Origin of the sequence: Sphingobacterium nematocida, from assembly GCF_900168125.1 — a bacterium.
Taxonomy (GTDB): domain Bacteria; phylum Bacteroidota; class Bacteroidia; order Sphingobacteriales; family Sphingobacteriaceae; genus Sphingobacterium; species Sphingobacterium nematocida.
The window spans coordinates 1-57,671 of record NZ_FUZF01000008.1; the positions used below are offsets into that span (position 1 = coordinate 1).

Sequence of the window (57,671 nt, forward strand, 5' to 3'; positions counted from 1 at the left end):
TATGAACTGTGTTTAAATCCAAACTTAAATTTAATTTTCTCCAAATAATATTCTGTTAGGAGAGCTGTACTTTATACGGTTCCCCTGATTTTGCTATTGCAAATACCTGTTTGATCAGCTTGTTTACCGCTGCTATTATTGCTACCCGATAAGGTTTTCCTTTACCCCTCAACCTTTCGTAGAGATCTTTACAGGCTTTGTTGCATTTTATGGCAGAAACGGCTGCCATATATAATACTTTTCTTACCTGTCCCATTCCCATTTTACAGATATGACCTTTACCTTTCACACTTGTACCTGATTCATATATCCTGGGCGCCAGTCCGAAATAAGATATGACCTGCTTGTAGTTTTTGAACATCCCGAAGCCATCTGTAGCAATGATCAGCATAGAAACACTTCTGGGACCTATACCGGGTACACTTCTGATATTAGAGGCCATTTCTGCGTAGTGCTGTTTTATCAGGATTTCTATCTGGCGCTCTTTCTCCCCAATCCGTTTATCATGGCTTTCAACCTCCTCCGTTATTTCATCATACAATAGCCTATCTATTGTGCCTGCGGCCTCAAAAGCATGCAATTGACTACCTAACATGTGCCTTCTTTGCTTAAGCCCCTCCAGATAAGTTTCCAGATTGCGGATGCTTTGGATTGCTTCAGTTGGAGGTTCCCAGAGCTTAGGACTGGTCATCTGTACAAACGCTGCTATTACCATCGCATCTTTCTTGTCTGTCTTTGCTCTAGACAATCTCATCTGTGCAAACCGGCGTATAACCAATGGATTAACTACTGAAACACGTGTTCCCGAATCATATAAAAATCTTGCCAGCTGGAAGTAATAAGGACCTGTCGCTTCCATCGCAACATGGCTCCCTTGGGTATGCCGAAGCATATCCGTAAAACCTTTACTATTGTTAGCAAACCTGCCCTTGAAAGCTACTTTGCCTTCTTTTAAAACTGCAATGTCAAAATAATCTTTTGAACAATCGATTCCTGTTACCATATTTGTACTAATCGTAAAAAAAGGATTTCAGCAGTTCTTATTATGACTTATCAATCGTAAAAACAGGCTCCTAAGGCCTAATGAACTGTCCAAGTTCGTAATAAGAATGAGAGAAGGGGACTAACATACCGAAGAGTCTTATATGACTAATGACGAACTAAAGTCTTATTCCTTCTCTCTGCTGGATCTTAACCTAAATACAAAACTATATTCTGTATCTGATAATCCTGCTGTTGCTTTACAAACTTACGATGACGACACAGTTTTCAAGTCTTTCATCGATAAGGTATGACGCCCGCCGAAGGCAGTTGCGTAGCAAACCAATCTGTATTAAAAACGAATGTTTACGCCTAGCATAAAATTAGTTGTTGCTTGCGGATAGTAGAAGTTATAGTAATCCCGTTCGGCTCTGTTCTCAAATTTCTGTCCCCAAGTGTAACCGTTTGTTGTGTACTTGGTGTTGAAAATATTGTTAATCATGAGATTGCAGCCGATTTCTTTAAGTCCTAATGCCGAGAATGTGTAGTTTGCCAAGAAATTGTTTACAAAAGAAGGGTCAATGGATCTTTCTTCTGCTGAAGTATTGTCTAGGTATAGACGTGATACGTATTTAGACAATAAGCTGAAAGAAAGTCTTTCCACTGGAGTGTATGTGAAATTATTGGAAAGAATTGTTGACGCAGATTTCGCAATTTTTGTGTTTCCTAAATTACGTGAGTCTTCTCTTAGGTAAGTCCAGTCCGTGTCATTATCATACACCTGATAATATTCGACAAAGTCATATATTTTATTGTCGCTCAGCGCAGCTGTTGCTGACCAAGTGAAGGTGCTACTAATCCTCCATGAAGCGTCAAGCTCTAGTCCGATACGATGACTTTTAGGAATGTTCATACGCAACTCAGCTCCTGTATTATTCAATGTTCCGGTTGGGATCAGCTGATCTTTGTACAGCATTGCATACGCATTAGTCCCAATATTAAACCCTTCATTACGGAAGCGATAGCCTAGTTCGATATCTTGCATGCGTTCCGGTTTCGGGAACTCGTTTCTTGGATTTTCTACATAATCTTTACGTACAGGTTCCTTGCTTGCATAAGCGTAAGATGCGTATATGTTTGAGTTCCCGTTAAGGAAATAGGTTGCACCTACTTTAGGGTTTACAAAGTTTAATTTGTCGCTGAAATCCAGGTTTTTGATTTTGTCGTCATCGCCTTTTACCGTATAATTTACGTTGCGGTACTGTACATCAAAGTTGAAAAGCCATTTGTCTAGTTTGTAGTCGGCTTTAGCATACATATTAAAGTCGTTCTTTTGCGCATCATTCAGGTAGTATTTGCTACCAGGATTAGGATTTGCATTGAATTCATCCCAAATGACCTTACCGTAATGATCGCCTTTGTATTGATTGTATCCTCCTCCAAAAATGAAGTTCCATTTGCTGGATGCTCTATAATCAAAGGAGTAAATGAGCCCGTAGAAATGGTTGTCCAGCCAGCGCTGACGGATAAGGTCTGATTTCTTGATAGTTTCCTGTCCGACTGTTACATCGGGTATCCCGTAGTTTACGAGTTTATCTTTTATGCGGTATTCTTGGTAGTAGCCTGCACCACGGGTGTAATGTAAGGCGGAGTTGAATTTCAGCTTTTCACTAATGATGTTGGTATACTGTAGATGACTATGCGTCTGCTTATAGTTGTCTGTTTGATTATCGTAAGTGTAGTAGTTGTATTTTCTATCAGCATTTAGTAGACGGTCGTATTCGGGACCATCATATAATCCCAAGGCCTCGTTTGCATACTTGATAAGAAGGGCTTTGTCGCCAGTCAGGAGTGGTTCGGGGGTCCCGTACCATGCCTGATAGGTCTTTTCTTTTCCAGTGAAGACGGTTGCCTTTAAGGTGTGTTTGTTCGTGTATAGCCCAGCGTCCACATATAGTGATCTTAAATTTGAGGATGCGCGATCAATGTATCCATCGGATACGATTCGTGATAAGCGGGTGTTAATAGCGAACTTGTTGCCGATAAGCCCCGTTCCGCCTTTAACGGTGTTTTTCCACGAATTGTACGATCCAAAGGAGTTATTTAATTCGGCGTATGGTTTTTCTTCCAGTGCATCGGTCTGGATGTTTAATGAAGCACCGAAGGCACCTGGACCATTTGTGGAGGTACCTACACCACGTTGTATCTGTATACTTTCGGTACTGGAGGCAAAGTCAGGCAAGTTGACAAAAAATGATCCCATACTTTCGGCATCATTTAGTGGAATGCCGTTTAAAGTGACATTAATACGTTGGCTGTCTGAACCTCGGATCGTCATATTGGTATAACCAATCCCTGCGCCAGCATCTGATCCAATGACTACACCAGGTGTTTGATCTAGTAGGTAAGGAATGTCCTGCCCTAGATTTTTCTTCTTGATATCTTCTTTTGTTAGATTTTTGAACGTTGTCGCCGAATTTTCCTTGGCACGGGTAGCATAGACAAAGGCTTCGTCGGCTTGTATAACAGCGGTTTGAAGTGTGATATTGATGCTTCGTTGTCCAGCGGTTACTGGGCCAGTAAAAGATCTGTATCCCAAATAATGGACTTTGATTGTTCGATTGCCCTTCGTTCCTGCCGTGAATATAGCTATTCCGGATTTGTCGGTTTGTTGGGTTGTGTTGCCCATCGTTACAGTTGCGCCCTGTAACAATTGAGCTTGACTGTTTGTCACTGTTACGGTAACATTTTCCTGTGCTATCACAACCATAATGGTAAGTATTCCTGCCAGACCAGTAGCAATAAGATGCTTAATCATAAATGTAAAATAATTTGAGTTAAACCAAACTATTGCAAGGGGTTACAATAGCGATAAATTTAACCGCCCTTTCCCTACGCTGGCATTATCCAGATCAGGTGCTCCCAATTTTACATCGGGACGGGTATAATCTCAGCCTTTCTTTATGTTCTTATGAACAAGGCACCCCTTTTCGATGGCGCAAACATAGAATATTTTTTTTACAAAACAAAAGTTCATCTTCTTTGTGTAAAATAAATTACTTAATTTGTCATGAGTATTGGTTTAAAGCAATATTTTGTATTAAATTTACATTTTCTAATAGGGCGACTCTTTTGCCCATAGAAAATACACACACACTAACTATTGGTATATAAATGGTTCATTATTATTCAGCTGATTATGTGATGCCAGTCACGTCCAGCCCTATCAAAAATGGGGTGATTGCAATGGACGAAAATGGTACGGTTTTGGGAATATATGATAATGATTCGGTGCCGAATAATGTAGAAATAGAGCGCTTGAAGGGCGTTTTGATTCCTGGTTTTATTAACGCACATTGTCATTTGGAGTTGTCTCATCTGTCAGGCAAAATTTCTCAAGAGCAGGGTTTGGTTAAATTTATCACCGAGGTGATGTCAAATCGAGGTGCAGACGATGATGTTGTCCGTGAAGCGATGGTAGTTGCAGATCGGGCGATGTATGATAGTGGTATACAAGCTGTCGGTGATCATGTAAACTCGGCTATTTCGGCTCCTATTAAAGAAGAGAGCAAGATTGCTTACCATACTTTTGTTGAAATATTGGGGTTGAATGATGAAGAGGCCAATCGTAAGATTGATGAGGCTAGGGAGATTGAATTTCATTTTGATTCTGCTCATGCCTCGATAACACTACACGCACCTTATTCCTGTTCAAAGGCACTTTTCAAAGCTTTTAAAAAGTCTGTTTCCGATGATAATATCATTTCAATCCACAACCAGGAGAGCGAAGAGGAAAATAAGCTTTTCCGTTATAAGACAGGAGAATTTTTAGATTTCTATAAACAAATCGGTTTTTCTGCGGATGACTTTAAGGCGCAGGCGAGAAATTCTGTACAGACATATATGTCTTATCTTCCGACTGGTAATAAAATTATTCTCGTACATAATACTTTCACCTCGTTAAAGGATTTGGATTTTATCCGTAGAATGGGAAGGGATGTTGTGATGTGTATCTGTCCAAAGGCTAATCTATATATTGAAGGTACACTTCCTAAAGTGAGTATTCTTGAACAAAATGGATGTGAGATTGCGATAGGTACGGATAGTTTGGCATCTAATGATACCTTAAATATATTGGACGAACTCAAAACGCTGCACAAACATTTTCCTGAACTGGATTTTGTAAAAACGGTACAATGGGCGACTATCAATGGAGCAAAGGCATTGGCTTTGGAAGAGAGTTTGGGCTCACTAGAGGTGGGCAAGACTCCAGGTTTATTGCTTGTTAAGAATATGAATCACTTCAAAATGACAGACAAAGTTCAAATAGAGCGTATTGCTTAAATAAAATTATTACTTTTGTAATCACGAAGCATCGGCGTATATTTCACCTGAATAAGGCAGGAGAATACGCCGATGTTCCGTATATGACTATATATTACAGATGAAACATTGGGATATTACCGTTAAAGGAAAAGTTCAAGGCGTTTATTTTAGGCTTACAACAAAAGCGGTCGCTGATCAGTTGGGGGTAAAGGGATTCGTTCTAAATGAACCAGATGGTACCGTATATATTGAAGCGGAGGGGGATGATTTCGGTTTAAAGTCACTTGTTGAATATTGTGAAGAAGGTCCCGATAGGGCAGAGGTTGAGTCTGTTGTTTATGAAGAACGGGACGAACTGAAAGGATTTAAGGATTTTCTCGTATTGAAAAAACGAAAGTAAAAAGTTGTGTCTGTAGTCAAACGATTTTTGAGTGATACATTAATCTACGGTCTGTCGACTATAGTAGCAAGATTGCTCAATTTTGTCCTAACCCCATTGTTTGTTAAGAAGTTTGAAACTTCTGTCTATGGGATATTTACCCATATGTATGCTTGGGCAGCTTTTATCAATACATTTTTGGCATTTGGTATGGAGACGACTTACTTTAGGTATCTAAATAAGGTCGAAGCATCTGAAAAACCCAAAGTATTTAATACCACATTTATAATCACCCTGCTGACAACTGCATTGTTCTTGTTAAGTATGTTTACTTTTCTAGCCCCTATTGTTAGATGGTTCGCGGGTAATGGCTTACAGGAGCTGTCTGATTATAGAAGTTATATTTACTTTATGAGCTTGACTTTGGCTGCTGATGCATTAGCTATTGTGCCTTTTGCCAAATTGCGTGCCGAAAATCGACCTATACGATACGGGACGATAAAGCTGATCAATATCTTTGTTTTTGTTGGGTTTAATTTAATTTTTCTTGTCTGTATACCTTGGTTGCTAAGCTATCAACCTGCGTTAGGTGGTTCTTTCTCCTGGTTTAAGGAAGGTTGGGTTGGCTATGTTTTTCTATCTAATCTAATTGCTAGTCTAGTTACTCTCATACTGCTGTTGCCACAGATCAAAGGTTTTAGTTTTAAGTTGGATCAAACCCTATTGCGGTCCATGCTGACTTATAGTTTTCCTATTTTTATAGCTAACGTGTCCTTTATTGTCAATGAGAACCTGGATAAGATCTTGTTACCTAATCTTCTGCCTGGGGAAAAGGGGGAGAGTGATTTAGGGATTTATGGTGCCATAGCTAAGATCGCTGTGTTCCTAAGTATATTTGTTCAAGCTTTTCGTTTGGGGGCAGAGCCATTCTTTTTTTCTTTTGCGAAAAATGAAAACGCAAAGAAAGTGTACGCATTGATCATGGAGTATTTTGTAATCGCGATGATGTTGGTGATGGTTGGTTTGTCGATGAATATAGAATGGCTTAAGTATTTTATAGAAGGAGGAGATGCGGAGCAGTCGGCTAAATATTGGTCTGGTCTCAACTTAATACCTGTAATATTATTTAACTACGTGTTGCTCGGTATTTATATGAATTTGTCGGTATGGTACAAACTGTCAGACCAAACTAGGTATGGCTTATACATATCAGGAATAGGAGCTATTATTACGACCGTGTTGTGTTATTTGCTTATTCCTTCAATGAGTTATATCGGTGCTATCATCGTAACATCGGTTACTTATTTGACTATGGTAGGACTTTCTTATTTTTGGGGACAAAAGAACTATCCTATACCTTACGATCTGAGAAAGATGCTTTTATATATTTTAATAGGATCTGGCTTGGTCGCTATAAATTATCTGTTTTTTGAGCGTAGCTTCTGGACTGGAAATATCCTGTTGGTCTTGTATACTCTTTTAATCTTTTGGCAGGAAAAAGCGTTTATTCAGCGGGTGTTAAAGTCTTTGGTGAAGTAACATTACACTACCTCTATTACAAATTTGTCTTTAATCTCTTCGAGTACATCTTGGATATCGTCATAAGAAGATAAACCTACTAGCTTCATCCGGTATTCTTTGAAATCAGGTATTCCTTTGAAGTAATTGGCATAGTGCCTGCGCATTTCGAATATACCGAGTTTATCACCTTTCCATTCAATCGATTTGGTGAGGTGGGTGTGGCATACATCCACACGTTCGGCTATGGTTGGCCCCTCTAACCTTTCTCCGGTCTGAAAGAAATGTTTGATCTCTCTAAAGATCCAAGGATAACCGATGGAGGCTCGGCCGATCATAATGCCATCTACTTCATATTCCTGCCTCCAAGCAGCTGCTTTTTCGACAGAATCGACATCACCATTCCCGAATATTGGAATCTTTATCCGCGGATTACGCTTGATATCTCGTATCATGGACCAGTCAGCCTGTCCTTTGTATAATTGCGCGCGTGTACGACCATGTATGGCTAGCGCCTGGATACCTACATCCTGTAGGCGCTCGGCAACTTCATAAACATTTTTGGTGGTATCATCCCATCCTAATCTTGTTTTTACGGTGACAGGAAGGTGTGTCGCTTCTACAACAGCTTTGGTCATGGCTACCATTTTATCTATGTCTTGCAACAAGGAAGACCCTGCTCCTTTACAGACAACTTTCTTGACAGGACAGCCGTAATTGATGTCTATCAGATTGGGATTCGCTTTGGTGCATATTTCTGCTGATTGACGCATAGACTCGATGTCTCCTCCAAAAATTTGGATACCGATAGGTCGTTCGTATTCGAAGATATCCAATTTTTGAACAGACTTCGCTGCATCGCGGATCAATCCTTCGGAAGAGATAAATTCGGTATACATCATATCTACTCCATTCTGCTTACAAACGTAACGAAATGGAGGGTCGCTGACATCCTCCATAGGAGCAAGCAATAATGGGAATTCACCTAGATCAATGTTGTTACCGATTTTTACAGACATGGTACAAAGGTAAGGAAAAGTTAGAAAGTTAGAAAAAGTTAGACTTCAGCTAACTCTCTTAACCCGCTAATTGTTTAACAAAATCTTGCATTGCTTCTCCTGGAGCCATAGTCTTCATGAAATTCTCACCGATCAAGAAGGACTGAAATCCTCGTTTTCGTAAATCCATGATGGTGCTTGGATCGGATATTCCACTTTCTGAGACCTTGATAAACTGATCAGGTATTTTGTTGACAAGGTCATAGGAATGATCCAATGAAACGGTAAAGTTCTTTAAATTCCGGTTATTTACACCGATGGCATCGATACTATCGAATATATTGTGCTGGAGTTCTTCTTCATTATGCACCTCCAGTAGGACATTAAGACCCAATGATTTTGCATAGTTGGATAAGGATTGAACTTCTTCCGGAGTAAGACATGCCGCAATAAGGAGAATGATGTCTGCTCCATATGCTTTTGCTTCTGCTATTTGATAGCTATCAACGATAAATTCTTTGCGAAGCAGAGGGATCTGTAATACCTCTCTGGCATTGCTAAGATCGGCGAGGCTACCTTGAAAGAAGTCTCTGTCTGTCAGTACAGAGATGGCAGAAGCCCCAGCAATTTGGTACCCCTCAACAACTTCCTGTACGGTAGAACTATTATTAATGATCCCTTTGGAAGGTGATGCACGCTTGTATTCGGCAATGATACCTGTCCGTAATGGATTTTCTATGGATTCTTTTAAGGAATAGCAGGGCCTTGAAAATAAGGGGAACTGCTCTAGCTGTTGCAAAGATGTTTTGCTCTTAGCTTCAGCAACTTCTATCTTTTTTCTTTCGATGATTTTATCTAGTATGGTCATTTTTTTAGTCGTAAGTGATGAAGGCTATGAAAGTGACAATGTTATGAAAGTGATAATGTTATGGAGGTTATGAAGGTTTAACTATAGACTTCATAACTACATCATCTACATCACCTCTGTCACTTTTTATTTAAGCCAATTCTCTATTAATTTCTTTCCATTATCGGTCAATATTGATTCCGGATGGAATTGCATTCCGCGGACATCGTATTGCTTATGGGCTAGTGCCATGATGGTTCCATTTTCATCAACAGCAGTTATTTTTAGACAGTCCGGTAAGCTTTTCTCATCAACAGCCCAAGAGTGGTATCGTCCTATTTTCGATTCTTTGGGGAAGTCTTGAAAAAGCTTTTCGTCTTTGTCTGTGATAATGATGGATGAGGCTACACCGTGCAATGGTTTTGGCATATTAAAAAGTTTGCCGCCAAATACCTCAGCAATTGCCTGTTGGCCTAGACATATACCTAAGATACGCTTGTTTGGTGCGTAGGTTCTGATCACCTCCATCAGTAGTCCGGCTTCTTCAGGTATACCTGGGCCCGGAGATAACAATATGTTTTCAAATTGATCGACATAGTCTAGGTCGAATTTGTCGTTACGTACGACTTCGTAGTCTACTCCCAATTCTTGTAACAAATGGACGAGGTTGTACGTGAAAGAATCATAGTTGTCTATGACTAAAATTTTATCTTTGTTCATCTTGTAACAATTGACTGGTTTCCACTAGTTGCTGTATTTCTTTATTCGCTGCTATCAAATCTACGAACTCTGTGTCGTTCGTATTCCCTATCTTTTGTTTTTTTGCCATATACTGTTTGCGTAAATGGAGTAATTCCAAAATTCTGGTGTCAATAGTTTCGATGCTTGCTGTGAGGTGCGTCGTGTTCTCACAGTATTCAAGAGGACGTATCATAGGGTTTGTGCTATTTCAAGGGCTCTGCGCAGTGCAGCAATTTTGTTATTTACTTCTTGTAGTTCTTTTTCTGGGTCAGAATCCAATACGATACCTGCTCCAGCTTGGTAGTGTAGCATGTTTTCTTTGCTCAGGAAGGAACGTATGATAATGGCATGGTTAAAATCTCCGTTGAAGCCCATAAAGCCTATAGCCCCAGCATAGAAAGAACGCTGCATTCCTTCATAACGATCTATTAATGTGATGGCCATATGTTTCGGAGCTCCCGATAATGTACCAGCGGGATAGGTGTCGCCTACTACGTCAAACGGATTGGCAGTAGGTTTTAGTTTTCCTGATACTTTGGAGACTAAATGGATGATATGGGAATAGTACTGTGCTTCTTTGTATGATTTGACTTGAACGTCTGTACAGTGACGGCTAAGGTCATTGCGAGCCAAGTCGACGAGCATGACGTGTTCTGCGGATTCCTTGGGATCATTTTTTAGTTCTTCCGCAATTTTTTCATCTTGTTCCATGTCCCCAGTACGCTTGAAGGTTCCGGCGATGGGGTATATGGTTGCTTCTCCCTTTTTGATGGTGAGCTGCGCTTCCGGAGAAGAACCAAAAAGCTTGAAGTCTCCGTAATCAAAGTAGAATAGGTAAGGGGAAGGGTTGACTGAACGTAAGGCTCGGTATACATTGAATTCGTCACCGGCAAACGGCGTTGAAAACCCTCGTGATGGTACGATTTGGAATACGTCACCTCTACGGATATGAACTTTCATTTTTTCGACGAGAGCTTTGAAGGCGTCATCGGTCATATTTGACTTTTCTTCTCCTTTTGTACGGAATGAGTATTCCGGAAAATTTTTATTTTGAATCAAATACTCGATACGTTCCAGTTCGCTCTCTTCCTCGTCCAGTAGGTGCTCGAAGATATAAAGCTGGTTGCGAAAATGGTCGATAGCAATGACATATTTGTAAACATGGTATTGTAGAAAGGGTATTTTTCGGCTGCTTTCTAAGTTGGCTGTAAGGATTATATCCTCAAAATGAGCTACAGCATCAAAGGTGAAATAACCGAATAATCCATTGGAAATAACGTTTGTGTCGGCTAGGTATTCCTCCTGAAAAGATTGTCTAAAAGCAGATACTTCGGTTCTTAGGTTAATGGAGGAAGCAGCTTTGACCACTTTCTCCTGGTTGGGATAACTAATCGTCAAGTTATTCTCATTCAATACTAATCCGGCAATCGGTTGACAGCAGATATAGCTGATATTGTTGTCTCGGCTGTGATACTCCGAACTTTCGAGTAGAATACTGTTCGGAAAGGTATCCCGCATACGAAGATAGATACTTACTGGCGTCGTGGTGTCAGCGAGTATTTTTTTGTGGTTTGTTTTGAATGCGTATGTCATATGTGTATAATCTGTTTATTATCTGTCATATGGAATACTCATGGGTGTTTGTGCTTCGCTAAACATGAGTATTTCATATCTGTACGTATATGTTTAATTGTTGCTAGCGTCCTTAGTTTACTTTTTCAATTTTACAGCATCTGTTTTTCCGAAGGTTCTGTTCTTGCCTCTATAAATTTTATTAAACCAAAAAAGCCCGACGAAATACGTCGGGCTTTTGATTTATGGTTTTGGTTGATTAAAAAATCCTTATTCTGAAAACCAATAGAGGTGCCTCCCGACGCTATTTGCTCCGGGCCACCACCAAAATTGATATGTACTTTGTGTCATCATTACACCACAAATTTAGAATAATTTTTAAATAATCAAACTCTTTTTGTTAAAAAAATAAAACTTTCATGATTTTATTGAATTATCAATAGAATTATGGAAGTTCTTGATCGTCTTTACGAATAAACTCTTTCAGAAAAAAAAAGTTACAAAGGCTTACTTAATTAGCAACTACTACTCTTCGTTCAATAAATCAGGTCTTCTTTCCTGTGTGCGCTGGAGCTGCTGTTCATCCCTCCAAGCGTTGATTTTGGCCTCGTTGCCACTTAATAGAATATCGGGTACCTTATGCCCCCGCCATTCCGCTGGTCTTGTATATATAGGAGCATCGAGCAAGCCATCTTGAAAGGAGTCGGACAGAGCCGATGTTTCGTCGGATAGAACACCAGGTATCAGTCGTACTATAGCATCAACCAGGATCGCTGCCGGAAGTTCACCTCCCGAAAGTACATAATCGCCGATCGATATTTCACGTGTCACGAATATGTCGCGTATACGCTGATCTATTCCCTTATAGTGACCACATAACACGATGATATTGCCTTTGGTCGAGAGATCGTTGGCAATAGCTTGGTTGAGCGTAGTGCCGTCTGGGGTCATATATATGATTTCATCATAGTCTCTTTCGCTCTGGAGTTTTTCAATACACCTAGCGAATGGTTCAATTTGCATGACCATACCGGAGCCTCCCCCATAGGGATAATCGTCGACAGATTTTTGTTTATGGGTACTGTAGTCTCTAAGGTTGTGAACGTGAATTTCACTCAATCCTTTTTTTTGTGCGCGCTGTAAGATTGAATGTGCAAATGGACTATCCAGTAGTGAGGGTAATACGGTAATGATGTCAAATCTCATCCTGCAAAAATATGTAAAATGCTTTGTATTCGCGAATGTTTATCAGTAAGGCGGCTAGTCGATATCTACGATTTTGGAACAGGCAATAAGTTGTACTGTTACAATCTTAATGTGAGGACTGTGTGTTTTAACAAATATTTTAAAAGTATTAATAAGATTAAATCTAATTAGATGATTAGTTTGTTTTGAAATTTTATTTTGATTTTTTAAGTGTGTTGAAATAAAATTTGGAGTATTCAAATTTTCTTAAAATATGTTAAATCTACAGCCGCACTTGCATGATTTTCATCAACAGAATATTTTGATTGTGTATATTTTAATGAAAAACGTTTTGACTTAAAAAACTTGCAACGACAACTTGTGTCTGTTATATTTGTCACCCCGATTCTTCTGGATGAAGGCACACTAACTATTTATACTTCTCTTTAATTGTGGAAAGTGATTTTTTGCGCTTTCTAAATATTCGCGTATCGCAGTTTAGTCCGTGCAATTTAACAGTTGTATTATATACTAACGTTTAAGCATTGAAAATTATTTTTTATACACATATACTTTAACATGAAACAAAAATTACTCAGTTTTATTTTTGTGTTTACATTCCTCGTTGGGGTTTCGTTTGCACAAAATCGTCAGGTGAGTGGTAAGGTGACTTCTTCAGTAGATGGTGCTCCGGTTGTGGGGGCGTCCATTTCAGTGGTGGGGACCAGTACTGCTACACAAACTGACAATGCAGGTGTCTTTAAAATCAATGTTTCGGACGGTTCGACTTTGAATGTTTCTTACATCGGTTATCTTGCGCAGCGTATCGCGGTGGGTACGCAAACTACAATTAACATTATTTTGGAATCTGAAGAGAACTCTTTGGAAGAGGTGGTCGTAACCGCTTATGGCACCCAGACTAAAGAGTCAATAGCAGGATCTATATCCACTTTAAAGTCTAAAGATTTGGAGCAGGTTCAGTCTGCTAACGTCGTTCAGTCGTTAGCTGGTAAAGTAGGTGGTGTACAAATCCGCTCTACATCAGGACAGCCAGGAGCTGCTGCTACTGTACGTTTCAGGGGATTAGGATCTATTTCGTCATCAAATGATCCTCTTTATGTAGTAGATGGGGTGCCTTTTAACGGAGATGTAGCTTCTATCTCTTCGCAGGATATCGAAGAAATGTCTTTTTTGAAAGATGCGGCGGCAAATGCACTATATGGTAGTCGTGGAGCTAATGGGGTAATTATTATAACCACAAAGAAAGGGAGGAATAATAATAAGGTTGACATTTCCTTTGAATCACGTGTAGGTGTCAATTCTCGCGCGGTTAAAGATTATGATTTCATCACCGATCCTAAAGAGTATTACGAGTTAAGATGGCAAAGACTTCGTTTAGGTCAACTTTCAGGTGGAGTGTCAGATGTTGACGCTAGATCTACTGCTTCAAATACTCTTTTCAACGATTTGAAATATAACATTTTCAACGTGCCAAACAACGAAATCGTAGATCCGAGTACGGGAAAGATTAATTCAAATGCTGAAGTTATGTATCACGATAATTGGAATGATTATCTGTTTGATAATAGCGTTAGACATGAACATTCTTTAAATTTGAGATATGGTAACGAAAAGGTGTCTGCATATTTATCTGGGGGGTATTTGAAAGATGATGGCTATGTGGTGAACTCCGGTTTTGAACGGACTTCAGCTCGAGCTAATTTGGAGTTTCGTCCATATGATTTCGTGAAATTAGGAGGGAATGTAAATTTTGCGGGGACAAAATCAAGAGACCCTCAATCCGGAAAAGGTTCGAGTACGTATTCAAACTTGTTTTCATGGTCTAGAAATATGGCGCCTATTTATCCAATATTTGCCAGAGGTGTGGATGGTTCAATATTAACCAATGCAAATGGTCGCGAACTTTATGACTGGGGACGTGGAGAAACTATTAATCCGGACGGATCAGAAGCTCGTAGACCTTATATTACTAACATGAATCCTTATGCATCCACATTGTTAGATATTCAAACGAATACCAATTCAAATATTGGACTGAGGACTTATGCGTCTTTTGATTTCTTGAAAAACTTTAATTTCACCTACAATATAGGCTATGACTTTATCGCGAGTAACAGACTTCGTTACGGAAATACCGAAGGAGGGGACGATTCCCAATATGGGGGGCTAATTACGAATGCAATAACTCACGAAAGTACGTTAACTAATCAACAACTATTGACGTATGACAATAAGTTTGGTCAGCACGCATTAAACGTGATGATAGGTCATGAAAGCTCTAACTATATTAATAAAATGATTTCTGGAACTAAAAGCATGATTGTAATTCCAGACGAGTTGTTTTTATCCAATGCGAGTAAATTTAATTCTCTAAATGGTTATAGTGATTTATACAAAGTAGAAGGGTATCTGTCTAAGCTGACTTACAGTTATTCGAATAAGTATTACGTGAATGCTTCATTTAGAAGAGACGGATCTTCTGTTTTTCATCCAGACAGTAGATGGGGTAATTTTTATGGTGTCGGTGGTGCATGGATTGTGTCTAATGAAGATTTCTTAGCTCCTATCGATGTGATTTCAAATCTCAAGTTAAAAGCTAGTTACGGAGAACAGGGGAATGATAATTTATACTACCCATCTTATGTAAGTATGGATCATAGAAGCCATTTTGGGTATGCAAGAAATTTCTATCCTTACATGGATCAGTTTGAGATTACTGCCGATGCTGAAGGAAACCCTTCGATTAAACAGGTTTACACAGGGTCTAAGGATTTGAAATGGGAAGTGTCACGTAATTTCAATACGGGTTTTGAATTAGGAATGTTTCAGAACCGGTTGAATATTGACTTTGAATTCTTTGTTCGAAAAGTTTCTGATATGTTGTATAACTTCCCTCAAGCTCCTTCGTCAGGTATTCCAGCTATTTCCAAAAACATTGGAGATATGAAGAATACAGGTGTTGAGATTGCTATTAACGGGGATGTGGTGCGTTCTGACAACTGGAACTTAAATCTATGGGCAAATGCAACACACTATAAAAATAAAGTCACGAAATTGCCACAACCGTTTGTAGCAACTGGAGGTATTTTTAGATTTGTAGAAGGTGAAAGTGCTTACACTTATTATTTAAGAGAATTTGCTGGTGTCAACCCAGAAACGGGTATGGGATCTTGGTATAAAGGTGAAGCAGACAAAATTACAGGTAAGCCAATTGGAGAGCAAGGTACTACCGAAGTTCATTCGACTGCTACTCAGTATTTGTCCAACAAGACAGCACATCCTGATTTATATGGAGGATTTGGTTTCGATTTGCGTTATAAAAAGCTTTCATTCAATGCGGGATTTGCTTATCAGCTAGGTGGATATGTGTTTGATAATGTGTATCAGAGTCTCTTTAATGAAAGTACTGGTATGGGAAATAGTGGGGCAAACTTTCATAGAGATGTTTACAATACATGGACACCGGAAAACCCAAATGCTGCATTGCCAATTCTTGCAGATGCTGGTTTAAATCAATATAATTCTTCTGACTTATTCTTGATTTCAGCTAATTATTTAAGTCTTGAGAATGTGGGTTTATCATATGACTTATCGAATAAAACTTTTGATAGAGTAGGTGTAAAAAATGCTAGATTGAGCTTATTAGGTAACAATCTATTTATGATATCTAAACGTCAGGGTTTGGATCCGCGGATGATGCAACTAGGAGGTGAACTCAATAATGGTTTAACACTTAACAGTTACTCTTTATTACGCAGTGTTTCTTTAGGTCTATCTATTAATTTCTAGAAAATGAAAAAGACAAAAAATATTATATATATGCTTGCTGCCGGAATCGTTTTTTCATCCTGTAGCAAAGAGTTTTTAACTGTCGATCCGCAATCAACGATAAACTCCGAACAGTTAGGATCTTCACCAGCTGCTACGATGGGATTGTTGAAAGGAGTTTTGGCAACTTTAAGGTCTGCTACTACAACCGGTTATGCACAACATGAAGATTTTGGTCATAAAGGGGTATTATCTGTTATAGATCTTATGGGGAATGATGTTGTGATGGAGAACTTGAGTTTTGGAGGTTTTAATTATAACTATACTGGGCGTGTCTCTACGAATTCCCGGTCCCATTTTCCTTGGTTTACTTATTATACACAAATCAAGAATGTAAATACGATCATAAGTAGCGTTGATCCAAGTACAGGTGACGCCGAATTAAAAGCGATCAGAGGACAAGCTCTCGCATTGAGAGGTTATTTTCATTTCATGCTGGCACGTATTTATGGGCCTACTTACCTTGGTAATGAGACTGGATTGAGTATTCCAATAAATGCAGAAACTTTATCTTCAAAAAGAAATACAGTTTCTGAAGTTTATTTACAGATCGAAAAAGACTTAGTCGATGCGATTGCTGCTTTGGAGGGTTATTCTAGGCCCAATAAGGAGCTGATCGACCAAAGTGTAGCTGAAGCCTTCTTGGCGGATGTTTATTTGGAGATGGGTAAATATAAAGATGCAGCGACTTTTGCAAACTCGGCGAGAAACAGTTATAAACTTTTAGATGAAGCGGGCTGGACAAATGGATTTTATAATATCCAACAAGAAGAGACAATGTGGGGCGCTGACCTCAATGCCGAGCTCACCACATTTGTAGCAAATTTTTATTCACTTTTTGATAATACAAATACGGGATATGCAGAAGGTGGAAATATTTCCATTGACAAGCGTTTGTATAATGCAATGTCGGACTCTGATTATAGAAAGAAGATGTTCGCAGGAGATAAAGGAGCGTCGTTTACTACACCTGATGCAAGTGGGAAATTGGTCACTACAGAGTATGGTCCTTATGTAAGTTTCAAGTTTAGAGACTTGACTACGGACAGAGTGTCTGGTGATTATATTTACCTTCGTTCTGCTTTAATGTATTATGTTGAAGCGGAGGGGTTAGCCCGTTCTGGAAACGAACAAGGAGCTAGGGATGTTCTTTATGACATAACTAAAAATAGGGACGCAAATTATATTAAATCTACCAAAAGTGGAGTAGATCTAATTGATGAAATCATTACTCAAAAGCGAATAGAGTTATGGAGCGAAGGATTTGCTTGGTTTGATTTGAAGCGTTTGGGTAAGGGAGTCGAGCGGAATTATGAGGGAACTAATCATCCTGCATATGGAAGATTAAATATCCCTGTTGGCGATAGTAAATTTTTATTTATGATTCCTCAAGCTGAGGTTGATGCAAACCCAGACGTATTGCCTAATAATCCACAATAACGCTAAGTTTTATTTTCCTATTAGTATCAGTGCCTCTCACTTTACGAGAGGCATTTTTGTTTGTTTTGTTTTCAAAAATACGATGTTCGAAATATGGGTTTTGACATTGGTTGTCTAGTCAAATGATATATGATATTGTTACAAGTTAATTTGTATTCCGTATTTTTTCTTGTTCCAAGCTGTATTTTTGAAAAAAAAATGTTAAAAAGTGTGAAACTTTATTTTTTTTTATATGTTTGCATAGTAATATCGTTGTTGCGACTTACTACTACTAACACACAAACAATTTTAAAAACTAAACACACAAAACATGAAACAGAAATTACTCAGTTTATTCCCACTTCTACGCATTTAATTTTTAAAAAAATAAGTTTGGACCTAACGCTGCTACGTTGGAGTTCAAAACTATCTGTTATTTCTTTAAATGCTTAAGCCATGCTGATAAGGATGCTGGCAGTTTTTAATTTTATCATTTTTGGTAAAATAGTTTAACCGTATCTATGGCTAGATTTAGGAGTGGAGTGGTATGTCCAGGTCATTATTTATCTAATTTGTTGTGAACAATTTTTAACTAAACACATAAACACATGAAACAAAAATTACTCAGTTTATTTTTTGTGCTGACCTGCCTAATAGGCGTGTCAATGGCGCAAAATCGTCAGGTGAGTGGTAAAGTAACTTCATCTACGGACGGAAGCCCAATAGCGGGAGCTTCTATTTCTGTCGTAGGCGGTTCGTCGGCTACTCAATCTGATGGTTCAGGTAACTACTCATTATCTGTACCACAGGGCTCAACGTTGAACTTTAGTTACATTGGCTATGCCTCCCAGAGGATAAATGTTGGTAGCCAATCGACTATTAATGTTGTCTTGATTTCTGAAGATAATTCCTTAGAAGAAGTGGTTGTTACAGCAATGGGTATAACAAGGGAGAGACGTGCACTAGCTACGGCAACCCAGGAAATAAAATCTGATATTTTGACGCAAGCTTCTAACAGTAATCTTGCTACAGCAATTCAGGGTAAAGTTTCTGGAGTTGAGGTAAGTCTTTCTTCAGGGATGCCGGGTGCATCTGCCAAGATTACGATTCGGGGGTCTAGATCCTTTACAGCGGATAATACATATACACAGGCAAGTGGTAAACAGCCCGGTAAATATTATGTGCCACAACGAGCAGCAGCAGGTTTAGACCCATGGGCGACCCCACAAGCCTATAATAATGCAAAAGAGTTTTTTGATATTGGTACTACCTATAATAACTCTTTGAACCTTATACAAGGATTGGATAAAGGACATTATGCGTTGTCTTTAGGTGCGACTAATGCCAAAGGAATCGTACCTTCTACGGGGATGGATCGTTATAATGCTAAGTTAGCGGCTCAAATCAATCCTTCAGAGAAGTGGACAACTGGTTTTACTGGAAATTATATAAATTCGAATATTTCCAAACAAACTGGTGCGAATGATGGTATCATGGCTACTGTTTTTCCGGCTCCTCCTTCTTATGATCTTAAGGGGATTCCTAATCATGTGGCGGGAAATCCTTATTCTCAAAACAATTATAGAGGAGGCAGTTTTGATCAACCCTATTGGGGAACAGAGCACAATAGGTTTACTGAAGGAACACAACGTTTTTTCGGTAATAGTTTTGCTCAATATGTAACACAGTTTTCTGAAAACCAAAAGTTAACTTTGAGATATCAGTTAGGTGTGGATTCCTATACCTCTAATTTTACAGATTTATGGGGTTATGGTAAAGCGGGAGTTACAAGAGGACAGGTTGAGAATTACCATTATTCAGTTACAGAACTAAACTCCCTAGCTACAGCTCGTTACGATTGGAAAATTAATGAGGATTTGACTTTTGACATGATGTTGGGTAACGAGATTGTGGACAGACATCGTCGTACTGATTATGCATTTGGTTCCAACTTTAATTTTTCTGGATGGAATCACATTAATAATGCAACTACTTATACTGCTGAGCAGACATTAAGACAAAACCGAACTTTTGGTTTGTTTGGGAATATTAATTTAGGTTATAAAAATATGTTGTACCTAAATGTTACTGGTCGTAATGATGTTGTTTCGAATATGCCACGTGACAATCGCTCTTTCTTCTACCCTTCTGTATCTACTTCATTCATATTTACTGAATTGGAAGGTTTGAAAAGTGATGTGTTGAGTTTTGGTAAATTGAGAGCATCTTATGCTGAGGTAGGGCAGGCTGGTAACTATTACGACTCATATTATTCAATTCCTACATATGGTGGAGGTTTTTCTAGTGGTACACCTATTATATATCCAATTGGAGGAACAGTTTCTTTCACTCCAAATTCAGTGTTATACGATCCGGCTCTAAGACCTCAAAATACCAAGGCTTATGAGATTGGAACCGATTTAACATTCTTAAACGGGCTTTTTGACCTAACATATACATTCTCCCGCCAAGACGTAAAAGATCAAATTTTTGAGGTGCCACTTGGTGGATCTAGTGGATTTAGTAGTTTGGTTACAAACGGAGGGCGAGTGCACACAAATGCCCATGAAGTTACTTTGAATGTGTCTCCATATAGAGATGGCGATTTTCGTTGGAACTTTGCTTTGAATTTTACTAAAATAGATAACTATGTAGACGAACTAGCTGATGGGGTAGAGAGTATTTTCTTGGGGGGATTTGTTGAACCCCAAATCCGAGCTGGTATGGGTGAGAAGTTTCCAGTTATTTATGGTAATTCATTCTTGAGAAATGAAGCGGGGCAAATTGTTGTAGATGCAAATGGTTTACCACAACAAGGAGAGCAACAGGTAATTGGTAGAGTATCTCCCGATTTTCTACTTGGATTTAATACTCGTTTGGAATATAAAAAGGTAAGGCTGTCAGCTGTTTTAGATTGGAAAAATGGAGGACAAATGTTACATGGTACCGGAGGTATTTTAGATTATTATGGTGCTAGTCAAAAATCAGCGGATTTTCGCTCTGGTGATCCGTTTTTGTTTGATAGAGAGGCAGTCAAAGAAGTGTCTCCTGGAGTATATGAGAAAAACGACATTTTAATTGATCCCTCTGATGCTTTTGCTTATTTTAATAGATTGAATGGTATATCGGAATCCTCGGTTTTTGGAACTTCATTTGTCAAATTGCGGGAGATTTCATTAGGCTATCCTGTCTATACAAATACGAAGTTCTCTGTCGATTTAAATGCTTTTGCGCGTAACTTGATCCTTTGGTCAGAATTAAAAGGATATGATCCAGAAGCTTCGCAAGGAAATACAAATATGTCTGGGGCTTTTGAACGTTTTTCACTTCCAGGAACATCGAGTTATGGTTTTGGCTTAAACATCAAATTCTAATATAATGAAAATCAGGAATAATATATATAAAATTTTAGCATTGGGGTTACTTGCTACACCAGTTGCTTTTTCGTCTTGTTCGGAAGACAGAATGGACGAAATAAATTTCAATAAAAATAATCCCACCGATGTTGAAGCTAAATTTATTTTGGCAGATGTGATAACATCTACTGCTGTAAATAGTGTGGGAGGGGACCTCAATACCTATCTTTCAGCTTATGTTGAGCATGAAGTGGGGACACATAATCAGTTGTGGAATGCAGAGCATCGTGAAGGGGAACCTCAGAACGCAACCACATTTAATAACAGTTGGAATAGTATTTACAGTACTATTAATAATGCGCGTATCGTTGTAGCCAAATGTTCCGAGGGTGGAGCCCAAGAAGGAAACAATGCTACTTTGGGGGTGGGACAAATTTTATTGGCTTATAATATGGCTATATTAACTGATATGTATGGTGATGTGCCTTATTCAGAGGCGTTTAGTCCTTTTGAGAATAAAACACCCCCATTAGATAAACAGGAAGCTATATACACTCAAATAGTTGGTTTATTAGATGCAGCTATCATTAATATTCCAAAAGGAGATAAGCATGGTACAGGATCTTATGCTACTCACGATTTTTTATATAAGGGTAGTAACAGTAAATGGATTCAATTTGCGTACGGTCTTAAAGCTAGATATGCTATGCGTCTATCTTTTAAGGCTGCCGACAAAAATAAAGCATGGGAGGATGTAATCCAATTTGTAGACAAATCGTTTCTAGGAGCTACAGATGAAGCTGCCTTCAATGTTTATGATGCCCAGAATTTAAACCCGTTATTCGATTTTCAATGGTCCCGTGACGGACTTGCAGCGAGTAAGAGTATAGCTGACAAGTTGATAGAGCGGAATGATCCTCGTCGAAATAGGAACTTTACTAATCCAGATTGGGAACAGATTGACAATATGGAGACTAATAGTGATGCTTATGGAGATCTAGCCCCTAATGGAACGAATGAGCAGGTACAGTATACCTATTTGACATCTACATTTGTGTTTTCCCAAACGGCTTCAACATTATTGTTGAGTTATCATGAGTTACAATTTTTAAAAGCGGAAGCAATGCAGAGACTGGGGAGATCTATTAATGATATTGAGCCTGTTTTGAAGAGTGCAATTACTGCTGCTATTGTTAATTCTGAGAAATCTGTTAATGCTGCATTTGTTGCACCGTCTCCTATACAATTTGGCGGTATTTCTGAAACTTCTCCGGATATTACAGCTGGTGACATTAATACTTATTTTGAAGGTGAGGTCAAACCTTTGTTCGTTGTAAATCCTTTGAAAGAAATTGTTGTGCAAAAATATCTAGCATTTTTTGGCGCCTCAGGAGAGTCAACAGAGATGTTTAATGATATTCGTAGGTGGAAGGCGATGGGTGAAAATTTAATAAAGCTTGATAATCCCAATAATGCTTCAAAATTTCCGGTTAGACTACCCTATGGCAATTCAGACGTAACGACCAATCCAAATGTTCAGACTGCATATGGAAACGGCACGTATGTATATTCTGAAAATGTTTGGTGGGCAGGTGGAACTCGATAGTGAGAGTTTGTCTTGTAAATGTATGATAAAATAGGTTGTCAAAATCACGACAACCTATTTTACTTCATCACTTTTTTCTTTCAATTGCTTTAGCCGTCGCTGCATTATTTGTAACTAATTTTAGAACTATATGATTATTTGTCATTTATTTTTTTATACCTTATAATTCTTGGGGCCGATGTCAAGAAAATAGATGAGACGACTTTTGAGATTGTTTATCAGATAACAGGTTATAATAACATTAAAGTTGTTGTAAGTCCTGGGGATAAGTCTCTTAGTGTTGCGAAACAACCTTGGGGGCAGCCTCTGTTGATTCGGCAGCAGTAAATTACGTTAATCCATGTAATGCAAAATACGTATTAACGGATCTTATACTGTTGCAGCAGGTAGATTTGGGGCATATGCGTCGGAGTTGTGAAGCAGCTAACATTGAAAAATTAGATTTTTACTAAATACCATTCCCCCGATGTACATTGTATATCGGGGGATTTTTATACTTATTTCCGGTGTCAATAGATTAATCAATAAGCTAAATATTTTACAACTAAATTGCTCCCAATTAAGTTTGGTTCCTGTTATTATAGAATAGCAATGTGAGATCGCGGGTGTTTTTTATTGCTAATGTATTGGTGAATGTTACATTGTATTATTGATTTCCGTATTATTTTTTGTGTAAAGTTGTTTTTGTAAAAAAATATGTTAAAAAGTGTAAAATATTGTTTTTTTTTATATGTTTGCATAGTAATATCGTTGTTACGATAGAACAACTGCTAACAACAAACAATTTTAAAAACTAAACACACAAACACATGAAACAAAATTTACTCAGTTTATTTTCCTTTCTCCACGTTTAGATCATTTTTTTACGTCGGATACAAATTGACCTACAAAGTCAACTTCGTATTAATTTTTAGAATACTTTAAGTATGGCGATTTGTATCGCTGGCTTCTCCCATGATTTATCATTTTTGATAAAACGTTTTACCTGCGTCTGTTATTAGATCCGGCCTGGAGATATCATGGGAAGTTCTCAGGTTATTCTAATCTATTTTTAAACAATTTTTAACTAAACACAATAAACACATGAAACAAAAATTACTCAGTTTATTTTTTGTGCTGACTTGTCTGATTGGAGTGGCTACTGGCCAAAGTCGACAAGTGAGCGGAAAGGTTACCGATGAAAGTGGGGTCGCTCTTTCAGGAGTAACTGTTATTTCCCAAAAGAGTACTGTAGCTACTCAAACGGATAACTATGGGAACTATATAATCCAATCGGAAAAAGGAAGTACGATTACATTTCGTTTGATTGGTTATGCTGATAGAGCGTTGACAGTAGGTGATGCTAATACGATCAACGTAAAATTGATCGAATCAAATGTTGGATTAGAAGAAGTTGTCGTTACAGCCTACGGTAAACAAAACAAGGAAGCTATAGTAGGGGCTGTAGCGAGTATTTCATCAAAGGATATTGAGAAAAGACCTGTTAGTTCAGCTACCGCTGTACTGGAAGGACTTGCGCCAGGTGTCATGGTCAATAATTCTAATGGTCAGCCTGGGGCGTCTCCTAATATTCGTATCCGTGGGTTTGGTTCGGTTACAGGTAGTTCTGCTCCTGCCTATATCTTAGATGGAGTCGTTTTCGAAGGAAATATCAGCGATATTAATCCCGCTGATATTGAGTCGATTTCAGTATTGAAAGATGCTACTTCTGCTACTTTATACGGAAATCGTGGTGCCAATGGAGTGATTGTTATTACAACTAAGAGAGGTTCATCTGGAAGTTCGGATTTATCTTTGGTTGTAAATCAAGGATTGTTCACTAGAGGTATTCCTGAATACGACAAGTTGGATGCGAAGCAATTTATGGAGGCCGCTTGGCAAGGTTTTAGAAATCAGTACATGTGGGCACCCAACAATAAACTCACGCTGGAGCAAGCGAATGCAGAAGCTACGAAAAATCTTGTTCCAACCGTTCTTAAATTGAATATATTCAACTTGCCCGATGATAAGCTTTTCGACGGAAATGGTAATTTGCTTCCTGAAGCTACGATCAAAGGTACGTACGGAGAAGATTTGAACTGGTTCAAGTATATTGAACGAAAAGGTTATAGACAAGATTATAATCTTAGTGGAAGAGGTGGAAATGAGAAAGGGAATTATCTCTTTTCGGTCGGCTACCTGAATGAAGAGGGGTATATTAAAACATCTGATTTTGATCGGTTATCAGGACGATTAAGTGCTACCATTACTCCTAAATCATGGATTAGCGCCGGATTATCTGCAAATGCCAGCCATCAAAACAGTAATAACACTTCAGAGGGGGGAGGTTTTACAAACCCTTGGAATTATGCGCGGGAAGTTGCCCCTATATATCCAGTCTATCTTCATGATGCAGTTACTGGAAATTATGTTCTTGACAGTGATGGGCAAAGGATTTATGATAACGGAGAAACGTCTCGTAATCAAAATGTCGGTCGGCATATGATTTGGGAGAATGAGCTCAATCTGGATGCGATGTTAAGAAATACATTGAATTCACAGGCTTTTGTAAATATAAAGTTTTTGAAAAACTTCGATTTTAAAGTTTTAGGTGACATTAATGTTCGAAATTCGCTAAGAAAAGAATATCAAAATGCACTTATTGGAGATGGAGTTGGAAATAAAGGAAGAGGTATTAGAACAATTTATAATTATAAGAATTATACATTTGCACAACAATTGACCTACGCCAATACCTTTGCTACGCATCACAACATTGATTTATTTGTTGGCCATGAGAATTATAGTAATTGGTATAATTACTTATATGGTTTCAAAGCAAATCAAAATTTTGCTGGGAAACACGAACTTGTAAATTTTACACAAATCACAAACTTGACTGATTATCAGGTTGAGCGGTCATCAGAATCTTACTTAGGTAGAGCCAGATATAATTACGATGAGAAATATTTTGTCGAGGGGTCTTTTCGTAGGGATGGTTCTTCTCAGGTATCTCCAGATCATAGATGGGACAATTTTTGGTCTTTGGGTGCTACCTGGATGATTTCCAAAGAGAACTTTATGCAGAATGCGGCTTGGGTAAATGCGTTGAAACTAAGAGCCGCAACAGGTGTTGTAGGAAATTTAGCTAGTCTAGGTGAATATGATTTTATGAGCTTGTATGCGATGGGGCAAAATAATAATCAAGCCGCATTATATAAAAGTAATATTGAAAACTTGGATTTAAGATGGGAAGGAAATAAATCTACGTCTTTGGCTTTAGAAGGTCGCTTATGGAATAGAATGAATTTTGTTGTTGAATATTTCAATAAAACCTCAAACGATTTGATTTTCAATGTTAATCTGCCTTTGTCCGTTGGTTCGGTGGATAACTTAGTAGGTGCGGCTCGAGTGAAGCGAAATTTAGGACAACTAGTTAATAAAGGTTTCGAGTTTACTTTTGATGTAGATGCCATTAAAACATCAGATTTAAGATGGAATATCGGAACAAATGCTTCATTCTTTAAGAATAAGATTGTAGAAATGCCTGCTCAATATAAGGAAGCCGGCTTACTTGCATCTCCATTTAATTATAAAGAAGGCCACTCGGTGTATGATTTTTATTTGTACCAGTATGCAGGTGTTGATATGATGACTGGACAAGCGCTTTATCGTGCGGACACCGAAAAATACGATCCGACCAACAAAGCTGGCGCCTGGTCTCCGTTCCAGCAGGAAGTTAATGGAACTATGTATACGAGAAACGCTGCTTATGCGAAAAGAGAATATAGTGGCTCTGCAATACCAAAGTTAATGGGCAGTTTTTCAACGGCATTAGATTATAAAGATTTTAGTTTGTCAGCATTATTTACGTATTCAGTTGGAGGAAAGGGCTTAGATTATTCTTATGTGAGTTTAATGGGGCTTGGTAGTACGCCTTCAGCAGTTCATGCAGATGTTGCAAAATCTTGGAAAGAGGCTCCTGTTGGCATGACCGAAACCTCTGCAAATCGTATCAACCCAGATGCAATACCACAAATTAACTTTACAAATAGTGCCTATAACAATAATAACATCTCGACACGTTTTTTGATGAGTAGTTCTTATTTGAGCATTAAAAATATTGCCTTAGGATACAGACTTCCAAGTGCAATACTGGATCGTGTTAATATGCGTCGGGCAAGCTTAATGCTAACTGTAGAAAATCTAGCTACGTTTACAGCTTTAAAAGGCTATAGTCCACAACAGTCGTTTGGAGGAACAAGCGATAATAGATTTGTGCCATTCAGAACATATTCATTGGGAGTTAATATAGGTTTATAAATAAAAAAAAGCGATGAAAAATATATATAAATTAGGTGTTCTGCTTGCCGTGACATTCCTAGGTGTTGGATGTAAAAAAGAATACTTAGAGAAGTTTCCAACGGCAGAAGTTTCCCCCAATACAGTTTTTGAAACTGTTGACAACGCCAAAATGGCTGTAAATGGATTGTCTAGATTGATGAAAAGGCAATATTTGGAAAGCCAGGGTTTTAATGGAGAGGGAACAATAAAGATGTGGTATGGCAATTATGCCGGTAACCATTGTGTGGTTCCTATGACGGGATGGAGTAGTGTTATAAATTTGGAATACGTAGCTAATCCCCTGAGTACCTATACATATTATCCTTGGTACTATTATTATACTATTATTGGAAATGCAAATACCATAATTAGTCAAATTGATGCTGTGCCAGGAGATGAGAAAGAAAAGCAAAAGATAAAAGCTCAGGCACTCACTTTTCGGGCGTATTGTTATATGATGTTGGCGCAGTTGTACGGTGATAGATGGTCTTCATCTAATAATGGAGCAACAAATGCAGTGGTGTTACGGACGGTTGATGGATTGGAAGATATGCCTTTGTCTACATTGGGACAAGCTTATGAGCTTATTTATAACGACTTGAATACTGCTGTTGGCCTGTATGAATCCTCTGGATTAGATCGGGCTGCAGCCAATAACTATGAAGTTAACAAGGATGTTGCTTATGCAATATATGCAAGAGCGGCACTAAATCGTGAAGATTATCCCAATGCGGAGAAATATGCTGCGTTAGCAAGAGCGAAGTATCCACTAATGTCAGCTACTGAATACAAAGCCGGATTTTCTACACCGAATAAAGAATGGATATGGTCAGTTTATGATAATGAGCAAGAAACAATACATTTTTATTCTTTTCTTTCATATATGGCCTATAACTCTACCGCTTCTGTAGTACGTCTTTATCCGAGATCAATAAGCAAAGAGTTATATCAAAAAATTCCTAGCTCCGACATAAGAAAAAATATGTTTTTGGATCCAGTTTCTACGGGACTGACATTTAATAGTACAACTGGTCAAGGAAATGCAGCGGCTTTAGCCTATGTCAGAAACATTTATAAAGATGTACGGCCAGATGCGGTGGCATTTGCATATATGCAATTTAAAATAAATGCCGTAGGGTTGCCCGGTGTAGGACATCTAAACAACTTTAGGGCTTCAGAAATGTATTTGATTGAGGCCGAAGCTAAATTTAAACAAGGTAAGGATGCGTCTTTAGTTCAGGGAATACTAAATGACTTAACTGCTAAATCAGGGAGAGATCCAAATTATAATTGCACAGCTACTGGAGCGGCTTTGTTTGACGAAATCAAAAAATATAGAGCTATTGAATTGTGGGGAGAGGGCTTTGATTTCTTTGATATGAAGCGTTGGGGTGATCCGATCATTAGAAAGTCATTTGCTAATGGAGGAAACTTCCAAGGGGCATTAGCATCAACAATACAACCAACTGATGCTAATGGTTGGAAGTTGGTTACACCTGCTCGAGAGACAGATTACAATACACTTATTGATTAATCTAAGAAATAGAAAATCCCCTCTACTATTATTTTTAGAGGGGATTTTTTAATAATAATTGAATACAGTCTAAGAAGCGTGAAATTTACTCTTTTTGTGCCTTATAACTTATAGCTTAGATTCCATTTGACATTTTATTAGTTATATCTTATATTTACTTAAGACAGTAGATATACCATATTCCTAAAGAAGAGCGGATGAATTTCGAGGACCAAATTGAATTTAAAAAGCATTACAAGGTATTGTGCTATTTTGCCTGGGAGATGGTGAAGGATACCGAAGTGGCTGAAGATTTGGTTCAGGATGCCTTTATAGCTTATCTCAATAATAAAAGCAAAATCTCTTCTGATCCGATGGCCGTTCGGTCTTTTCTATACAGTACCATTCGTAATGCGGTATACAATTTAAGTAGGAAGAGTAAGACTGTGCAAAAATACATTGGGCGTCAGTCCCTGAATGAGATTGATCCTATAGATTATGAACATAAAATAATCCGGGCCGAATTTATGGGGGAGGTTGCTCGTATTGTTGAAGGATTACCCGATTCTTGCCAGTATATATTTAAACTCAGTTACCTAGATGGGCTTTCTAACCAAGAGATTGCCGATCATTTAGCTATTTCTGTCAATACCATTAAAACCCAGAAGCAGCGTGCGCTTCGCGTATTACGGCAAAAAATCCATCCACAATACTTTTTTCTCGTATTATTGCTGGTTCTTACCAGTAATTAATTATCTCATTTCTAGTTATTAATGTTTTTGTTAAAAAAATGTTAATTTTTTGTCACCCCGTTTCTCCATCTCCGTTTCTTATATACAAATTATGATAACAGACCCTTTATATATAGCTCAATTAGTGAGCAAAAAATTTCGCGAAGGATTGACGGAAGAAGAAGGTTATGATCTTCGAGTTTGGTCAGAGCGAGACTCTCGTAATTTAGAGCTTTTGCGACAGTTGGAAAGCGAAGTAAAGGAAGGAGTTGATACGCGCATTTTTAATTCGTTTGATGAAGATCGTTCATGGGCTGTCATACAACAACGTCGACGTAAACAATTATTTCAATTTTGGACACGTGTAGCTGCAATGCTAGCGGTGGTAGCAAGCATTTCATTTTTTGTTTTGCGATTCAGCCAGAATAAGGAGGAGACACGGATCGTAGAAAGTAAAGATACCCGTTATAAAAATGATGTGCTTCCTGCGATAAAGGGAGCAAAGATTGTTCTTGCGGATGGGACTGAAGTTAAGGTCGATGATAATCTAGCTTTGCTTCCGGATGGTACTATTGCTACGGAAGAGAAAAAAATACTGGCAAATTCGAGCGAATCAACCCTGAATACGTTGATTGTACCTGCAGCTAATTTTTTAAATCTGACCCTTTCCGATGGTACCAAAGTATGGGTCAATGCCAGTAGTGAATTAGTTTTTCCAAGCCGTTTTGCTAAAGATAAAAGACAGATTAAATTGAAAGGTGAAGCTTATTTTCAAGTGACTAAAGATGTGGAAAGACCTTTCTACGTTGAAACCGATGGAGGTAATGTAAAGGTGTTAGGCACACATTTTAATGTTTCGGCGTACAGTGATAGACCAATTACCACATTGGAAGAGGGGAAGGTTCTTGTTTACAAGGGTGATCTCGAACAAATCCTTTTGCCAGGAATGAAGGCGGAGATCGTGGGGAATAGAATTGATGTGCGTAAAGCCGATTTACAAAAAGATCTAGCTTGGAAGAATAACTCATTTTATTTCAAGGGAGATAATATCGTAAATATTGCAAAGCAACTGCAAAATTGGTACGACATTGAGGTTTCTTTTTCAAAAGGAGTTTCGCTATCTCAAACCTATACCGGAGAAATTAGCCGATCGGCAAACTTGACAGAGGTTTTGAAAATGTTAGAATTTGTAAGTGATTTAGATTTTAAAATAGACAACAACAAATTATTAATCTTAAAAAAAATAGTAAACGTATGATTTAAATTATGTACACCAAAATGAAACTTTCATGATTCCTTTGGATAACAAACAGATATGAAAGTTCTTGATGTCCATTGAATACGGACATTTCAGAAAAAACAGAGGTGTTGCAGCACCCCTGTTTAGATTCATTAAGCTAAGAATTTTAACCATTAACATTAACTCAATTACTCAAATGTATGAATAACTTATCATTTGGCAAAGGGCGTAATACCCTATCGGGAACTCCTTTTCCAGTAATTTTCCGGATTATGAAAATAGCAACAGCCTTAATGTTAGTTTTTATGACCTGTGCATATGGAAGCGGAAAAGCCCAAAAGGTGTCCCTTTCCTTGCGTAATGCCAAGTTGGAAGACGCTTTTAAGGAAATAAGCAAACAGACAAACTACAAGTTTCTTTATAATGATGCCTTAATAAAAGAGGCTAAAAGAGTGAACTTAACTCTTGACGAAACAAATCTCCCAGATGCTATGTCAAAGCTTTTGGAGAATAACAGAATGGCTTATAAGATTATTGATAAGACCATAACTGTTAGTTCATTAGAAGAACGAGGTAATGCTCCAGTAACGGTAAAGGGATATTCCCAGCAGAATCAAGTAAAAGGAACTATTCTTAATATCGAAGGAGAACCCTTGGCAGGAGCTTCAGTTTCTATAAAAGGAGGAAGTACTGCTGTGTCAACCAATGCGCAGGGTGAGTTTACTATCAATGCCCCCGCAAATGCAACATTGGTAGTTCGCTTCATTGGTTACGACGCCACAGAAATCGCTGTGGGCGGAAGGAAACTAATAAATATCAGACTTAAAGCAAAGGATAACACCTTAGATGCGGTCGACGTTATAGCTACTGGTTATCAGAATGTTGATCGAAAGCTATTTACAGGAGCCACGACACGGGTGAATGCGAAAGATGCAGAGCGAAACGGTGTTCCAGATATTTCTAGAATGCTGGAAGGGCAAGCAGCAGGGGTCTCCGTGCAAAACGTATCTGGTACATTTGGTGCTGCTCCCAAGATTCGTGTTCGTGGAGCTACATCACTATCTGGAGACAATAAACCTCTTTGGGTGGTAGATGGTATTATTTTAGAGGACTTGGTTAATATTTCGAATGAAGCGTTGTCAACAGGAGATGCGAATACATTAATTGGTTCATCTGTCGCTGGTCTTAATCCGGATGATATAGAGTCATTTACAATCTTAAAGGATGCCGCTGCCACTGCGATGTATGGAGCTCGCGCAATGAACGGAGTAATAGTTGTAGTCACTAAGAAAGGTCGAAATACCGAAGGAAAAACCCACTTAAATTACTCGAGTAATTATACGACTTATCTAAAACCGAATTATGATCAGTTTGATATTATGAATTCTGCAGAGCAAATGTCGGTTTTGATTGAGCAGGATAATAAAGGATACTTTAACCATAGCTCGGTATCCCGTGGTGCTACAGGAGGTATCTTTTCTAAAATGTATAATGAAATGTATCGTCTGGGAAATGATGATGTTACTTTCGGACTTGAAAACACTACCGCTGCAAAGTTGAATTATTTAGAAAGATATGCTAGAGCCAATACGGATTGGTTTAATGTTTTGTTTAAAAATTCATTACTGCAAGATCACTCAATCAGTCTGACATCTGGTTCTCCCAAGTCTCAAACTTATCTTTCAACGTCTTTTATTCATGACAATGGTCAAACAGTTGGAGATAAGGTAAAAAGATACACTGCCAATTTAAGGAACACATTTAATATGAGTGAGAAATTATCGGCAGAGGTGTTGGTTAATGGCTCTATCCGGGATCAAAGAGCGCCCGGAACTCTTACTAGAATGTCAGATCCTGTTTTTGGGCAATACTCGAGAGAGTTTGATATAAACCCATATTCATACGCATTAAATACTTCACGATTAATTACACCGTACGATGAAATGGGTAATTTAGAGTATTTTACTAGAAGTTACGCGCCGTTTAATATTATCAATGAGTTAAATACAAATTATCTTAACTTATTGAATATGGACTTGAAAGTACAGGCTGGTGTCAAATACAAGATAATTCCTCAATTGACAGCCTCTTTGGATGCTGCTTATCGATATGCTAATACAGAGAGACAACACTATATTTTAGAGGGATCGAATATGGTACAGGCATATAAAGCAGCTGGAGATGCAACGATTGCTGATGACAATATACTGTTGTACAAAGATCCTGATCTGCCAAACTCTTTACCACAGGTTGTTCTACCAGAAGGAGGGTTTTATAATACCACATTGAATAATCTTAAGAACTACTACTTTCGTTCTAACCTAGAATTTGATGAGAAATTTTCAGAAAACCATAGGCTTAACCTATTTGGTTCATTTGAGATGAGATATACAGATCGTCAATTTTCAGATTATGAAGGGATCGGATATCAATATCAAAATGGAGGGTTAGTAAATCCCAACTATCGGTTTTTCAAAAAAATGATAGAGGGAGGAGATCCTTACTTTGGGATGGGGTATGAATGGGATAGATTTGTTGCGGGGATGTTTCGCGGTGCATATGCTTATAAAGATAAATATAGCGTGAACTTCACAACAAGAATTGACGGATCAAATCGACTGGGCGAATCGAATGTGGCTAGATGGTTACCAACTTGGAATGTATCTGGTAAATGGAATATTGATCAAGAAAGTTTCTTTAATGCTGATAACAATATTTTGACAGCAGCAAGTATCCGTGGTACTTATGGGTTGGTAGCCAGCCTAGGTAATGCCCGGAATGCGACACCAGTATTTTACAATCGAATAGCATACAGGCCATATGAAGATGAGAAGGAAACACTTACTATGTTAAGTAGTTTAGGGAATTCTGAATTGACTTGGGAAAAGCTATATGAACTGAATATCGGTACAGATTTGCAGTTATTCAATAAAATTGATGTTACAGCGGATTTTTATAAAAGAAATATTTTTGACCTAATTGGCAGTATTCGTACTTCAGGAATCGGCGGGCAATTTGTAAAGCAAGCCAACTATGCAGATATGGATTCTAAAGGATTCGAATTAACTGTAGCCGGTTCTCCGGTCAAAAACCCGGAGGGTTTTAGTTGGAGAACTCAGTTTAATTTTGGGGTGAATAAAAATACAGTAACGAGGCTGGACGTCAATCAAAACATATGGACTTTGGTAAGAGCTGAAGGTGCTGCAGTGCAAGGATACTCTCAAAGAGGTTTATTTTCTGTCAAATTTGACGGTTTAGATCCTAATTATGGATATCCTACTTATATCGGAACTGAGGGGGTTAAAGACACATATATTTATTTGCAAAGCGAAGATATAGACGACTTAGTTTATCATGGTCCCGTGGATCCTACCTTTACAGGTGGATACTACAATAATTTCAGATATAAAAATTTCGGACTTTCAGCTTTGTTCACTTTTGCAGCAGGAAACTATATTAGGCTACAACCTAGTTTCTATTCCATCTATTCTGATATGGCTTCCATGTCGAAAGATATGGTTAATAGATGGTTAATGCCGGGTGATGAACAGCTGACTAACGTTCCTGCTATTCTGGATCCAACTTCTTTAAACCGGATTTTAAGAGCTAATGGCACGACAGTAAACGCCAATTATCCGTATAATGCGTACAATTATTCTGATCAGAGAGTAGCACGAGGCGATTTTATTCGACTTAAGCAGGTGCAGCTCACTTATACATTGCCTAAATCCATCACAGAACGTCTTAAAATGTCTTCTATGCAGTTAGCATTGGTCGGCAATAATATAGCGTTGCTATATTCTGATAAGAAACTTAATGGTGCAGATCCCGAGTTCTTTAATAATGGAGGAGTTGCGATGCCAGTACCGAAGCAGTATACATTTTCATTGAAAGTAGGTTTTTAATACTAAAGATTATGAAGACAAAATATTTAATATATATAGCGGCAGTGAGCTTAGGAGGCACTTTCTCGTCTTGCGAAAAGTATTTGGAGAAAAGTCCGGACATGCGAACAACCATCGATAACGTGGATAAGGTTGCCCAGTTAGTGGGAAGTGCCTACCCTTCTTATAACTATCTTGCAATGGCTGAACACTCATCTGATAACGTCTCAGATAAAGGTGTTGGGGTGGGTCAAAATGATTCGCCATTCTCAGAGTATTATATGTGGGAAGATGTAATAGGTGATGGTAATAATACCCCTACGCAATATTGGAATACGGTATATGCTGGTATTGCTGCTGCAAACCACGCTTTAGAAGCGATTGAAAAGAATGACATGGGATCTGAGGTGCTCCCATATAAAGGGGAGGCCTTGGTAGCTAGGGCATACGGTCATTTTATGCTGGCACTTTTCTTTGCTCAGCCTTACGAAATAGGGGGAGCTAACAGTTCCGCTGGTATACCGTATGCAGATAAGCCAGAGACGGTAGCTTTAGCTCAGTACGATAGAGAAACAGTGAAAATTACTTATGATAAAATAAAAAAGGATCTAGAAGAGGGGTTGCCGTTATTACAGGGAGGTGTGTGGCAAGTGCCGAAGTATCATTTTAATTTTTCATCAGCTAACGCATTTGCTTCTCGTTTTTATCTTTTCATAGGTGAGTTTGAGAAGGCCATATCGGCAGCTAATAATGTTTTTCCCAATGGTAACTTTACAGGTAAAATAAGGGGGGTAAATTCTACATTAAAAGCAATGACCTCGGCTGAGTATCTGTTGGGTATGACTAAGATGGACAAAGACTTCAACCTATTAATTCGAGAAACTTATAGTGTGTACCAGCGAACCAGTAGTTCAGTATATCAAAGATTCGGATATGGACAGAAAAAGTACAACGAGTTTTTTGCCACTCCACTTTTCGAAGGTACAACTTTATATACGAAAGGATTAAGTTATTCGAGTGGTCAACATTATACCTCATATATGTGGAACGAGTATTTTCACTATACCAATGTTCAAGCTGGTATTGGATTTCCGTATATAATGCAACCACTATTGACTTCAGATGAAGCTCTATTTAATAGAGCAGAGGGATATGCACATGTTGGTAATTATGTTAAATCATTAGAGGATATTAATCTCCTGTTGAGTAATCGTGTTAATAATTATAATCCTTCTATTCACACTTTGACTATTGAAAAGGCACAAGCAGCGGCGAAAACGGCGGACCCGAAGCAAGCCTTGATATATATAATTCTCAAGATGAAGCAAGCCGCGTTTGTTACTGAAGGCATCCGTTGGATGGATATAGTTCGCCACCGCTTACCAGTCACTCACGTTGTATTGGATCAGGATAATGAAGAGACACCTCATGTGTTAGAACCTAATGATCTAAGAAGAGTTTTTCAGATACCGAGTTCAGCTTCATTAGCTGGAGTAAGTCAAAATCCAAGATAATTAAAAGATATAGTTATGAAACTGAAATTATTCACTATAGTAATACTCACCGTAATTTTAGGGATATCGGGGTGTAGGAAAAGCGACGAGAATCTTGACGTAGATCTATCAAAATATAATTATGACAACTTTGAAAAGCTGCCTGTCGACGATTACATCTATACAAATCTTACTAAACCTTATAATATAGAAGTTGTATACCGATTTGATAGAAGTCATACAGATATCGCAAAAAATATATCTCCTCCAAATATAGATAGGGTACAACCTGCTGTAGATATGATTCTGACAGGATTTATTAAACCCTATGAAAAATTGGGAGGTGCTCGTATGATTAAGGTTTATACACCGAAACAATTTGTGCTTTTCGGTTCTCATGCGTACAATGATAATGGTAGTGTTACTTTAGGAACCGCAGACGGCGGTAGACGAGTCGTACTTTATGATATTAACAATATTAGTAAGACAAATGGGGTAGATATTAAAAGAAGACTACGTACTATTCACCATGAATTTACTCATATCTTGAATCAAATGGTGGCAATTCCGCCTTCTTTTCGTACGATAACTGCTGATCATGTTGACAATTGGTTAGCAGCAGAAAATACTGATGCAGAAGCAAAACGTTTAGGATTTGTATCTAGATATGCAAGGAGTTCTTTTGGTGAAGATTTTGCAGAAATGGTGGCACATTTGTTAATAGAAGGGCAAGTATGGTTTGATAATTATGTAGCTGAAATTCCTGATGCGATGTACCGCGAGAGGATTCGTTTAAAAGAAACTGTCATTCGTGAGTACTTTAGTTCTTTTTTTCAAATTGATTTTACAGAGCTGCAAATTGAGATGCAACGTGTTTTAAAAGAGGAATATAATACTACCCCACCGTCTGATAGGACTCAGGAGCTTCATTTTAGACTGATGAATAATAAAATCAATACTATCAGATATACGGCGAATGCATCCTATTTAACACAGTATGGAGATCCAGCAGCAATAAAGGCCATTCTCGCGAATGTACAGACTTCATTAAGGACTACACAGGCTAATGGGATTGTAGACTATTTTGAGTTTAGATTTACAGATGCAGAAAATCTAATATTTAGGATAGGTTATCGAAATTCATCAACCACAGCAGCGTTAACAAGTGACTATTATTTTAAGATGGTAATAAATCCCGTAACAGGGGAAGTCAGCTTTGTTAAATCAACTGTTAATGGAGCCCATTTTGCAGGTAATGGAAGCGTGACGATGTCAGGGTTTGAGACTTATGTCCTTCCATATTTAACGAATCGAATTTTCATAGCAAGCTGGTTACCTGCTTCTATACCAGCGACTTCTCCTTTGTATAGAACATATGGTGGATTTTATGTGAAGGGAACGCCGGCAAATTATATTTATGGACCAGTTGTTTTAAAATAAAGATATGAGAAGATTAATTATATTAATATTTGCATCCATTATGTTATTTGGATGTCAAGAACACGAAGCCGAATTGGTTTTTGATGGACTTCCAGAAGAAAGAATGGCTCAAAAGTTACAGGAACTACAAGAACGTTTGTTAGAGTCGCCTAGCGGCTGGAAGGCCACTTTGAATACTGGAACATCTACAAGTAAAGGAGCCTATAATTTTTATGTAGATTTCGATAATGGAAATGTTTGTAAGATGCAGGGAGATCTTACTCCAACTTCCTCCTCTACCTGGAGTACCAGTACTTATCGTGTTGTATGGTCTATGAATGCGTCATTGGTTTTTGATACATTCAATTACATTACTATGTTACAAGAGCCATCTTCCGCTTTTGGAGGTACTGCTCCTCATGGTTATAGATCTGATATAGAGTTTGAGTATATTCGTTCTACCCCAGATAGTGTATTTTTGAAAGGGAAGAAATATCAACATGACTTAGTTCTTACCAAAATATCTACCACGGATGTTGCTTCACTTGATGAAGGGAAATTGAAGACTAAAATTGACGAAGTAACTTCTTTTTTTGCAAAGAATCTAAACAGTTATTTTGAGATTGGTAATGATGGCGTTAAGTATGCTGTGTCGTTGGATCGAATTGCAAGAGCAATTATTATCAATTGGATTGAAGGAGATAAGGTAAATTCTGTAAAATCAGCGTTTGCTTATAGTTTAGAAGGTGTGGATATATTCAAGCCAATTGAGTTGAAAGGAAACATATTGACAAAGATCGAATTGGTTGGTAGTACCGCAAAAATGATTTCCTTATCTGGTTCATATGAGTTGAAAAATAACACTATACCTATATTACCTATTACCTCATTATTTGCACACAATGGAGCTTTTAATGCATTGGTGATAGAAGGATCAGCGATGCCAGTAGGTATTGTTTCGGAATTTAATAGCTTGTGGGAATCCCAATTGTCGAATTATGCTTTAAATAATGTAACGATGGTATCCTTTATATTCAAACTAAATAATTCTAATACGGCCTCATTATTGGTACGATTTAATAGTGGAGGAACTGTGTACCTTGCTCAAGCAGATTACAACTATACGCTGATTGACGGTATATTGAAGTTGTCTGCGCCAATCTCAACTAACGGTAATTATAATAACGGATGGGTGATAACTAATATTAAAAATTATTTTAGTGGTGCTGAATTTAAATTGGGTTACTCATCAAGTACCAACCCTGATGTCGTAAACATAGGCGGGCTGTATAAGACCAATAATGCAGCTTCATTTTTTTACGGAAAACTTGCTAAAAATTAGCTAGCCCCATTGTAGCGTTAATAAGCAATACGCAAAGACAATGAGGATAGATAGGTGTATTGGACAAATAATATACCGAATTTTCAAATAATAAAGAAAAGGAGAGGATATATTCCTCTCCTTTTGCGATTCCCGAATATATTGAGTTCTGCGAACATGTGAAAAACTGCTTGTGACTATGCGTAATGATAGGAAATCCATTATCGCACTCACCTAAGAAAGGACTCTGGTTGGCTTCTGTTATCGTTTACTTTAGGTTTTAAATTTCTTAGGTCTTTCAAAAAAGAGCTAAAGAAATATTAAGGGAAGTTTAATGATGTGATCTCCGTAAATCCAGAATGCTTGGATAAGTTCATATCGACACTATTGAATATAAATCCAAACATAGAGATAAAATAAATAAGGCGGAAAATTTTCCGCCTTATCTTTATCTATTCGCTAATATACTAACCTCTTGGGCTACTCTGCCAGCGATAATTTTGTATGCTTCAGAGACGATCTCATCATTATCCAGAATGACAGGGAATCCATTATCTCCCGCATCGCTGATGGCTTTAACTAAAGGGATCTCACCCAAAAATGGTACCTGATTATCTTCGGCTAGACGCTTACCGCCATCCTTGCCAAAGATATAATATTTGTTTTCGGGTAGTTCAACTGGGGTAAAGTAAGCCATATTCTCTACAATACCGATGATAGGGACATTGATACCCTCCATCTTGTACATCGCCATTCCCTTGATAGCATCGGCTAAGGCCACCTGTTGCGGTGTAGTAACGATTACTGCGCCAGAGATAGGATAGGTCTGTGATACGGTGATATGTATATCACCCGTGCCTGGGGGCATATCTACTATTAAATAATCCAACTCGCCCCAGTCCGCATCATTAAATAACTGTTTGATAGCCGAAGTGGCCATAGGACCACGCCACGGAATCGGCTGATTGGGATCGGTGAAAAAGCCTATAGAAAGCAACTTAAGCCCAAACTTCTCAATAGGTACGATCTTCGTTTTGCCATCGTCAGTTTGTGTCGACATCGGTTTGGCTCCTTCCAGACCAAACATAATCGGGAGAGATGGACCGTAGATGTCGGCATCTAACAGACCTGTTTTAGCACCTGTTTCTGCCAAAGCCAGAGCCAGGTTGCTCGCCACGGTAGATTTACCTACACCACCTTTGCCGGAAGAGACGAGAATAATATTCTTGATTCCTTTGAGTTGACTGGTGTCGACACTCGTGACACGCGACGTCATATTGATCTCCACCTCTATGTTTTTATCTACAAATAAGGCGATAGCATTGCGACAAGCATGCTCTATATGTGCCTTCATCGGGCATGCAGGTGTGGTCAGTACCACATCAAATTTTAACTTATTCGGAAGTATCTCTATATTTTGAATCATGTGGAGCGTTACCAGATCTTTTTTGAGATCGGGATCGTCTACATGGCTTAAGGCGTGTAATATCTGCTCTTTTGTAATCATAACTTCGTAATTCTTCTACAAAGCTACACATTGCCGCAGACAAACGTGTCATGCCTGCTTCAAATCCATGATCTTTTCGAAGACCTTGTCCATAAATAAAACCGTGTCTAGGTTACGATCAAATTTGCGTTGTTCAAACACCAAGTCGTACGAATTGTCAAACTTCATGGCTACCAGTTCAAATTTTTGCAGCTCTAACCAGGCAGGGCTATTGTCTTTGTCTGGGACTGTACAGCTAATGGTTTTCAGACCACCCTCATTCGATACTTTGTAGTTTACACTCACGGGCCTCGAATTGGCCTTTGGATAATGTATTAAAATGTTATTGCTCATATACGTTTTGATTATTAAATAATACGGAATTAGTGACTTATAGAAAGGCAAGAAATACACTCCTTATTTAGGAGACATTCTTTCAAACTAATCCATTTATTTTGTCTGAATTTCATAATATAGTGAAAATAAGTGGTATATGCAAGTTTTTGGCTTTGTAATGGCTTGTACATGGACGTGTGTAACATCGTAAATTGCGAATGGACTATAAAACCACCGTTTCGCTGTGGTACTTTTGATAAATAATTGTATATTAGGATTATTAACTTATTTCGGACAAATTGTATTTGTAGTAAGAATATCTTTCGAATGAGTTATAGGCTACGAGTTCTCTCTAGGATCCATTCGTTATGCTAAAAGAAATTATAAAATACGTTGACGATAATATTAAAGAAAATGAAGAGGTTATAAAATCGTTGTTGGCCCATAGTATCGGATTTCAGCTAAATGGGACGAAGGAAGATTCGATTTCAAAGATTGGAGGAATGCCGTCTATGGATAAGAATTTGTTTCCTTGTCTAAACGGAGAGCCTTTGACTTTCATAGGACAGATCGATTTAAGTGAGATAAGCTCGGCGAATGATATTTTACCATCTACTGGTCTCCTGTTGTTTTTTGTATACACTGGTGATTTGGGGTATAGGTATCCCGATAGAAAGGGCGAATTTAGAGTTGTATATCTTGATGAGATTTCTTCCACTCCAGAATTTGTACAGGTAATCGACGAAAAATGCCAGCTTATGTCGTTTTTTCAATTCTATACCTTTCCCTCTTATCAAGAGGGTGTTGTGGAGAAAAAGAATATTTCAAATGATGATCTTAATACAATCGACGAGATTCAAGAGCATATTTTATGGGGATTAGAAAATGATTATGATGCACCTCATCAAATATTAGGGCATCCACATGCTATACAAGGTACAGTAAGGTTTTGGTGGGCTGCTAGTTATTTGAATATTGATCCTACTGTCGAAGATTTTTCAGAAGATGAAAGGGGACAAATTGACGTGATCGAGGACGAATTTTTATTACTTCTACAGTTAAATTTTTTGGATTCAAAAATTGATATAAAGACATTTGGAGATAGTGTGGTATACTTTGGTATCCATAAAGAAGATCTAAGGAGTAACAGCTTTGAAAACGCCGTACTCGTCATGCAGTGTACCTGATCGTCGTTGCACCGCCTATCTTCTTGTGTTGTTCCAATTGTGAAGCTTATATACAGAACAGGTTTCAACCCTTACGGATTGAAACCTGTTCTGTATAAGCAAGCAAGAGTTACTTAAAACGACCTATAGTCACCTTGTAAATATTGGTTTGCTTTTTCCTCTTTAAATTTGGCCTTTTTCGCATCCCAATGTAAGGTCTCACCGGGGAATCGCCCCGCAATGGTACCCAAAAGAATAGTTTCTGTTAGTCGGGAAGCGTAATCAAAAGGAGCCGAGCATTCCGCTTTGCCCAAACAAGCATCTACAAACTGGTGGTAGTGCTTAGCGCCTTCCTTATCATAGTCACGCACGGGTTGACCTAAATTATATTTTTCCGACACCTTTTCTATTTCATTCGTGATATCTACGTACTGACCATCGACTATTTTTCGTGGTAGCTGCATGAAGTGTGGCAACAATAAACGCCCTTTGGTACCGACAAACATAGCGCCTTGTTCAGGCAGTTGGCCGTCGCCCGCTATTCCTGGGTCTAAGGATAATTTGGAAGGATCATCCTGTTTTTTTGCTTCTGTTTTAACAGCTTGCATATTGGGTAACGTTAGGTCTTCATGTATTGCTGGGGCACCTGGGCCATCATACCAGATCCATTTTAATGATTTGCCGGTATACTTGGTGCCTGGAAATTCATAGGTGACTTTATTGTGTTCCGGAAATCCAAACCCATTGGTAGCACGACACTCGTTGACGATCGTACGCGGCACGTCGAGTTGTAGCGCGTTATAAGGGGTATCAAAAATATGAACACCCATATCGCCTAAAGTTCCACAGCCATAATCCATGATCTGTCTCCAGCGCCCCGGATGGTACACGCCTTTTTTATAGGGCCTTTTTGGCGAGGTGCCTACCCATAAGTTCCAGTCTAGTGTTTCTGGGATTGGATCCTCTCCCTGAGGAGGCGGCCCATCGTAACCGTGGTTTTTTGGAGACCAAGCGTGTACGGTATGTACCTTTCCGATAATACCCGATTGAATCAAATGTGTAGCTAGCTTATAGTCATAAAAAGAGTGTACCTGAATACCCATCTGCGTGACTAATTTTTTTTCAGCTGCTACTCTTTTCATTTCACGCGATTCAGACACGTAGTGCGTTAGTGGCTTTTGGCAATAGACGGGTTTATTCATCTGCATGGCCAATAGCGAAGCAGGAGCATGGGTATGATCGGGCGTCGACACTATGACAGCATCAATTTGACCGCCAAGTTCGGCCATCATCGTACGATAGTCAGAAAATATACGCGCTTTGGGGTGTAGCTTGTGCGCTTCGGCTAGGTTTACAGCATCCACATCGCATAGTGCGAAAACATCCACATTCGCATGCGATGCAATGGCGTCCAAGTCTGCTCTACCCATACCGCCAACACCGATATGCGCCGTCCGCAAGCGACGATCTGTTGGGAAAGCTTTCAGAATAGAGGGCGAAAGGAGAAGTCCCAATGCACCTATTGCACTGCTTTTTAAAAATTCCCGTTTGTTCATATGTTTATAATTTGTTTTTTAAAGGCCATATGGAATATCCAACTTATACTCATTCGTGTTTGTTAAACAGTTGCAACATGGATATTTCATAATATAGTAGCGTTTATGTTTAAGTATGCTCTAAAATAATACTATTCTTTGTTTATTCCAAGTGTATAGCTGCTGCGCTCTGGTATTTAGTATGTGGAATGTCAGCGCATATGGGTCAGATACTAAATGAGATGGGATATTTGTTTCATCGCACTAAAAATCTTAAAGGGGTAGACCAATCGCTTACTCCGGTTTTATTGCGAGCCCTAACTCGAAAGTAAATGTAGCTTCCTGCCGTAAATCCATCTTGGTAGGCGCGGAAAGATCGGGTGGTAAACAAAGTCCCCTCAACTCCCCTTAAGTCTGCTCAAGTCCCCTTAACTCCGCTGTAGATTCGACTATGCTTCGATAACGCTCCGTACCATCCTCGGGATTTCTTCGGGACTGCCTTGACACGTCTCCGACTACGCTTTGACCAGGTCTTGGCACAAAGGCAAACAATACTGGAACAATAGCCAAACAAAAGGCGAACCTATCCTAAGATTGTCTCGAACCTGTTTCCTAGCTTTCTTGGAGGAAGATGCAAGAACTATCGAAGACTATGTCACAAACCTGTACAAACCAAAAAGTCGGAGGTACGAAAGCCAATCTGGAAGCGCTTCGGCAGTAATGCCGCTATGTAAAAGGTACCTTATTTTGAATTTAAGGGCAGCATGTAGCGCCTTGTTAGATCGGTACGTTTTAAATCAAAGCTTACTAATCAAAATTATTATGATGCGTTTACTCTTAGCCACCTTAAGCTGTGCAGGACTTATCTTCACATCCTGTTTGAAAGATGATCCAACTGATCCGGAAATTATTGTAGAGCCGCCCTTCCCGATTGAGGTTAAACTGGATAGTATTCAGACAGGGACACTGTATAATGTGACTGTCGGAACTTCAGCGGAAGAAGTGTACAAAGGATTGCAGGGATTCACAAATTCCAGGGGTAAGATTGATTATTTGGCGATAACAGGTGTTTTGAATACGAAGGTCACTGATCTACAAGGTAGGATACAGCTCTACAATGGACTCATCCTAAACCAACAGCCAAGTAGCCCACTGGCTAGTCAGATCTATTTTAAAGACAATAAAATAGCATCTATTTATTACCGTAACAGCCCAAATAAGTTAAGCAGATGGCCAGTCGATGCGGACAACCCTTTGAAAGTAGGGGATTCTGTGGAAAGTATTTATGACAAACTTGTCGCTTTACAGAAAGATAATCGCTATACCCGTTTTTTTGAATACATAGGTCTGTTTGAAAAAAATATGGATACTCCCTTTGATGCCTTTCAAAAGAAATCCGATCTATGGCAATTTAGTATCACTGAGGATGATAAAAACTTTATTCGTGTAGATTTGATTTTTGAAAATGCGGTGTTGCTAAAGGTACGCTCGAGACATGAACGATATCTTTAGGTGGGTTTTGTGAAACTTTTTCTTGCCAACTTTCGGGAATTCCGAGCATTTTATCTAAGTTTATCATCGAATTAGGTAACGTCAGATATGAAGGTTTCAATGTCACGGAAAAGGTGGGTTATAATAGTGTTAAGCGCGTTTGTTGTTTTGATCGGAGCAGCATTTGCTTTTGCTATGTCCAAGCGCGAAGGTTATCTTAAAGCTGCGGTCGAAAAGGTACAGACAAAATTGAAGAACGATCATCAGATCGATTTTAAGGTGGAAAAATATCGTTTTGATGGCTTGACGACTGTGGTCTTTGACGGCGTAACGATCGTGCCGACTGGACGGGATACGTTGGCTTCGATGGATCATCTCGGCGTACGTGTCCGCGTGTGGCCTTTATTGTTTGGAGAAGTCAAAATTGGGCAGTTTGATCTCGATAGGGGTAAAATTTCTTTTGTGAAGCGGGATACAGTGAGCAATTATGATTTTCTCTTCCGAAAGAAGGCTAAGGATTCGACAGCTATAGAGCAACCTAATGAGCGAAATTTCGCAGAGTGGGCACAGCGGTTGGCGAAGCAGATCTTTTCCAAGGTGCCTGATAATATGCGGATGAATGATTTTGAAATATCCTATCGGGATAGTCTATTATATCAGCGTATTCGAGTGCCACAAGCTATTATCGATGATGGGGACTTTGAGACTAGTCTTTTCTTGAATGATCATGACGCGGAGTGGCGGTTGAAGGGTTATGTAAATGGTGACGATCAAAAGCTAAAGGTCGAAGTGTCTTCCAAAGAAAAAAATGCCGAGTTGCCTTTCTTGCGCGGCAAATATGGTTTGGGGATTAGCTTTGATAAACTGGTATTTGACTTGGCTGGGATTAAGAAAGTGGAAACGGACCTGTTGCATGTGACAGGTGGCGTAGAATACGAAAACCTGGTTGTCAAGCACAGGCGTCTGTCGGACGAGCCTATTGTTTTACCACATGGTATTGCTGAAGGTGGGCTAGCTATTGCTAATGACTATATTGCGCTGACAGACAAATCAAAAGTAACGGTAAAAGAATTTTCTGTAGCTCCTAAAGCTAAGTTGATACTCAAGCCAACAAAGAAAATAGAGCTGTCTGTTCATACAGGCCCTTTTACGGCACAGAATTTTTTTGACGCTATTCCCCAAGGATTATTTGAAAGCTTAGAAGGGGTTGAAGTCGCCGGGCAGGTAGACTATAGTCTGGATTTTGCGGTAGAGCTCGATAATCCGGATAAAATTATGTTTAGATCGACCATCGATGATACGGACCTTAAGGTCCTACAATGGGGAAAGGCCAAAATAGATTCGCTTAATTTTCCGTTTGAATATGATGCTTACGATGATACCACATTGGTAAGGCATATCGTGGTAGGGCCCGCTAATCCTAATTTTACACCTCTGGTGCAGATACCCTATGTGTTGAAGACCACGGTTCGCAATACGGAAGACCCGTTCTTCTATAAGCATAATGGCTTTGAAGAGGAGGCTTTTAAATTGTCTATCCGGACCAATATTAAAGAACGCAAATTCAAAAGAGGGGCGAGCACGCTGTCGATGCAGCTGGTGAAGAATGTATTTTTGAATCGGAAGAAGACGATGACACGCAAGTTTGAAGAGATATTGCTGGTGTGGCTGATGGAGGCATCGGGACAGGTAAGCAAGGATCGGCTTTTTGAAGTGTATCTGAATGTGATCGAATGGGGTAAAGATGTATATGGTATAGCTGAAGCTTCGCAATATTATTTTAAAAAGAGACCACAGGATCTGAATTTAGGCGAGAGCCTGTTTTTGTCGAGCATTATTCCTCGCCCCAAAACAGGATTGTCTTCTTTTGATTATACGGGGCACCTTAAGCCTTGGGTGCAACGCCATTTTAATACTTATGGTTATATCATGACCAAGGTAGGCGATCTGAAAGAGGTAGACGTGCCGGCTAGTTACGGGTTTTATGATGTGTTATTACAACCGGGGCTACGAGCGGCTGCACCACTGGTCCAGGATACGGTGTCGCGCGACGTTATAGACGAACACGAACTGTTTATTGAAGAAATGGAAAGGGAGGAAGTTGAAAAGAAGCATATCCTCGAAAAGTTAATGGGTAAAGAACAAAAGAATTAAATAGAGATGCGTACGATTGAGATTGATAATTATAGCTTTGAACCTTTTATTGAATATGAACAGATCAAGAAGCGAATTCGTTTGATCGGTATAGACATTAATGTGCAGTATGCCGATAAACATCCGGTGTTCATCGGTGTGTTGAACGGTTGTTTTATGTTCATGGCAGATTTGATGAAGCAGGTGCATATTCCCTGTGAGATGTCTTTTGTGAAGTTGGCCTCCTACTCAGGAACCTCGAACGGGGATATCAAAGAATTGATCGGAGTGGGAATGGACCTCACGGGGCGTCATATCGTCATTGTGGAGGATGTGGTTGATTCGGGCAATTCATTAAAACACACAATGGAAGCTCTGGAGCGACTTGAAGTGGCGAGTATATCGGTCTGCACCTTGTTGCTGAAACCGTCTTGCTTGCAATATGATTTTGATAATATTATGTATGTGGGATTCGAGATCGAGAAGGAATTTGTGGTAGGATATGGTCTGGATTACAATGGTCAATGTCGAAACCTCCCTGATATCTACAAGGAGGTAGCAAATATTGTTTAGTTTTTAGCATGACAACTATCTAAGTGGTCATTCACCATACCGACGGCCTGCATAAAGGCATAACAGATGGTGCTGCCAAAGAATTTAATGCCTCTTTTCTTAAGGTCCTTTGAGATGGCATCGGATTGAGGAGTGCTGGTAGGAGCATCTTTAAGCGAGAGCAGTTTGTTGGTGATAGGGGCCTGATCGGGCATAAAGGAGTATAGGTAGTTGTAGAAAGAACCGAACTCTTGTTGTATCCCTAAAAAAATCTGTGCGTTGGTCACTGTCGCTGCTATCTTACCTCTGTGACGAATTACCCCTGGGTCTTGAACGATCGTGTCGACTTGTTCAGCGGTGAATAGGGATACTGCTTTTGGATCGAAATCTGCGAACAGCCTACGATAACCTTCACGTTTGCGAAGGATGGTGATCCAGCTTAAGCCGGCTTGTGCCGATTCTAAAACGAGGAATTCGAATAGGATACGGTCGTCTGTGACAGTTTTCCCCCATTCCTCATCATGATATTTTACATACAATGGGTCCTCTCCACACCATGGGCATCTAATGATTGTGTTACTCATAGATTCGTTTAGTTTTTATAGACAAAAATCCTACCTTTGGGCATACATGAAAACAAAGAATAGACTGTCGCAAATTAGGAAAAAAGTTGAATATCTGCTTTTGTTATTTATAGCGGTTTTTTCTTCTATGGTGGTCAATGCTCAGGTACTCCCGGATGTTAATATGTTGGATAGTACAGCGCTCGCTCAGCAAGATTCTATATTACATGTGCGTGCTAAAAAGGATTCTCTAGCCAGAATATATGTTTTTGTAGATCCCAATAGACCCAATCAACAGCTTGATAGTCTGCGTCAAAAGCTAGTGGTGACAGGTAATGATTTCGTGTCTTGGATGGAGTTTGCAAATAGTTTGATCAAGGATAAACATATGCCTACGATGACTCCATCGCAAAAGACGGACCGCCCCTTATGGATTATAGGGGTATTGATACTTTTGTTTTCGGGGATAGGTGTGGTGCGGCTCTTTTTCTACTCGACCTTTCACAATATTATCAACGGGTTCTTTAACGATAGGGTATTGGGGCAGATTAGCAAGGAAGATAATGTGATGACCTCATGGCCTTATATTTTCTTATATGTGATCTTTAGCTTTTCGTTGGGACTATTCATCCTTATTTTTCAAGTAGCTTATAACCCAATGGGTGAGGTTAGCTTTGCTAATTTTTTGAAAATATCGGCGTTGGTGGGAGTCTTGTTTGTTGCCAAGATTGTACTTATCCGGATTATCGCTGTGGTCTTTGAGGTCGAACGATTGGTGAGGGAATACATAGCTGTTTTGTATTTGGTGTACTTCAATAGTATGTTAATCTTAATGCCGCTGCTACTTTTCGTTACCTTTTTTCCAGCTTCCTACTTTAAGATTATATTAATTTTCTTTCTGATTGTTGTGTCTATCTTGTTCTTATACCGCTTTTTACGAACTGCCATCGGTTTGGTAGGTAATCTAAAGTTTTCAATATTTTATTTAATTCTGTATCTTTGCAGCTTAGAAATTGCACCAATTTTAATATTAGTGAAAGCACTAAACAGTTAAAGAAACAATTTATGCAGATCGATGTTGCGAGAGCAAAAAAAGTAAAAAGTGTGTTGGTTACCTTGCCAAAACCTGAGAATGATAAGTCACCTTATTTTACGTTAGCGGAAAAGTATAATTTGAAATTGGATTTTCGTGGTTTTATCCACGTCGAGGGGGTTCCCGCTCGCGAGATAAGAAAAGATCGTATCAATTTTTCTGATTTTTCTGCTGTTATTTTTACAAGTAAGAATGCTGTAGACCATTTCTTTCGTGTGTGCGAAGAGATGCGGTTTGAAGTGTCTGCCGAATTGAAATACTTTTGTATTTCTGAAGCGATTGCGTTGTATTTGCAGAAATATATTCAATACAGAAAACGTAAGATTTTCTTTGGAAAACAGACCGCTAAGGATTTAGAGGAAGTGTTGAAAAAACACAGTAAAGAGAAGTTCTTGTTTCCATGTTCGGACGTAGCAAATGAGGAAACTCAAAAGTGGCTGCAGGACAATGGTTATGATTTTACCCCTGCGGTTTTATTCAGAACAGTGATCAGCGATATTACAGACCTGAAAGATGTCTTTTATGATATCATTGTGTTTTTTAGTCCTTCAAGTGTGCAGTCATTGTATGAGAACTTTCCGGATTTTGTTCAGAATAATACGCGTATTGCAGCTTTTGGAGCGAGTACACAACAAGCCTTGTTAGAAAAAGGACTGTTGTTGGATATCCCTGCTCCTACACCAAGCGCACCGAGTATGACGATGGCGGTAGAACAGTATATCAAACAAGTTAACAAATAAAAGTAGCCTGCTTAGCAGGCTACTTTTATGAAATATCCATATAGCAGAAACTATACAAATATGAATGAAATGTTGTTGGATATTCCATATGACCATTAAAGGTCAAATTATTTATATATGAATATAGCGGTGTTAATTGTGAGATAAGAGTAGTGTTAAAAGATGTTAAAAAGAGGTTGGCGTTAACTTTTTTTTACTTTTTTTTGAGAATTCTTGTCTGAATAACATAATTAACACCTATTTTTAGGTGCTTCTTTTGCTAAAATTTGGCTTTAGGAGCAATTTTTTCGGAGCATATCTTTCTCAATTAGATCCTAAGAAACTGGAGGAGGTTTCTAGATTGTTGATATCGAGGCTTTAAAAAATGTTTTAGCTTAGATTATTTAGTTTATGAATTTTAATCGGTACAGATTGTCTTATGGTTTGCTATGTATACTGATTGCGATAACTGCAATTGGATGCAAAGGCCCCAGTAATTCAGGTGAGCTAGTAGGCGTACGATTGGATAAATTGAAGGCGAGTAAGACACCACATGGTATGGTGTTAATTCCCGGAGGTACTTTTATCATGGGACAATCGGACGAAGATATCGGTTTTTCGCAGACTGCTCAAAATCGGCAAGTAACCATCGCTCCGTTTTATATGGACGACACAGAGATCTCAAATAGCGAGTATCGCCAGTTTGTCAACTGGGTTAGAGATTCCATCTTAATTCATAATTTCTTGGGTGACGACTCTTACTTTGTACAAGGTGAAGGGGGTGGTGGCGAGCGCTATATTGACTGGGATAAGGTAAATAAGCAATCTCCGTGGAGAGCGAAAGAACAAGATAAGCGTGAGCGACTGAACAGTATGTTTTATCAAGGCGAAGATCGGGTATTTGGACGCAATGAGCTCGATGTGCGTCTGTTGAAATATCACTTTGAATGGTACGACCTACAAGCTGCGGTTCGCGGTAAGAATGATCCTTCAAAAAGACGTTCGGATTTCATTATGCGTGACACGATGCTTATTTATCCAGATACGACGGTATGGTTAGCTGACTTTAGTTACGCTGCTAATGAGCCAATGGTAAACGGTTATTTTTCACACCCCTCATTTGATGATTATCCGGTAGTCGGTGTTACCTGGCGTCAAGCACAGGCGTTCAATTCATGGCGAACACAGTTATTTAATAATCAAGCTGCAAAAAATAGGGTACAACCCCGATTTGATTATCAACTTCCTTCGGAGGCTGAGTGGGAATACGCGGCGAGAGGAGGCAAAGTAGGTATGCAATATCCTTGGGGCGGGCCTACAGCACGGAACGCAAGAGGCTGTTTGATGGCGAATTTTAAACCTGGAAGAGGTAATTATATCGACGATGGAGTCGCTTATACGGCGCCTGTATATTCGTATTGGCCAAATGATTTCGGTCTTTATAATATGGCCGGTAATGTTGCGGAGTGGACACAGTCGAGTTACAATGAATCGGCATATTCTTTTGTACATGATATGAACCCGACATACACGTATACCGCTAAAGCATCGGACTTGGAGACGATGAAGCGTAAGGTGATCCGTGGTGGGTCATGGAAAGATGTAGGTTTCTTCCTGCAGAATGGAACTAGACAGTATGAATATCAAGATACATCGAAATCATACATTGGTTTTAGATCGGTTACAAAGTATGCCGGAGTAGCATATTAAAAATAGAAGAGTCTTAAGAATTAATAACGAATTATATTATTAGCATTAGTCAAATGGCACGCAAAAAGAAATTTGGTTTCGGAATCAACACGCTTATCAATTGGGGAGCAACAGTCGTAATTATCGGTTTGATGTTTAAAATTCTTCACTTTAAAGGTGGAGAGTGGATGATAGGTATTGGTCTTGCGGTAGAAGCATTATTGTTCTTCATCATGGGTTTTATGTCGGCAGAGAAAGACGTAGATTGGACGAGGGTATATCCCGAGTTAGATGAAGATTTCAATGGAGAGCTTCCGAAAAGAAGTGCTGCAGTAGCAGTCACTCAACCAACGGCAATTGGTAACACTGCTGCGTTGGACAAATTATTGCAGGATGCTAAAATTGATGAAAACTTGATCGGCAATCTGGGCGATGGCTTACGTACCTTTAGTGATAAAGTGTCTGCTATTTCTAAAGTAGCCGATACCGCTGTAGCAACCAATCAGTTTGCGGACAAATTGAATGCAGCTTCAACCGGAGCGTCTCAGCTTAGCCATGCCTTTGAGCGTGCAGCAGCAGACCTGCAGACGTTTAACGAAGCTTCTGGAGATATGCAGCAATTTAAAGAGCAGGTAAGTACGTTTAATAAAAATCTGACATCGTTAAATGCTATTTATGGCAATATGTTGTCGGCAATGAATGCAAATCGTTCCTAAGTATCACTTTAATTAATGGGATTTAAGGAAAATTAAAGATTATGGCAGGACATAAGGAAACACCTAGACAGCGGATGATTGGTATCCTATACTTAGTGCTATTGGGCTTAGTAGCACTGAATGTATCGGACTCAATTTTGGATGCATTCCGAAATCTAGGTAATAGTTTAAATACATCAACTCAAAATACACAGACTGGTATTGATAATATGTTTTTGGCTTTTCGCGAGACAAAAATGAAAGAGAACCCAGAACGTGCTCAACCGTTATTAACAAAAGCTGAAGAGGCACAAAAATTGATAGCTCAATTGACTGCTAAGCTGACGGAATATAACCAAACTCTTTCTTCACAGGGAGGAGGAATGGACGAAGAGACGGGAGATGTCAAATTTCGTAGTAGTACAGATATTTCGTATCGTGTGATGATTAATGAAGGACGTGGTAAGCAACTTCGGGATTTAATCAATAGTACTTCAGATCAATTGAAAAAACTGACGAATAACGAGGTGAGTTTTACTTTGTCTGCAGAAGATCCGGCACCTAGAGGTGGGGTTAAGAGAAGTTGGGAGGATGTGAACTTTGGAAGTGGTATTCCATTGACAGCAGCTATTACAGCATTAGACAAAATAAATGCGGATGCCAAAAATGCAGAGTCGGCTGTAGTGAAGCATATCTTTGGTAAGATGGACCAAGCAGTTGTTAACTTGGACAAGTTTGCTGCTGTTGCGGTAGCACCTACATCGTATCTTATCGCTGGTCAACCCTATACAGCGAAGGTATTTTTGACTGCATATGACTCGAAATCGAGCCCACAGATATCGGTAAATGGTTCGTCCATTCCTGTCGTTGACGGACAAGGGACGTATTCATTAACACCAGGTGTAGGTACGCACACTTGGCGTGGATCTATACGTGTACAGCAGACGGATGGTACGGTGAAAACCTACGAGACAGAACCGATGACATTTCAGGTTTCTAAGCCTTCGGCTGTGGTTTCGCCTGACGCGATGAACGTATTGTATATTGGAGTAGACAATCCGATATCAATATCTGCTCCAGGGGTACCTGTTGAAAGTTTAAAAGTTTCGGGTTCTGGCGTAAATTTAACTGCAAAGGGAGATGCTAAATATATTGCAAGGGTTTCGTCTCCAGGAGATGTGTCTTTGAATGTGACTGCAACAGTAGACGGTAAGACACAGAACCTAGGAACATCGAAGTTTCGTGTGAAACGTATTCCAAAACCAACGGCGCGTGTCGGAGGCAAGACAGGAGGCCGTATTTCCGCCGCTCAGTTAAGAGGGCAAACTGTTGTATCTGCTGCATTGGATAATTTTGATTTTGATGCTAAGTTTAGGGTGACTAAGTTTAGTATGTATATTGCTATACCTCGAGTAGATCCAATCGGCCCATACTCATCTGGTGGCAATGATTTCAGCGCGCAGATGAAGTCGGGATTGAGTGGTATAAAATCGGGCTCTGTGGTAATGATTTACGATATAGTTGGTGTTGGGCCGGATGGTATGGCACAAAACTTGGAGCCAATTACTTTCCAAGTGACAAATTAGTAGCATAATAAGTACTATTATGAAGAAGATAGTTTTATCGATAGCCTGTATAGGTATAGCTTTTGCCGGTTTGGCGCAAGACGCTAACCTATCGAATAGCACAAAGCCTGTTCGTAGCAAGACGGATCAACCGCCTATCGATGGGTATTATAAAAATACGGATATCGAAAACCGCAAGGTGATCGATTATGCGCCTATCAGACAAACCGATGTGTTCTATCGGAAGCGCGTCTGGAGAGAGCTTGATCTTCGGGAGAAAATGAATCAGGTTTTTGCTTCACCAAAAGCCCGATTGATGGATATTATTGTCAAAGCGATCCAAGCGGGGGAGCTGACAGCATATGATCCTACACCAACCGCTGATAATCCTACAGGCGATAACTTTGAACTCATGCAGATTTTACCTATAGATCAGGTAATGGCACGTTTGGGGGGGGATAGCGTATTGGTTGAGCAGTTTAATGAAAATAACGAAGTCATTAGCTCGAAGTACGAAAACCGTGCTTTTAGTGGCGAGAACGTACTAAAATTTAGGATAAAGGAAGATTGGATTTTTGATAAACAACGATCGGTTTTCGAACCTCGTATTGTTGGTATTGCACCGTTGATCACGCCACAGGTTCCAGGTATGGAGAATGCTGTACAGCAGGGGGCTGTAGCAAATGCCGCAGACAATTATGATCCGTTCGATCCTTTTGCTGTGAAACCAGAGGGTGCTGCTAATAATGCCGCAAATGAAAACTCGACTACTCCAGAAAATGCACCTGTATTGCCAGGTGGAGATTCATTTGGACCTGTTGTGGATGCTACACCAGCATTTTGGATCTATTTTCCAGAGGCACGACATGTGTTCGTGAATAAGGAAGCGATGAATAGACATAATGCTGCTACAGGATTGAGCTACGATGATATTTTTATCAAACGTTTGTTCTCCAGTTACATCGTAAAGCAGGACAACCCAGAGGATCTTCGTATTAAAGATTATATACAGGATGATATCGAACGTTTGTTTGAGTCTGAACGTATTAAAAAGGTAATCATGGATTGGGAGCAAGACCTTTGGTCTTATTAATAAAATACTCGAGCTCTCAGCAGCCATTGATAAAGCAAATAATAAGATGAAAGTCACTTGTTATTTCAAAATATTTCTACATCTTAGTGCTTAGATTGTTTCTAAATAGAGTTGGAAAAAATCAATGATGGCATGAAAAATGTAGAAATATTTTTTTTAAAAGCATTCGTTTTTTATTACGTTATAGTATAAAAGGAAATAAACTAGAAATCTTGTGAAACTACAACCTGTCGATAAAATATCGGAAATCACTCCAAAGGACTTTGTGAGAGATTACCTCAATAAGGGACAACCTGTAATCATTAAGGACTTTATAAGCAAGGATAGTGCATGCTGGTCTAAATGGAGCTACGACTATTTCAAAGAAATAGCCGGGAGCGAAAAGATAAACGTTTATGGTAAAGAAGAGGAAAGTCAAAACTATGCGGCAAGTCCCCCGGTAGGGAAAATGACTTTCGCTGAGTACCTGGACAAAATCAGTTCAGAACCGACGGAGCTCCGTCTTTTTTTATTCAACCTTTTGAAAATCAGGCCCGAGCTAAAAAAGGACGTCGTTTATAACGATGTGACGGGCGGGAAGGTAATACAAGGGCTACCTTATATGTTTTTTGGAGGAGAAGGATCGGCAACGCGAAATCACTTTGATATTGACATGTCCCATGTATTTATCTCCCAATTTCAGGGCTATAAGCGTATCTGGTTATTTCCCAATGATCAGTCGGATCTGATGTACAAATTGCCTTACAATTTCCATAGTATTACAAACCTAAAAAGTAGCAGTACGGATGTGTACCCGGCATTGAAGTTGTTGGATGGTTATGAAGCTGTTATCGGCCCGGGCGAAACTTGCTATATGCCTGCGGGTTGGTGGCACTATATCCAATATGAAACAGAAGGATATTCTATATCCGTTCGTGCCCTGGCAAATTCATTGGGCGAGAAGTTAAAGGGTGCCCGAAACTTATTTATAACGCGTCATTTTGACGATACCATGCGTAAGATATTTAAGGATAGGTGGTTGGATTATAAAGTACAGGTGGCGACCCGGCGTGCAGAGCGAGCTATGAAGCGCCGTAAAGTGAACTAAAAGATAGAAAGCGAGTTCTGTTAGAGCTCGCTTTCTTCGTTTATAGAGACCGCATTTCGATAGAATAGTGTATATGGGTCTGATGGGTATATTTGCGTATCTGGATTGTGTCGAAAGGGTATAGCTGGATTAAAAATTTCTTCCAGTGTGGCTCTCATAAAATCTACAAAATTCGCCTTTTGCTCGGCCAAAAACTGGCCTTCCATTAATGCTCCATAACTACCGTAAAACAAAGTGCCTTCGTCACGCATCTTGCGGGCTACATATAAGTGTGGCTCTAATCCTCGATGACCAGTGACTTGCTCAAACACATAGGTATAGAATAGTGTTTGTACCAAGGCCTTATTCTCCGTATTGGCAGCTAATACTTTTTCCATGGTAGAGAATTTGACAACATCTGCACCGGTTTTGTAATCGACGATACGTGTTTTGACCTCTCCTAAATCTGTAACGACCTGGTCTACGCGGTCAATAATTCCGTACAATGTTACTACCTCAGGTCGATCATTAATGTTAATCTCGAAATCGATCGTATAGTCTTGATCATTTTCCAGTTCGACGATTCGGAAAGATTGATAATGGTCTATATCGTATTGCAGGTACATCTTGACGTATTCACAGCCTATTTTGTGCATGATCGTTTGGAGGCTATTGAGCTCTTCTATGGAATTGAAAGTACTATGGTATTGATTCCCAATTTCCTGTAAGACTAAAGATTCAATAGTCCCTATTTTTTCTTTTAATTCGTCGGTAGACGTAAATGTCTCTATACCTTTGTAGGGAAAGAGGATTTTCTCCATCACTTCGTGAATGACAGTGCCAAGACGATTCATCTCAAATTCCTGTGATATAGCAGGTGGTTCTTTTATTTCGGCTACATGTTTCAAGAAGAACTGCAGCGGTGAAGCTAGATAGGTGGTCAGAGCGGTAGCTGATATTCGACGCTTGTTTCGTACGAAAGTGTTGTACATCTTGTCCCATATAGCCTCCGTTTTTGGGACGACTAGTTCTGGTGAAGCGGGAGGAAACTGAATGCTCTGTTGTTGCTGGTGCTTCGCAAATTGAAACTGACTTTCAAACTCCAATTGGCGGATAAAGCGGCTTTCCTCTCCGGAGCTGCTCTCATCGACTATGCTGTTGTAGAAAATGTGGATATTCTCACTGTACTGAAAGTGCCTGTAGAAGAGGTATGCTGTCAAGGCATCCTGATTTTCTAAAATAGGTAGTCCATAAGCCCGACGTAAATTGTTTGGTAGGAATGTGACGCCGCTAGATGTTTTTGGTAAAACGCCCTCGTTTGCACCGAGGATATAAACATGATCGAAGTTGAGACATCGACTTTCTAATAAACCCATGATCTGTAGTCCATCTAATGGATCCCCTTCGATCGCAGAATTGATCGTGACGATCGCTTTCCGGATCAGACCGATCTGGAAAACAACGCTTAGCTGGGGTATTTTTGAAAATCCCAGATGTAATTGATTGAGTACTTTTTTTGTCTCTATCAAAAGGTTGGCATCGATTTGTTTAATCTGACTATCTTGCGCTAAGGAAAGTAATAGGTTGTCTAAGATATGGACAAGTGTCGGGATAACCTCCTTTGCATTGTTTAATGGTCTGAAAAAATGAGGAAGTGTGCTACTACTGATCTGTATATCTTCTAATTCGATCTCAAACAATTGCTTTTCGTTCACAAATTCCTGACTTGTCTTTTTTTCTTCCGATGAAATCCTACTCATAGGATTATTCAAAAAGGTCTCTAGATAT

40 protein-coding genes (1 of these 40 running past the window's edge) are annotated in these 57,671 nt (G+C 39.1%); 27 read left to right on the forward strand and 13 right to left on the reverse strand.

Going from position 1 to position 57,671, the window contains the following annotated elements; genetic code table 11:
- Positions 1 to 55: 55 nt before the first annotated feature.
- Both B5X76_RS10050 and B5X76_RS10055 read right to left on the reverse strand, forming a co-directional pair.
- Positions 56 to 1,003 carry an IS110 family RNA-guided transposase gene (locus tag B5X76_RS10050; RefSeq protein WP_079642830.1) on the reverse strand — a complete coding sequence of 316 codons (948 nt, stop codon included), beginning with the start codon at positions 1,001 to 1,003 and terminating at the stop codon, positions 56 to 58.
- A 330-nt stretch (positions 1,004 to 1,333) separates the two neighbouring features.
- Positions 1,334 to 3,799 carry a TonB-dependent receptor gene (locus tag B5X76_RS10055; protein ID WP_079642986.1) on the reverse strand — a complete coding sequence of 822 codons (2,466 nt, stop codon included), beginning with the start codon at positions 3,797 to 3,799 and terminating at the stop codon, positions 1,334 to 1,336.
- 356 nt (positions 3,800 to 4,155) lie between these two features.
- On the opposite strand from B5X76_RS10055, the gene B5X76_RS10060 reads away from it, so the two are divergent.
- The 3 genes from B5X76_RS10060 (at position 4,156) to B5X76_RS10070 (ending at position 7,225) form a co-directional block, all read left to right on the forward strand.
- Complete coding sequence (locus tag B5X76_RS10060; protein ID WP_079642987.1) at positions 4,156 to 5,325, forward strand: amidohydrolase family protein; 1,170 nt, start codon at positions 4,156 to 4,158, stop codon at positions 5,323 to 5,325.
- A 100-nt stretch (positions 5,326 to 5,425) separates the two neighbouring features.
- Positions 5,426 to 5,707: an acylphosphatase gene (locus B5X76_RS10065; protein ID WP_079642988.1), complete on the forward strand. Its 282-nt coding sequence runs from the start codon at positions 5,426 to 5,428 to the stop codon at positions 5,705 to 5,707.
- A gap of 6 nt (positions 5,708 to 5,713) precedes the next feature.
- Complete coding sequence (locus B5X76_RS10070) at positions 5,714 to 7,225, forward strand: lipopolysaccharide biosynthesis protein (RefSeq protein WP_079642989.1); 1,512 nt, start codon at positions 5,714 to 5,716, stop codon at positions 7,223 to 7,225.
- Between the two features lie 2 nt (positions 7,226 to 7,227).
- Here the strand turns inward: B5X76_RS10070 and dusB are convergent, their stop codons facing one another.
- The 6 genes from dusB to trmD all read right to left on the reverse strand — a co-directional run bounded on the left by dusB (position 7,228) and on the right by trmD (position 12,568).
- Complete coding sequence (gene dusB / locus B5X76_RS10075; protein ID WP_079642990.1) at positions 7,228 to 8,223, reverse strand: tRNA dihydrouridine synthase DusB; 996 nt, start codon at positions 8,221 to 8,223, stop codon at positions 7,228 to 7,230.
- A 58-nt stretch (positions 8,224 to 8,281) separates the two neighbouring features.
- Complete coding sequence (gene trpC / locus B5X76_RS10080) at positions 8,282 to 9,070, reverse strand: indole-3-glycerol phosphate synthase TrpC (RefSeq protein ID WP_079642991.1); 789 nt, start codon at positions 9,068 to 9,070, stop codon at positions 8,282 to 8,284.
- Between the two features lie 126 nt (positions 9,071 to 9,196).
- Positions 9,197 to 9,769, reverse strand: coding sequence for an anthranilate synthase component II (locus B5X76_RS10085; RefSeq protein WP_079642992.1), 573 nt, complete (start codon positions 9,767 to 9,769; stop codon positions 9,197 to 9,199).
- On the reverse strand, positions 9,756 to 9,983 hold the full coding sequence (locus B5X76_RS22255) for a hypothetical protein (protein WP_079642993.1): 228 nt from the start codon (positions 9,981 to 9,983) through the stop codon (positions 9,756 to 9,758). Before B5X76_RS22255 ends, B5X76_RS10085 begins: the two co-directional genes overlap by 14 nt.
- On the reverse strand, positions 9,980 to 11,383 hold the full coding sequence (locus B5X76_RS10095) for an anthranilate synthase component I family protein (RefSeq protein ID WP_079642994.1): 1,404 nt from the start codon (positions 11,381 to 11,383) through the stop codon (positions 9,980 to 9,982). Before B5X76_RS10095 ends, B5X76_RS22255 begins: the two co-directional genes overlap by 4 nt.
- A gap of 504 nt (positions 11,384 to 11,887) precedes the next feature.
- Positions 11,888 to 12,568, reverse strand: coding sequence for a tRNA (guanosine(37)-N1)-methyltransferase TrmD (trmD, locus tag B5X76_RS10100; protein WP_079642995.1), 681 nt, complete (start codon positions 12,566 to 12,568; stop codon positions 11,888 to 11,890).
- A 558-nt stretch (positions 12,569 to 13,126) separates the two neighbouring features.
- Between trmD and B5X76_RS10105 the strand changes: the two genes are divergently transcribed.
- From B5X76_RS10105 to B5X76_RS10165, 13 genes are all read left to right on the forward strand, one after another.
- Positions 13,127 to 16,357: a SusC/RagA family TonB-linked outer membrane protein gene (locus tag B5X76_RS10105; protein WP_079642996.1), complete on the forward strand. Its 3,231-nt coding sequence runs from the start codon at positions 13,127 to 13,129 to the stop codon at positions 16,355 to 16,357.
- 3 nt (positions 16,358 to 16,360) lie between these two features.
- Positions 16,361 to 17,836, forward strand: a complete 1,476-nt coding sequence (locus tag B5X76_RS10110) for a RagB/SusD family nutrient uptake outer membrane protein (RefSeq protein WP_079642997.1) — start codon at positions 16,361 to 16,363, stop codon at positions 17,834 to 17,836.
- A 587-nt stretch (positions 17,837 to 18,423) separates the two neighbouring features.
- Positions 18,424 to 21,189: a TonB-dependent receptor domain-containing protein gene (locus tag B5X76_RS10115; RefSeq protein WP_079642998.1), complete on the forward strand. Its 2,766-nt coding sequence runs from the start codon at positions 18,424 to 18,426 to the stop codon at positions 21,187 to 21,189.
- A 4-nt stretch (positions 21,190 to 21,193) separates the two neighbouring features.
- Complete coding sequence (locus B5X76_RS10120) at positions 21,194 to 22,777, forward strand: SusD/RagB family nutrient-binding outer membrane lipoprotein (RefSeq protein ID WP_079642999.1); 1,584 nt, start codon at positions 21,194 to 21,196, stop codon at positions 22,775 to 22,777.
- A gap of 138 nt (positions 22,778 to 22,915) precedes the next feature.
- On the forward strand, positions 22,916 to 23,104 hold the full coding sequence (locus B5X76_RS10125; RefSeq protein WP_079643000.1) for a hypothetical protein: 189 nt from the start codon (positions 22,916 to 22,918) through the stop codon (positions 23,102 to 23,104).
- A gap of 756 nt (positions 23,105 to 23,860) precedes the next feature.
- Positions 23,861 to 27,079, forward strand: coding sequence for a SusC/RagA family TonB-linked outer membrane protein (locus tag B5X76_RS10130; protein WP_079643001.1), 3,219 nt, complete (start codon positions 23,861 to 23,863; stop codon positions 27,077 to 27,079).
- Between the two features lie 13 nt (positions 27,080 to 27,092).
- Positions 27,093 to 28,634 (forward strand): RagB/SusD family nutrient uptake outer membrane protein, encoded by a 1,542-nt coding sequence (locus B5X76_RS10135; RefSeq protein ID WP_079643002.1) that lies wholly within the window; start codon positions 27,093 to 27,095, stop codon positions 28,632 to 28,634.
- A gap of 197 nt (positions 28,635 to 28,831) precedes the next feature.
- On the forward strand, positions 28,832 to 29,365 hold the full coding sequence (locus B5X76_RS10140) for an RNA polymerase sigma-70 factor (RefSeq protein ID WP_079643003.1): 534 nt from the start codon (positions 28,832 to 28,834) through the stop codon (positions 29,363 to 29,365).
- 124 nt (positions 29,366 to 29,489) lie between these two features.
- On the forward strand, positions 29,490 to 30,602 hold the full coding sequence (locus B5X76_RS10145) for a FecR family protein (protein WP_176141041.1): 1,113 nt from the start codon (positions 29,490 to 29,492) through the stop codon (positions 30,600 to 30,602).
- 182 nt (positions 30,603 to 30,784) lie between these two features.
- Positions 30,785 to 34,489, forward strand: a complete 3,705-nt coding sequence (locus B5X76_RS10150) for a SusC/RagA family TonB-linked outer membrane protein (protein ID WP_217699646.1) — start codon at positions 30,785 to 30,787, stop codon at positions 34,487 to 34,489.
- 11 nt (positions 34,490 to 34,500) lie between these two features.
- Entirely contained in the window at positions 34,501 to 35,982 is a 1,482-nt protein-coding gene (locus B5X76_RS10155) for a RagB/SusD family nutrient uptake outer membrane protein (RefSeq protein ID WP_079643005.1), read from the forward strand.
- Positions 35,983 to 35,997: 15 nt separating this feature from the next.
- The gene (locus B5X76_RS10160) at positions 35,998 to 37,401 is read left to right on the forward strand and encodes a substrate import-associated zinc metallohydrolase lipoprotein (protein ID WP_079643006.1); all 1,404 of its coding nucleotides are present in this window, start codon (positions 35,998 to 36,000) and stop codon (positions 37,399 to 37,401) included.
- Between the two features lie 4 nt (positions 37,402 to 37,405).
- Positions 37,406 to 38,722, forward strand: coding sequence for a DUF4302 domain-containing protein (locus B5X76_RS10165; RefSeq protein WP_079643007.1), 1,317 nt, complete (start codon positions 37,406 to 37,408; stop codon positions 38,720 to 38,722).
- A 427-nt stretch (positions 38,723 to 39,149) separates the two neighbouring features.
- On the opposite strand, the gene B5X76_RS10170 is transcribed toward B5X76_RS10165, so the two are convergent.
- Together B5X76_RS10170 and B5X76_RS10175 are read right to left on the reverse strand one after the other, a co-directional pair.
- Positions 39,150 to 40,208 (reverse strand): Mrp/NBP35 family ATP-binding protein, encoded by a 1,059-nt coding sequence (locus tag B5X76_RS10170; protein WP_079643008.1) that lies wholly within the window; start codon positions 40,206 to 40,208, stop codon positions 39,150 to 39,152.
- A 48-nt stretch (positions 40,209 to 40,256) separates the two neighbouring features.
- Positions 40,257 to 40,541, reverse strand: coding sequence for a hypothetical protein (locus B5X76_RS10175; protein ID WP_079643009.1), 285 nt, complete (start codon positions 40,539 to 40,541; stop codon positions 40,257 to 40,259).
- 350 nt (positions 40,542 to 40,891) lie between these two features.
- On the opposite strand from B5X76_RS10175, the gene B5X76_RS10180 reads away from it, so the two are divergent.
- Positions 40,892 to 41,710 (forward strand): DUF1963 domain-containing protein, encoded by an 819-nt coding sequence (locus B5X76_RS10180; protein WP_079643010.1) that lies wholly within the window; start codon positions 40,892 to 40,894, stop codon positions 41,708 to 41,710.
- Between the two features lie 113 nt (positions 41,711 to 41,823).
- Here the strand turns inward: B5X76_RS10180 and B5X76_RS10185 are convergent, their stop codons facing one another.
- The gene (locus tag B5X76_RS10185; protein WP_079643011.1) at positions 41,824 to 43,245 is read right to left on the reverse strand and encodes a Gfo/Idh/MocA family protein; all 1,422 of its coding nucleotides are present in this window, start codon (positions 43,243 to 43,245) and stop codon (positions 41,824 to 41,826) included.
- A gap of 801 nt (positions 43,246 to 44,046) precedes the next feature.
- On the opposite strand from B5X76_RS10185, the gene B5X76_RS10190 reads away from it, so the two are divergent.
- The 3 genes from B5X76_RS10190 (at position 44,047) to hpt (ending at position 47,421) form a co-directional block, all read left to right on the forward strand.
- Positions 44,047 to 44,736, forward strand: coding sequence for a hypothetical protein (locus tag B5X76_RS10190; RefSeq protein ID WP_079643012.1), 690 nt, complete (start codon positions 44,047 to 44,049; stop codon positions 44,734 to 44,736).
- A gap of 126 nt (positions 44,737 to 44,862) precedes the next feature.
- Positions 44,863 to 46,869: a transglycosylase domain-containing protein gene (locus B5X76_RS10195; RefSeq protein WP_245801019.1), complete on the forward strand. Its 2,007-nt coding sequence runs from the start codon at positions 44,863 to 44,865 to the stop codon at positions 46,867 to 46,869.
- A gap of 6 nt (positions 46,870 to 46,875) precedes the next feature.
- On the forward strand, positions 46,876 to 47,421 hold the full coding sequence (gene hpt / locus B5X76_RS10200) for a hypoxanthine phosphoribosyltransferase (RefSeq protein ID WP_079643014.1): 546 nt from the start codon (positions 46,876 to 46,878) through the stop codon (positions 47,419 to 47,421).
- On the opposite strand, the gene B5X76_RS10205 is transcribed toward hpt, so the two are convergent.
- Positions 47,418 to 47,984 carry a DNA-3-methyladenine glycosylase I gene (locus tag B5X76_RS10205; protein WP_079643015.1) on the reverse strand — a complete coding sequence of 189 codons (567 nt, stop codon included), beginning with the start codon at positions 47,982 to 47,984 and terminating at the stop codon, positions 47,418 to 47,420. The two genes, hpt and B5X76_RS10205, sit on opposite strands and share 4 nt — an antisense overlap.
- 46 nt (positions 47,985 to 48,030) lie before the next feature.
- Between B5X76_RS10205 and B5X76_RS10210 the strand changes: the two genes are divergently transcribed.
- From B5X76_RS10210 to B5X76_RS10240, 7 genes are all read left to right on the forward strand, one after another.
- A complete protein-coding gene (locus tag B5X76_RS10210) occupies positions 48,031 to 49,017 on the forward strand; it encodes a DUF4271 domain-containing protein (RefSeq protein ID WP_176141042.1) in 987 nt (328 codons plus the stop codon).
- An 11-nt stretch (positions 49,018 to 49,028) separates the two neighbouring features.
- Complete coding sequence (locus B5X76_RS10215; protein ID WP_079643017.1) at positions 49,029 to 49,796, forward strand: uroporphyrinogen-III synthase; 768 nt, start codon at positions 49,029 to 49,031, stop codon at positions 49,794 to 49,796.
- A 390-nt stretch (positions 49,797 to 50,186) separates the two neighbouring features.
- A complete protein-coding gene (gene porK, locus B5X76_RS10220; RefSeq protein WP_079643018.1) occupies positions 50,187 to 51,485 on the forward strand; it encodes a T9SS ring complex lipoprotein PorK/GldK in 1,299 nt (432 codons plus the stop codon).
- Positions 51,486 to 51,538: 53 nt separating this feature from the next.
- Positions 51,539 to 52,180: a type IX secretion system motor protein PorL/GldL gene (gene porL, locus B5X76_RS10225; protein WP_079643019.1), complete on the forward strand. Its 642-nt coding sequence runs from the start codon at positions 51,539 to 51,541 to the stop codon at positions 52,178 to 52,180.
- 41 nt (positions 52,181 to 52,221) lie between these two features.
- A complete protein-coding gene (gene porM / locus B5X76_RS10230; protein ID WP_079643020.1) occupies positions 52,222 to 53,745 on the forward strand; it encodes a type IX secretion system motor protein PorM/GldM in 1,524 nt (507 codons plus the stop codon).
- A 19-nt stretch (positions 53,746 to 53,764) separates the two neighbouring features.
- Complete coding sequence (gene porN, locus B5X76_RS10235) at positions 53,765 to 54,817, forward strand: type IX secretion system ring subunit PorN/GldN (RefSeq protein WP_079643021.1); 1,053 nt, start codon at positions 53,765 to 53,767, stop codon at positions 54,815 to 54,817.
- Between the two features lie 214 nt (positions 54,818 to 55,031).
- Complete coding sequence (locus B5X76_RS10240; protein WP_079643022.1) at positions 55,032 to 55,904, forward strand: cupin-like domain-containing protein; 873 nt, start codon at positions 55,032 to 55,034, stop codon at positions 55,902 to 55,904.
- A gap of 20 nt (positions 55,905 to 55,924) precedes the next feature.
- Here the strand turns inward: B5X76_RS10240 and B5X76_RS10245 are convergent, their stop codons facing one another.
- A protein-coding gene (locus B5X76_RS10245) for a PD-(D/E)XK nuclease family protein (protein ID WP_176141043.1) crosses the window boundary here: on the reverse strand, positions 55,925 to 57,671 show its 3' portion. The gene runs 1,139 nt beyond the window's last position; 1,747 of the gene's 2,886 nt are visible here — the last part of the coding sequence; its start codon lies off the right edge, out of view; its stop codon occupies positions 55,925 to 55,927.

What these genes read in the sequence shown, in the direction of transcription:
- hpt (WP_079643014.1), top strand. Translation starts at nt 46,876, where the DNA reads ATGCGTACGATTGAGATTGATAATTATAGCTTTGAACCTTTTATTGAA.
- trmD (WP_079642995.1), bottom strand. Translation starts at nt 12,568, where the DNA reads ATGAGATTTGACATCATTACCGTATTACCCTCACTACTGGATAGTCCA.
- porK (WP_079643018.1), top strand. Translation starts at nt 50,187, where the DNA reads ATGAATTTTAATCGGTACAGATTGTCTTATGGTTTGCTATGTATACTG.
- B5X76_RS10065 (WP_079642988.1), top strand. Translation starts at nt 5,426, where the DNA reads ATGAAACATTGGGATATTACCGTTAAAGGAAAAGTTCAAGGCGTTTAT.
- porM (WP_079643020.1), top strand. Translation starts at nt 52,222, where the DNA reads ATGGCAGGACATAAGGAAACACCTAGACAGCGGATGATTGGTATCCTA.
- B5X76_RS10150 (WP_217699646.1), top strand. Translation starts at nt 30,785, where the DNA reads ATGAATAACTTATCATTTGGCAAAGGGCGTAATACCCTATCGGGAACT.
- B5X76_RS10185 (WP_079643011.1), bottom strand. Translation starts at nt 43,245, where the DNA reads ATGAACAAACGGGAATTTTTAAAAAGCAGTGCAATAGGTGCATTGGGA.
- B5X76_RS10155 (WP_079643005.1), top strand. Translation starts at nt 34,501, where the DNA reads ATGAAGACAAAATATTTAATATATATAGCGGCAGTGAGCTTAGGAGGC.
- B5X76_RS10060 (WP_079642987.1), top strand. Translation starts at nt 4,156, where the DNA reads ATGGTTCATTATTATTCAGCTGATTATGTGATGCCAGTCACGTCCAGC.
- B5X76_RS10110 (WP_079642997.1), top strand. Translation starts at nt 16,361, where the DNA reads ATGAAAAAGACAAAAAATATTATATATATGCTTGCTGCCGGAATCGTT.
- porN (WP_079643021.1), top strand. Translation starts at nt 53,765, where the DNA reads ATGAAGAAGATAGTTTTATCGATAGCCTGTATAGGTATAGCTTTTGCC.
- B5X76_RS10055 (WP_079642986.1), bottom strand. Translation starts at nt 3,799, where the DNA reads ATGATTAAGCATCTTATTGCTACTGGTCTGGCAGGAATACTTACCATT.
- B5X76_RS10115 (WP_079642998.1), top strand. Translation starts at nt 18,424, where the DNA reads ATGAAACAAAAATTACTCAGTTTATTTTTTGTGCTGACCTGCCTAATA.
- B5X76_RS10175 (WP_079643009.1), bottom strand. Translation starts at nt 40,541, where the DNA reads ATGAGCAATAACATTTTAATACATTATCCAAAGGCCAATTCGAGGCCC.
- trpC (WP_079642991.1), bottom strand. Translation starts at nt 9,070, where the DNA reads ATGACCATACTAGATAAAATCATCGAAAGAAAAAAGATAGAAGTTGCT.
- B5X76_RS10130 (WP_079643001.1), top strand. Translation starts at nt 23,861, where the DNA reads ATGAAACAAAAATTACTCAGTTTATTTTTTGTGCTGACTTGTCTGATT.
- B5X76_RS10095 (WP_079642994.1), bottom strand. Translation starts at nt 11,383, where the DNA reads ATGACATACGCATTCAAAACAAACCACAAAAAAATACTCGCTGACACC.
- B5X76_RS10120 (WP_079642999.1), top strand. Translation starts at nt 21,194, where the DNA reads ATGAAAATCAGGAATAATATATATAAAATTTTAGCATTGGGGTTACTT.
- B5X76_RS10085 (WP_079642992.1), bottom strand. Translation starts at nt 9,769, where the DNA reads ATGAACAAAGATAAAATTTTAGTCATAGACAACTATGATTCTTTCACG.
- B5X76_RS10160 (WP_079643006.1), top strand. Translation starts at nt 35,998, where the DNA reads ATGAAACTGAAATTATTCACTATAGTAATACTCACCGTAATTTTAGGG.
- B5X76_RS10170 (WP_079643008.1), bottom strand. Translation starts at nt 40,208, where the DNA reads ATGATTACAAAAGAGCAGATATTACACGCCTTAAGCCATGTAGACGAT.
- B5X76_RS10140 (WP_079643003.1), top strand. Translation starts at nt 28,832, where the DNA reads ATGAATTTCGAGGACCAAATTGAATTTAAAAAGCATTACAAGGTATTG.
- B5X76_RS10210 (WP_176141042.1), top strand. Translation starts at nt 48,031, where the DNA reads ATGAAAACAAAGAATAGACTGTCGCAAATTAGGAAAAAAGTTGAATAT.
- B5X76_RS10135 (WP_079643002.1), top strand. Translation starts at nt 27,093, where the DNA reads ATGAAAAATATATATAAATTAGGTGTTCTGCTTGCCGTGACATTCCTA.
- B5X76_RS22255 (WP_079642993.1), bottom strand. Translation starts at nt 9,983, where the DNA reads ATGATACGTCCTCTTGAATACTGTGAGAACACGACGCACCTCACAGCA.
- B5X76_RS10180 (WP_079643010.1), top strand. Translation starts at nt 40,892, where the DNA reads ATGCTAAAAGAAATTATAAAATACGTTGACGATAATATTAAAGAAAAT.
- B5X76_RS10215 (WP_079643017.1), top strand. Translation starts at nt 49,029, where the DNA reads ATGCAGATCGATGTTGCGAGAGCAAAAAAAGTAAAAAGTGTGTTGGTT.
- B5X76_RS10105 (WP_079642996.1), top strand. Translation starts at nt 13,127, where the DNA reads ATGAAACAAAAATTACTCAGTTTTATTTTTGTGTTTACATTCCTCGTT.
- dusB (WP_079642990.1), bottom strand. Translation starts at nt 8,223, where the DNA reads ATGTCTGTAAAAATCGGTAACAACATTGATCTAGGTGAATTCCCATTA.
- B5X76_RS10050 (WP_079642830.1), bottom strand. Translation starts at nt 1,003, where the DNA reads ATGGTAACAGGAATCGATTGTTCAAAAGATTATTTTGACATTGCAGTT.
- porL (WP_079643019.1), top strand. Translation starts at nt 51,539, where the DNA reads ATGGCACGCAAAAAGAAATTTGGTTTCGGAATCAACACGCTTATCAAT.
- B5X76_RS10190 (WP_079643012.1), top strand. Translation starts at nt 44,047, where the DNA reads ATGATGCGTTTACTCTTAGCCACCTTAAGCTGTGCAGGACTTATCTTC.
- B5X76_RS10165 (WP_079643007.1), top strand. Translation starts at nt 37,406, where the DNA reads ATGAGAAGATTAATTATATTAATATTTGCATCCATTATGTTATTTGGA.
- B5X76_RS10205 (WP_079643015.1), bottom strand. Translation starts at nt 47,984, where the DNA reads ATGAGTAACACAATCATTAGATGCCCATGGTGTGGAGAGGACCCATTG.